The 55,700-nt window shown below is 69.0% G+C and carries 57 protein-coding genes and 1 pseudogene (2 of these 58 running past the window's edge); 19 read left to right on the forward strand and 39 right to left on the reverse strand.

Features of this window, described 5'->3' with window-relative positions:
* Positions 1 to 334 carry the 5' portion of a cupin domain-containing protein gene (locus E0H73_RS16470; protein ID WP_131356315.1) on the reverse strand. Its footprint begins 86 nt before the window's first position, so the window shows 334 of its 420 coding nt (coding positions 1-334); its start codon is at positions 332 to 334; its stop codon lies beyond the left edge, outside the window.
* 209 nt (positions 335 to 543) lie between these two features.
* Between E0H73_RS16470 and E0H73_RS16475 the strand changes: the two genes are divergently transcribed.
* On the forward strand, positions 544 to 1,152 hold the full coding sequence (locus tag E0H73_RS16475) for a hypothetical protein (protein WP_131356318.1): 609 nt from the start codon (positions 544 to 546) through the stop codon (positions 1,150 to 1,152).
* Here the strand turns inward: E0H73_RS16475 and E0H73_RS16480 are convergent.
* The 3 genes from E0H73_RS16480 to E0H73_RS16490 are packed head-to-tail and all read right to left on the reverse strand — an operon-like array spanning position 1,041 to position 3,951.
* Positions 1,041 to 2,072: an AAA family ATPase gene (locus tag E0H73_RS16480; RefSeq protein WP_131356321.1), complete on the reverse strand. Its 1,032-nt coding sequence runs from the start codon at positions 2,070 to 2,072 to the stop codon at positions 1,041 to 1,043. The genes E0H73_RS16475 and E0H73_RS16480 overlap by 112 nt on opposite strands.
* Positions 2,073 to 2,075: 3 nt before the next feature.
* The gene (locus E0H73_RS16485; RefSeq protein ID WP_131356323.1) at positions 2,076 to 2,501 is read right to left on the reverse strand and encodes a ribulose bisphosphate carboxylase small subunit; all 426 of its coding nucleotides are present in this window, start codon (positions 2,499 to 2,501) and stop codon (positions 2,076 to 2,078) included.
* 13 nt (positions 2,502 to 2,514) lie between these two features.
* On the reverse strand, positions 2,515 to 3,951 hold the full coding sequence (locus tag E0H73_RS16490) for a form I ribulose bisphosphate carboxylase large subunit (protein WP_131356326.1): 1,437 nt from the start codon (positions 3,949 to 3,951) through the stop codon (positions 2,515 to 2,517).
* Positions 3,952 to 4,049: 98 nt separating this feature from the next.
* On the opposite strand from E0H73_RS16490, the gene E0H73_RS16495 reads away from it, so the two are divergent.
* A complete protein-coding gene (locus E0H73_RS16495) occupies positions 4,050 to 4,949 on the forward strand; it encodes a LysR family transcriptional regulator (protein ID WP_131356329.1) in 900 nt (299 codons plus the stop codon).
* 35 nt (positions 4,950 to 4,984) lie between these two features.
* A complete protein-coding gene (locus E0H73_RS16500) occupies positions 4,985 to 5,980 on the forward strand; it encodes a class I fructose-bisphosphate aldolase (RefSeq protein WP_131356332.1) in 996 nt (331 codons plus the stop codon).
* Here E0H73_RS16500 and E0H73_RS16505 read toward each other — a convergent pair.
* Positions 5,977 to 7,113, reverse strand: coding sequence for a GAF domain-containing sensor histidine kinase (locus E0H73_RS16505; protein ID WP_238164035.1), 1,137 nt, complete (start codon positions 7,111 to 7,113; stop codon positions 5,977 to 5,979). The genes E0H73_RS16500 and E0H73_RS16505 overlap by 4 nt on opposite strands.
* 17 nt (positions 7,114 to 7,130) lie before the next feature.
* Positions 7,131 to 7,787, reverse strand: a complete 657-nt coding sequence (locus E0H73_RS16510) for a response regulator (RefSeq protein WP_131356339.1) — start codon at positions 7,785 to 7,787, stop codon at positions 7,131 to 7,133.
* 139 nt (positions 7,788 to 7,926) lie between these two features.
* On the opposite strand from E0H73_RS16510, the gene rpe reads away from it, so the two are divergent.
* The 4 genes and pseudogenes from rpe (at position 7,927) to E0H73_RS16525 (ending at position 11,232) form a co-directional block, all read left to right on the forward strand.
* Entirely contained in the window at positions 7,927 to 8,637 is a 711-nt protein-coding gene (gene rpe, locus E0H73_RS16515) for a ribulose-phosphate 3-epimerase (protein WP_131356342.1), read from the forward strand.
* Positions 8,637 to 10,147: pseudogene (locus E0H73_RS16520) on the forward strand (transketolase family protein); the annotation flags it as partial. The gene rpe and the pseudogene E0H73_RS16520, both read left to right, overlap by 1 nt.
* Before the next feature lie 108 nt (positions 10,148 to 10,255).
* The gene (locus tag E0H73_RS47220) at positions 10,256 to 10,555 is read left to right on the forward strand and encodes a transketolase-like TK C-terminal-containing protein (protein ID WP_238164046.1); all 300 of its coding nucleotides are present in this window, start codon (positions 10,256 to 10,258) and stop codon (positions 10,553 to 10,555) included.
* Positions 10,552 to 11,232 carry an HAD family hydrolase gene (locus E0H73_RS16525; protein ID WP_131356345.1) on the forward strand — a complete coding sequence of 227 codons (681 nt, stop codon included), beginning with the start codon at positions 10,552 to 10,554 and terminating at the stop codon, positions 11,230 to 11,232. The genes E0H73_RS47220 and E0H73_RS16525 overlap by 4 nt, the downstream gene beginning before the upstream one ends.
* Positions 11,233 to 11,274: 42 nt before the next feature.
* On the opposite strand, the gene E0H73_RS16530 is transcribed toward E0H73_RS16525, so the two are convergent.
* The 7 genes from E0H73_RS16530 to nthB all read right to left on the reverse strand — a co-directional run bounded on the left by E0H73_RS16530 (position 11,275) and on the right by nthB (position 15,468).
* Positions 11,275 to 11,763 (reverse strand): MSMEG_0572/Sll0783 family nitrogen starvation response protein, encoded by a 489-nt coding sequence (locus E0H73_RS16530; RefSeq protein ID WP_131356348.1) that lies wholly within the window; start codon positions 11,761 to 11,763, stop codon positions 11,275 to 11,277.
* Positions 11,764 to 11,836: 73 nt separating this feature from the next.
* Entirely contained in the window at positions 11,837 to 12,094 is a 258-nt protein-coding gene (locus E0H73_RS16535; RefSeq protein ID WP_131356351.1) for a hypothetical protein, read from the reverse strand.
* 10 nt (positions 12,095 to 12,104) lie between these two features.
* A complete protein-coding gene (locus E0H73_RS16540) occupies positions 12,105 to 13,427 on the reverse strand; it encodes an FAD-dependent oxidoreductase (RefSeq protein WP_202867409.1) in 1,323 nt (440 codons plus the stop codon).
* Positions 13,424 to 13,882, reverse strand: a complete 459-nt coding sequence (locus tag E0H73_RS16545) for an OsmC family protein (RefSeq protein ID WP_165555701.1) — start codon at positions 13,880 to 13,882, stop codon at positions 13,424 to 13,426. Before E0H73_RS16545 ends, E0H73_RS16540 begins: the two co-directional genes overlap by 4 nt.
* Complete coding sequence (locus E0H73_RS16550; protein ID WP_131356356.1) at positions 13,863 to 14,216, reverse strand: nitrile hydratase accessory protein; 354 nt, start codon at positions 14,214 to 14,216, stop codon at positions 13,863 to 13,865. Before E0H73_RS16550 ends, E0H73_RS16545 begins: the two co-directional genes overlap by 20 nt.
* The gene (gene nthA, locus E0H73_RS16555; RefSeq protein ID WP_131356360.1) at positions 14,213 to 14,809 is read right to left on the reverse strand and encodes a nitrile hydratase subunit alpha; all 597 of its coding nucleotides are present in this window, start codon (positions 14,807 to 14,809) and stop codon (positions 14,213 to 14,215) included. Before nthA ends, E0H73_RS16550 begins: the two co-directional genes overlap by 4 nt.
* Positions 14,806 to 15,468, reverse strand: coding sequence for a nitrile hydratase subunit beta (gene nthB / locus E0H73_RS16560; protein WP_131356363.1), 663 nt, complete (start codon positions 15,466 to 15,468; stop codon positions 14,806 to 14,808). Before nthB ends, nthA begins: the two co-directional genes overlap by 4 nt.
* A 150-nt stretch (positions 15,469 to 15,618) precedes the next feature.
* On the opposite strand from nthB, the gene E0H73_RS16565 reads away from it, so the two are divergent.
* On the forward strand, positions 15,619 to 16,275 hold the full coding sequence (locus E0H73_RS16565) for a helix-turn-helix domain-containing protein (protein ID WP_165555702.1): 657 nt from the start codon (positions 15,619 to 15,621) through the stop codon (positions 16,273 to 16,275).
* Here the strand turns inward: E0H73_RS16565 and E0H73_RS16570 are convergent, their stop codons facing one another.
* From E0H73_RS16570 to E0H73_RS16600, 7 genes are read right to left on the reverse strand one after another with little or no spacing between them, the layout of a single operon-like run.
* Entirely contained in the window at positions 16,276 to 17,343 is a 1,068-nt protein-coding gene (locus tag E0H73_RS16570) for a type I glyceraldehyde-3-phosphate dehydrogenase (RefSeq protein WP_131356369.1), read from the reverse strand. It lies immediately after the preceding gene.
* Positions 17,344 to 17,362: 19 nt separating this feature from the next.
* On the reverse strand, positions 17,363 to 17,689 hold the full coding sequence (locus E0H73_RS16575; RefSeq protein WP_131356373.1) for a hypothetical protein: 327 nt from the start codon (positions 17,687 to 17,689) through the stop codon (positions 17,363 to 17,365).
* 53 nt (positions 17,690 to 17,742) lie between these two features.
* Positions 17,743 to 19,257 carry an argininosuccinate lyase gene (locus E0H73_RS16580; RefSeq protein WP_131356376.1) on the reverse strand — a complete coding sequence of 505 codons (1,515 nt, stop codon included), beginning with the start codon at positions 19,255 to 19,257 and terminating at the stop codon, positions 17,743 to 17,745.
* Positions 19,254 to 20,249, reverse strand: a complete 996-nt coding sequence (locus E0H73_RS16585; RefSeq protein ID WP_131356379.1) for a pyridoxal-phosphate dependent enzyme — start codon at positions 20,247 to 20,249, stop codon at positions 19,254 to 19,256. The genes E0H73_RS16580 and E0H73_RS16585 overlap by 4 nt, the downstream gene beginning before the upstream one ends.
* Positions 20,240 to 21,589 carry a class-II fumarase/aspartase family protein gene (locus E0H73_RS16590; RefSeq protein ID WP_131356382.1) on the reverse strand — a complete coding sequence of 450 codons (1,350 nt, stop codon included), beginning with the start codon at positions 21,587 to 21,589 and terminating at the stop codon, positions 20,240 to 20,242. Before E0H73_RS16590 ends, E0H73_RS16585 begins: the two co-directional genes overlap by 10 nt.
* On the reverse strand, positions 21,574 to 22,506 hold the full coding sequence (locus E0H73_RS16595) for an XcbA family protein (RefSeq protein WP_131356385.1): 933 nt from the start codon (positions 22,504 to 22,506) through the stop codon (positions 21,574 to 21,576). The genes E0H73_RS16590 and E0H73_RS16595 overlap by 16 nt, the downstream gene beginning before the upstream one ends.
* A complete protein-coding gene (locus tag E0H73_RS16600) occupies positions 22,496 to 23,290 on the reverse strand; it encodes a phosphosulfolactate synthase (protein WP_131356388.1) in 795 nt (264 codons plus the stop codon). Before E0H73_RS16600 ends, E0H73_RS16595 begins: the two co-directional genes overlap by 11 nt.
* A gap of 116 nt (positions 23,291 to 23,406) precedes the next feature.
* Between E0H73_RS16600 and E0H73_RS16605 the strand changes: the two genes are divergently transcribed.
* Positions 23,407 to 26,586: an ATP-binding protein gene (locus E0H73_RS16605; protein ID WP_131356390.1), complete on the forward strand. Its 3,180-nt coding sequence runs from the start codon at positions 23,407 to 23,409 to the stop codon at positions 26,584 to 26,586.
* Here E0H73_RS16605 and E0H73_RS16610 read toward each other — a convergent pair.
* Positions 26,537 to 27,349 (reverse strand): oxamate carbamoyltransferase subunit AllH family protein, encoded by an 813-nt coding sequence (locus E0H73_RS16610; protein ID WP_131356393.1) that lies wholly within the window; start codon positions 27,347 to 27,349, stop codon positions 26,537 to 26,539. The two genes, E0H73_RS16605 and E0H73_RS16610, sit on opposite strands and share 50 nt — an antisense overlap.
* Positions 27,346 to 28,773: a YlbE family protein gene (locus E0H73_RS16615; RefSeq protein WP_131356396.1), complete on the reverse strand. Its 1,428-nt coding sequence runs from the start codon at positions 28,771 to 28,773 to the stop codon at positions 27,346 to 27,348. The genes E0H73_RS16610 and E0H73_RS16615 overlap by 4 nt, the downstream gene beginning before the upstream one ends.
* A 77-nt stretch (positions 28,774 to 28,850) precedes the next feature.
* Here E0H73_RS16615 and E0H73_RS16620 point away from each other — a divergent pair, with 77 nt between their 5' ends.
* Complete coding sequence (locus E0H73_RS16620) at positions 28,851 to 29,831, forward strand: AIR synthase related protein (RefSeq protein WP_131356399.1); 981 nt, start codon at positions 28,851 to 28,853, stop codon at positions 29,829 to 29,831.
* Here E0H73_RS16620 and E0H73_RS16625 read toward each other — a convergent pair.
* The 3 genes from E0H73_RS16625 to E0H73_RS16635 all read right to left on the reverse strand — a co-directional run bounded on the left by E0H73_RS16625 (position 29,828) and on the right by E0H73_RS16635 (position 32,271).
* Entirely contained in the window at positions 29,828 to 30,364 is a 537-nt protein-coding gene (locus E0H73_RS16625) for an MSMEG_0567/Sll0786 family nitrogen starvation N-acetyltransferase (RefSeq protein ID WP_131356401.1), read from the reverse strand. The genes E0H73_RS16620 and E0H73_RS16625 overlap by 4 nt on opposite strands.
* Entirely contained in the window at positions 30,364 to 31,527 is a 1,164-nt protein-coding gene (locus E0H73_RS16630; protein ID WP_165555703.1) for an MSMEG_0568 family radical SAM protein, read from the reverse strand. The genes E0H73_RS16625 and E0H73_RS16630 overlap by 1 nt, the downstream gene beginning before the upstream one ends.
* Positions 31,528 to 31,614: 87 nt before the next feature.
* Positions 31,615 to 32,271, reverse strand: a complete 657-nt coding sequence (locus tag E0H73_RS16635) for a hypothetical protein (protein ID WP_131356405.1) — start codon at positions 32,269 to 32,271, stop codon at positions 31,615 to 31,617.
* Between the two features lie 119 nt (positions 32,272 to 32,390).
* On the opposite strand from E0H73_RS16635, the gene E0H73_RS16640 reads away from it, so the two are divergent.
* The 5 genes from E0H73_RS16640 to E0H73_RS16660 are packed head-to-tail and all read left to right on the forward strand — an operon-like array spanning position 32,391 to position 37,063.
* A complete protein-coding gene (locus E0H73_RS16640; RefSeq protein WP_131356408.1) occupies positions 32,391 to 33,401 on the forward strand; it encodes a carbamate kinase in 1,011 nt (336 codons plus the stop codon).
* On the forward strand, positions 33,398 to 34,927 hold the full coding sequence (locus E0H73_RS16645; RefSeq protein WP_131356411.1) for a protein FdrA: 1,530 nt from the start codon (positions 33,398 to 33,400) through the stop codon (positions 34,925 to 34,927). The genes E0H73_RS16640 and E0H73_RS16645 overlap by 4 nt, the downstream gene beginning before the upstream one ends.
* 12 nt (positions 34,928 to 34,939) lie before the next feature.
* Positions 34,940 to 36,121, forward strand: a complete 1,182-nt coding sequence (locus E0H73_RS16650) for an MSMEG_0565 family glycosyltransferase (RefSeq protein WP_165555704.1) — start codon at positions 34,940 to 34,942, stop codon at positions 36,119 to 36,121.
* Positions 36,118 to 36,300: a CbtB domain-containing protein gene (locus E0H73_RS16655; protein ID WP_131356417.1), complete on the forward strand. Its 183-nt coding sequence runs from the start codon at positions 36,118 to 36,120 to the stop codon at positions 36,298 to 36,300. Before E0H73_RS16650 ends, E0H73_RS16655 begins: the two co-directional genes overlap by 4 nt.
* Positions 36,301 to 36,310: 10 nt before the next feature.
* On the forward strand, positions 36,311 to 37,063 hold the full coding sequence (locus E0H73_RS16660) for a CbtA family protein (RefSeq protein WP_131356420.1): 753 nt from the start codon (positions 36,311 to 36,313) through the stop codon (positions 37,061 to 37,063).
* Here E0H73_RS16660 and gap read toward each other — a convergent pair.
* From gap to E0H73_RS16675, 3 genes are read right to left on the reverse strand one after another with little or no spacing between them, the layout of a single operon-like run.
* Entirely contained in the window at positions 37,012 to 38,019 is a 1,008-nt protein-coding gene (gene gap / locus E0H73_RS16665; RefSeq protein ID WP_131356423.1) for a type I glyceraldehyde-3-phosphate dehydrogenase, read from the reverse strand. The genes E0H73_RS16660 and gap overlap by 52 nt on opposite strands.
* Positions 38,020 to 38,051: 32 nt before the next feature.
* Positions 38,052 to 38,927, reverse strand: a complete 876-nt coding sequence (locus E0H73_RS16670; RefSeq protein ID WP_131356426.1) for a phosphoribulokinase — start codon at positions 38,925 to 38,927, stop codon at positions 38,052 to 38,054.
* Between the two features lie 12 nt (positions 38,928 to 38,939).
* On the reverse strand, positions 38,940 to 40,016 hold the full coding sequence (locus E0H73_RS16675; RefSeq protein ID WP_131356429.1) for a class 1 fructose-bisphosphatase: 1,077 nt from the start codon (positions 40,014 to 40,016) through the stop codon (positions 38,940 to 38,942).
* A 197-nt stretch (positions 40,017 to 40,213) separates the two neighbouring features.
* Here E0H73_RS16675 and E0H73_RS16680 point away from each other — a divergent pair, with 197 nt between their 5' ends.
* Together E0H73_RS16680 and E0H73_RS16685 are read left to right on the forward strand one after the other, a co-directional pair.
* The gene (locus E0H73_RS16680) at positions 40,214 to 41,080 is read left to right on the forward strand and encodes a class I fructose-bisphosphate aldolase (protein ID WP_131356432.1); all 867 of its coding nucleotides are present in this window, start codon (positions 40,214 to 40,216) and stop codon (positions 41,078 to 41,080) included.
* Positions 41,077 to 42,117, forward strand: a complete 1,041-nt coding sequence (locus tag E0H73_RS16685) for an HAD-IIA family hydrolase (protein WP_202867410.1) — start codon at positions 41,077 to 41,079, stop codon at positions 42,115 to 42,117. Before E0H73_RS16680 ends, E0H73_RS16685 begins: the two co-directional genes overlap by 4 nt.
* Here the strand turns inward: E0H73_RS16685 and E0H73_RS16690 are convergent.
* From E0H73_RS16690 to E0H73_RS16700, 4 genes are all read right to left on the reverse strand, one after another.
* Positions 42,082 to 43,482, reverse strand: a complete 1,401-nt coding sequence (locus tag E0H73_RS16690) for an amidase (RefSeq protein ID WP_165555705.1) — start codon at positions 43,480 to 43,482, stop codon at positions 42,082 to 42,084. The two genes, E0H73_RS16685 and E0H73_RS16690, sit on opposite strands and share 36 nt — an antisense overlap.
* Positions 43,482 to 43,745: a hypothetical protein gene (locus E0H73_RS45865; RefSeq protein WP_165555706.1), complete on the reverse strand. Its 264-nt coding sequence runs from the start codon at positions 43,743 to 43,745 to the stop codon at positions 43,482 to 43,484. Before E0H73_RS45865 ends, E0H73_RS16690 begins: the two co-directional genes overlap by 1 nt.
* A 13-nt stretch (positions 43,746 to 43,758) precedes the next feature.
* Entirely contained in the window at positions 43,759 to 43,992 is a 234-nt protein-coding gene (locus tag E0H73_RS16695) for a hypothetical protein (protein WP_131356438.1), read from the reverse strand.
* A gap of 89 nt (positions 43,993 to 44,081) precedes the next feature.
* On the reverse strand, positions 44,082 to 44,942 hold the full coding sequence (locus E0H73_RS16700) for a sulfurtransferase (RefSeq protein WP_131356441.1): 861 nt from the start codon (positions 44,940 to 44,942) through the stop codon (positions 44,082 to 44,084).
* A 62-nt stretch (positions 44,943 to 45,004) separates the two neighbouring features.
* Here E0H73_RS16700 and E0H73_RS16705 point away from each other — a divergent pair, with 62 nt between their 5' ends.
* Positions 45,005 to 45,469 carry a MarR family winged helix-turn-helix transcriptional regulator gene (locus tag E0H73_RS16705; RefSeq protein WP_238164036.1) on the forward strand — a complete coding sequence of 155 codons (465 nt, stop codon included), beginning with the start codon at positions 45,005 to 45,007 and terminating at the stop codon, positions 45,467 to 45,469.
* Between the two features lie 31 nt (positions 45,470 to 45,500).
* Positions 45,501 to 46,106 (forward strand): hypothetical protein, encoded by a 606-nt coding sequence (locus tag E0H73_RS16710; protein ID WP_131356444.1) that lies wholly within the window; start codon positions 45,501 to 45,503, stop codon positions 46,104 to 46,106.
* Between the two features lie 55 nt (positions 46,107 to 46,161).
* Here E0H73_RS16710 and E0H73_RS16715 read toward each other — a convergent pair whose 3' ends face one another.
* From E0H73_RS16715 to E0H73_RS16745, 7 genes are all read right to left on the reverse strand, one after another.
* Positions 46,162 to 49,530, reverse strand: coding sequence for a GH92 family glycosyl hydrolase (locus E0H73_RS16715; protein WP_202867411.1), 3,369 nt, complete (start codon positions 49,528 to 49,530; stop codon positions 46,162 to 46,164).
* A 177-nt stretch (positions 49,531 to 49,707) separates the two neighbouring features.
* Positions 49,708 to 50,358: an NUDIX domain-containing protein gene (locus tag E0H73_RS16720; RefSeq protein ID WP_131356447.1), complete on the reverse strand. Its 651-nt coding sequence runs from the start codon at positions 50,356 to 50,358 to the stop codon at positions 49,708 to 49,710.
* Entirely contained in the window at positions 50,355 to 52,079 is a 1,725-nt protein-coding gene (locus E0H73_RS16725; RefSeq protein WP_131356450.1) for a CTP synthase, read from the reverse strand. The genes E0H73_RS16720 and E0H73_RS16725 overlap by 4 nt, the downstream gene beginning before the upstream one ends.
* A 21-nt stretch (positions 52,080 to 52,100) precedes the next feature.
* Positions 52,101 to 53,126: a glycosyltransferase family 4 protein gene (locus E0H73_RS16730; RefSeq protein ID WP_131356453.1), complete on the reverse strand. Its 1,026-nt coding sequence runs from the start codon at positions 53,124 to 53,126 to the stop codon at positions 52,101 to 52,103.
* Positions 53,123 to 54,721, reverse strand: a complete 1,599-nt coding sequence (murJ, locus tag E0H73_RS16735) for a murein biosynthesis integral membrane protein MurJ (RefSeq protein ID WP_238164037.1) — start codon at positions 54,719 to 54,721, stop codon at positions 53,123 to 53,125. The genes E0H73_RS16730 and murJ overlap by 4 nt, the downstream gene beginning before the upstream one ends.
* Entirely contained in the window at positions 54,700 to 55,512 is an 813-nt protein-coding gene (locus tag E0H73_RS16740) for a hypothetical protein (protein WP_131356456.1), read from the reverse strand. The genes murJ and E0H73_RS16740 overlap by 22 nt, the downstream gene beginning before the upstream one ends.
* A gap of 1 nt (position 55,513) precedes the next feature.
* Positions 55,514 to 55,700: the end of a copper transporter gene (locus E0H73_RS16745; RefSeq protein WP_131356459.1), read on the reverse strand. It continues 761 nt past the right edge of the window; 187 of the gene's 948 nt are visible here — the last part of the coding sequence; its start codon lies off the right edge, out of view — the gene reads right to left on this strand; its stop codon occupies positions 55,514 to 55,516.

The following is a 55,700-nucleotide window of genomic DNA, read 5'->3' on the forward strand; positions in this document are numbered from 1 at the left end:
CTTGCCACGCGTTGGGTGGGATGACCACCTGAGGTTGCTGGCCGGCGTGCACGTCCGGTCCCAGGGTGACTGCCTCAGCGGTCTCGGGGGTGTCGCCGTACTCGAGTGTCAATGGGCCGCCCGAGTGCCAGAGCCAGATCTCCGCCGAGCGCACCTGATGCCAGCGCGACTCCTCGCCCGGCGCGAGCAGGAAGTAGATCGCGGTCGCACTCGCACGCGTTCCGCCGTACCCCTCGGGCTCGAACTCCACGTCCGACCGCCACGTCTGTCGATACCAACCGCCCTCGGGATGAGGCTCCAGGCCCAGCAGTTCCGCCAACACAGGCTTCTCCATGCGTTCATTCTCGGGCCCAGCCGCGTCAGGATGGTGTGCACCGTGGTGTAGGCGAGGTCGCCGGCCATCGCGGCATGTCTACAAGCGTTTTCTCCGCCTCCCTTCCGCCTGACGGGTGAGTGCGGGGGTGAGCCGAAGATCAGCCTTGTGCCCTTGTGAACGGACCCGGAGACTCGGTGCTCCCAGCCCCCAGCTCGCGAGGTGCACCGATGCGAACACTCTTGAGTGAAGTCGAAGACCGCCACGCTGCTCTGCTGAATCTGCTGCAGACCGCCGCACATCGCGGGTCGCCGGCCCAGCCCGGCGAAGCGCGGATGAACACCGACAGGTTCCTCGCCGAAGCCAGCCGTCACACGGCCGCCGCCACCCGGGTCCTGCTTCCGTCGATCGCGAAACATCTCCCGGCCGGACGGTCCGAGGTCCGCGATCATCTGCGGGCGATCCGGCGGCTGGAACTGACGCTGGTGAAGGCCAAGGCGAAGGAGTACGGCCAAGCCCAGACAGTCCGTACGCCGTGGCCGTCGGTGTGGGCCGGAGTCCGCACTCACCTCGCCCGGACCATCGCCGCCGAACGTCGCCTCGCAGCGATGCTGGCGGAGCATCTCGAGTCCGGCGATGACGCCCGCCTGCGCGAACGGTTCACACGGGCGATCGCCACCTCGCCGACCCGGCCGCACCCCCACCTGCCGCACACCGGCCTGATGGGCTACTGCACGCGGTTGGTCTGGGCGAAACTCGACGCACTCTGGGACGAGGTCGAAGGCCGGGTCACATCTCCCTCGCCGGCCGTCTCTGCCAGGAACACGCTGCTGCCGTAGATGTCCTCCGCCGTCAGCGTGATCAGATCCTCCTTGCGCAGCGGGCGTCTGAGCTCGACCAGCCGCCTGGCCTGACGGAGACGGGAGCGCTCGATCGCGTTGCGGACGCTACGGGCATTGGAGAACCGAGGCCGCTGCACCCGCTTGGTCAGGTACTCCGAGAACGCGGACTGCGCGGCGTCGTCGAAACGGAAGTTCTCCGAGGTCAGCATCAGGTCGGCGATCTGGACGAGTTCGGCGTGGTCGTAGTCGTCGAAGCCGATGTGGTGTGGAACCCGCGAACTCAGACCCGGGTTGGCGGAGAAGAAGGTCGCCATCCGGTCCGGGTAGCCGGCGAAGATGACGACCAGGTCACCTCGCTCGTTCTCCATCTCGGTCAGCAGGATCTCGATCACCTCCTGTCCGTAGTCGCGTTCGTTGTCGGGCCGGAACAGGTAGTAGGCCTCGTCGATGAACAGCACCCCACCGGCCGCCCGCGCGATCGCCTCCTTGGTCTTCGGCGCGGTGTGGCCGATGAACTGACCGACGAGATCGTCGCGGGTGACGGTGTGCACCCGCGGCGCGCGGATGTACCCGAGCGCGTGCAGAATCGCGGCCATCCGGAGCGCCACCGTCGTCTTCCCGGTCCCGGGTCCGCCGGTGAAGCTCATGTGCAGCGTGGGCCGCGACGACGTCAGCCCGAACTGACGACGCGCGCGATCCACCAGCAGGAGCGAGGCGATCTCACGGACCCGGCGCTTGACCGGGGCCAGCCCGACCAGCTCCGCGTCCAGGGCGGCCAGGGTCTCCTCGACCCTGGCCGCGGCCTCGTCGACCGAAAGATCGAGCTCGGCGTCGTCCGTCAGCACTTCCGGTTCCACGACCTCGACCGGCGCGTCCGGAGCCGGGCGAGGGACACCGAAGCCCTTCGGCGTGTCCATCCGTCACCCGTCCCCGTAGCGCGCTCCGGCCGGTCGCGTCGTGGCGTACGACGAGAGGGCGTAGCGCTGGGTCCGGTCCGGACCCTCGATCCGAGAGAGCAGGAATCCTGGCTCTTCGGCGGGCTTCTGGACGATGAAGTGCATGGCGGTGGTCTGCCGGCCGAGGCTCGCGTCGTACGCGAGCACCCGGACGTAGTGGTTCGGGTACGTCGCCCGGCACTCGTTGATCTGGGCAAGGACTCCGTCGGGCTCGTCCAGGTCGAACAGCGGCAACCCCCACATCTCCCAGTAGACGTTGCGCGGGTGCGGGTCGTCGGTGTACTCCACCGACACCGGCCAGCCGTTGCGCAGGGCGTAGCGGATCTGATCGGCGATCTCGTCGTCGGTCAGGGCGGGCAGGTAGGAGAAGGTCCCGTGACGCAGTTGCATGATCGTGCTCCCTTCAGTGACTTGCCGTGGCGGTAGGGACGATGTCCGGTGCGTCCGTGCTGGTGTAGTCGAAGGTGACGTCGCCCCAGGTGGACAGCGCGGCCTCCAGCGGTGCACAGGACTTGGCGGCGATCCGCAGTACGTCGGGTCCTTCGCGGAGCAGGTCACGGCCTTCGTTGCGGGCCTTGACGATGGCTTCGAGCGCGACCCGGTTGGCTTCGGCACCGGCCGCGATGCCGAACGGGTGGCCGATGGTGCCGCCGCCGAACTGCAGGATGACGTCGTCGCTGAACAGGTCGAGCAACTGGTGCATCTGGCCGGCGTGGATGCCACCGGACGCGACCGGCATGACTCCGGGCATCGAGGCCCAGTCCTGGTCGAAGAAGATCCCGTTCTGCAGGTTGGCCGGCACGTGGTCGTCCCGCAGCGTGTCGTAGAAGCCGCGGGTCGTGGCCGGGTCGCCCTCGAGTTTGCCCACGACGGTCCCCGCGTGGACGTGGTCGACCCCCATCAGCCGGCACCACTTCGAGATCACCCGGAAGCTCACCCCGTGCGTCTTCTGCCGGGTGTACGTCGAGTGCCCGGCCCGGTGCAGATGCAGCAGTACGCCGTTCTGCCGCGCCCAGTGCGCCATCGACTGGATCGCGGTGTAGCCGATGGTCAGGTCGATCATCACGACGACGCTGCCCAGCTCCTTGGCCAGCTCGGCCCGGTTGTACATCTCCTCCATCGTCCCGGCGGTGACGTTCAGGTAGTGGCCCTTGACCTCGCCGGTCTCGGCCACTGCCTTGTTCACGCCCTCCATCGCATACAGGAAGCGGTCGCGCCAGCGCATGAAGGGCTGGGAGTTGATGTTCTCGTCGTCCTTGGTGAAGTCGAGGCCGCCGCGGCAGGCCTCGTAGACGACCCGGCCGTAGTTGCGCGCGGACAGCCCGAGCTTCGGCTTGATAGTTGCCCCGAGCAACGGGCGGCCGTACTTGTTCAGCAGCTCGCGTTCCATCACGATGCCGTGGGCGGGGCCCTGGAACGTCTTGACGTAGGCGACCGGGATGCGCAGGTCCTCCAGCCGTAGCGCCTTCAGCGGCTTGAAGCCGAACACGTTGCCGATGATCGAGGAGGTCAGGTTGGCGATCGACCCTTCCTCGAACAGGTCGATGTCGTAGGCGATGTAGGCGAAGTACTCGCCCGGCCGTCCGGGCACAGCGTCCACCCGGTAGGCCTTGGCCTGGTAGTGCGTGTTCGCGGTCAGCCGGTCGGTCCAGACCACCGTCCAGGTCGCCGTCGAGGACTCGCCGGCCACGGCGGCCGCGGCCTCGATCGGCTCGACGCCGTCCTGCGGTGTCACCCGGAAGACGGCGAGTACGTCGGTCTCCTTCGGCTCGTAGTCCGGGTTCCAGTACCCCATCCCGGCGTAGCTCTGCACCCCCGGGTCCCAGCGTTCCTTGGTCATCGGTCGCTCCTTCCAGCGGTCGAGTCACCAGCGTGCGCCCTGCGATACGTCAACTACAATTGAGACTTCTCCGCTGACCGTTAAGCGATAGGTGCACAATGAATCTGCCGGCCGCCGCGACCTGGGGACGCCTCCAGACCTTCCTCGCGGTCTACGAGGGCGGCAGCATCCGCGCGGCGGCCGAGGCACTGCATGTCACGCCTCCCGCGGTGTCGGCCGCGATCGCGGCACTGGAGACGGCCTTGGGTACGGCGCTGTTCACCAAGTCCGGCCGTGGCATCGTCGCGACGGACGCCGGCGAGACGTTCGCGTCGTACGCGCGCAAGCTGCTCGGGCTTCTCGCCGAGGCGGCCGGCGCCGTGCACGACGCCGATCGGGGCCGGCTCCGGATCGGCGCGGTGGCGACCGCGAGCGAGTATGTCCTGCCGCGGCTGATGGCGTCGTTCGCCGACGAGCATCCGCAGGTCGAGCTGTCGCTATCCGTCCTCCCCCGCGACGAGCTCTTCGCCCTGGCCCGGGACCACGCCGTCGATGTCGTCCTGGCTGGACGACCGCCGCGCGGGTCGGGCCTGGTAACGCGCGCACGCCGGGCGAACCGTCTGGTGCTGGTGGGCCGACCCGGTCGCGACGACGACCCGCTCACGTCCACCTGGTTGCTCACCGGCCAGGGCTCGGGCACGCGAGACACCACGCTGTCGCTGCTGAGCCGACTCCAAGCCGCGCCACCGCTACTAACCCTCGGGACGTCAGGGGCAGCGGTTGCTGCAGCGCGCCAAGGACTAGGCCTGACCTTGGTCCACGAGGAGGCCGTGCTCGGTCAGCTCGACGCCGGCGAGCTCGCGCCGTACGCCGTACCCGGGACTCCCGTCGATCGGCCGTGGCATCTGTGCACCACGGCCGATCCCACCGCTGCAAGCCGGCTGTTCGTGCGGCATGTCAGCGATCCGGCCAGGGTAGGGACGGCTGCGTTTCACACCCGGTCTCGCCCGAAGGGGTGAGTACGGCGCCGTCGTACGACCGCATGCTGCTCTGCATGACCACGACGCTGCGCACCGACCTCCCCACCCTCGCCGACACCGCTCGTCGGATGGCCCACGCCGGTCGCGGCATCCTCGCCGCCGACGAATCGATCAAGACCATGTCGTCCCGGCTCGAACAGGAAGGCATCCCGTCGAGTGAGAAGGCACGACGGGACTACCGCGAGCTGCTGATCACCGCCGATGGGCTCTCCGACTCGGTCAGTGGGGTGATCTGGTGCGACGAGACGTTCGCGCAGGACCTCAGCGACGGCCGCCCGTTCCCGCAGGCCGCGCGCGAGCTGGGCATCCTGCCCGGCATCAAGGTCGACACCGGCACGAGCAAGTTGCCGGGCGGCGGTGGCGCTCTGATCACCGAGGGACTCGACGGCCTGGGTGACCGGCTCGCGTCGTACGCCGAGCGCGGGGCGGCGTTCGCGAAGTGGCGCGCGGTCTTCGACGTCGCCACGATCACGCTGTACTCGGCGCGGGCCAACGGCCACGCGCTCGCCCGGTACGCCGCCCTCAGCCAGCAGCACGGCATCGTCCCCATCGTTGAGCCCGAGGTTCTGTGCACCGGCGACCACAACTTGGGCGCGTCCGCGCAGGCGTCGAGCCTCGCCCTGAGCGTTGCCTTCGATGAACTGGCGCAAGCTGACGTCGACCTGTCCGGCATCGTGCTGAAGCCGAACTTCGTGACGCCTGGCCTCGATGCTCCGGCCGCTACTGCGCGCACGGTGGCCGCCGCCACCTTCGGCGTACTGTCCGACACGGTTCCGCCCGCAGTGGCTGGGATCGCGTTCCTGTCCGGGGGGCAGCCGACGAGTCACGTCTGTGAGGCGCTTCGCGAACTGCACCGGCTCGGCGACCGCCCGTGGCCGGTCACCTTCTCGTTCGGGCGCGCGCTGGTCAGTGACGCCCTGAGCGCTTGGGGCGGCGACGCACGGAATGTGGCGACAGCGCAACAGATCCTGGTGGACAACTGCCGTCAGGCCGGCCAGGCAATCCGCTAGAACGGCAGCTCGACCAGCACCGTTGTCCCTCGATCGGGAACCGACTCGATCCGGAGCGACGCCTCGATCAGGGCACAACGCTCCGCAATCGAGCTGAGGCCGAAGTGCTGCGCACCGTCCACGTCGCGTGCGCGGGCGGTACGCCGTTCCGCGGGGTCGAAACCCTTGCCGTCGTCGGCGCAGCCGAACACGATCGAGTCGCCGACCCGCCGCAGCGACAGGACGACGCGATCGGCCTCGGCGTGCTTGACCGCGTTCGCCAGCGCCTCCTGGGCGATCCGGTAGAGGGCCGCGGCAACGTGGTCGGGGATCACGTCCAGAGCCGCCGAGGGATCGACCAACAGGTCGATCGAAGGTGACTCCTCACCACTCGCTGCCGTCTGCACCAGGGACTCCATCGCCGCGACCAGGCCGAGGTCGTCGAGCACGAGACTGTGCAGGCCGGAGATCGCGGCGCGCGTCTGGTGGTAGGCAAGATCGGCCAGCTCCCGGGCGCTGACGAGCTCCGCCCGGGCTCGCTCGAGCTCCTGCTTCGCCGGGATCCCGGCCTTGAGCTCAGAGACCGTCAAGTCAGCCGCCGAGAGGTGGAAGGCCATCGACGCCAGCGCTGTCGTCACGCCGTCGTGAAGGTCGAAGGCGATCCGCCGGCGCTCGGCCTCCTGCGCCGAGATCGCCTGCTTGATCAGGCGGTCCCGCTCTGTCCGGTGGCGGTTCACCGCCAGCCACAGCTGCTCGGCGTGCAAGCGCAGCCCGAGCACGGCGGCGTACGGCTCGGCGAGGACGAGGTCGTCGGGACCGAACGGCAAGCGTGGACTGCGATGCGCCGCCAGTACGCCGACGATACGGTCCTCCAATCCACGCAGCGGCAGGATCAGCCTGGCGACGGTCTGCCGGGGCTCCAGTTGCAACAGCTGCCGGTGCAGCGCGTTGCGCGGCGAGTCGGACGCAAGGACGACCGGTGTGCCGTTGCGGGCCACCTGACCGGTCACTCCGAAGCCGACCGGCATGCTCAGCGTGCCTGCCGACGGGTGCGGCGGCCAGAGGTCTGCGACCGTGAGCTCTCGACCGTCGCTGGCCAGCAGCAGTACGCCGTCGGCCCGCAGCAGGCTCGCTAGCTCGGCAGCCGTGGGCACGGCACCACTCGAAGTACTCAACGGAACAGACCCTCGCGGAGCGCGACCGCGATGGCACCGCTGCGGTCGGAGACTCCGAGCTTGCGGTACAGGCCACGGATGTGGGTCTTCACGGTGTCCTCACTGACGACGAGTTTGCTCGCGACACCCTTGTTGGAGTGACCGGAGACGAGCAGCTCCAGCACCTCCGACTCGCGTTGGGTGAGGCCGAGGTGCGCGCCGGGCCAGAACTCACCGGCACTCAGCCGCGCAGCGGACAGTGCCACCCGGCCGGCCAGCGCATGGTCGATGACGGTCTCGCCGTCGCGCACCCGGCGTAGGTGTGCAACCAGCTCCTGGCCGTCGATCCGCTTCAGGATGTAGCCCGAGGCACCGACCCGTAGCGCCTGGTACAGGTAGTGCTCGTCGTCGTACACCGTCAGCAGCACGACCTTCGTCTCCGGGTACTGCGCGGTGATCTGACGGCACAGGTCGAGGCCGCTCTCCTTCCCGATCCGTACGTCGCACAGCACCACGTCGGGACGTTCGTCGGCGACCAGCGTGAGAGCCGCCGTGGCCGTGGTCGCCTGTCCTGTGATGACCACCTCGGTGGCGAAATGACCGAGCATCGCGACCAGGCCGTGCAGCACCATCTCGTGGTCGTCCACCAGGACCAGTCGCAGCGGGGCCGTCATAGACCAAGACTAAGCGGAGCAGGCCCGGAATCCCTCCGTTCTCAAGGGGATTCACCCGCACCTCCACCCGGCCGGGTGAGTGCCGAAAGGGCCCTGGCGCGGTGCCCTAGGAGTTCTCCGACCAGGAAGGGCCGCACCCGTGACCGAACCCACCCCTCGCGTTCCCCCGCCGCTGATCGTTCCGTCGGTGCTGCCCGCGGACTTCGCCCGTCTCGGCGACGAGATCCGCGAACTGTGCGACGCGGGCGTCGACCGGATCCAGTGGGACGTGATGGACGGGGTGTTCGTCCCGAACCTCACCTTCGGGCCGGACGTGATCGCGGCGGCCCAGCAGCACAGCCGGGTCGCCTTCGAGGCACATCTCATGGTCGTCGAGCCGGACGAGCTACTGCCGCGGTACGTCGAGGCGGGATGTGACCTGGTCATCGTGCACGCGGAGGCCTGCACGCACCTGCATCGCACTCTCGGCCGGATCCGGGATCTCGGCGCCCGCAGCGGTGTCGCCCTGAACCCGCACACGCCCGCCGACCTGGTGGAGCACGTCCTGACCGAGACCGACCTGGTGCTGGCGATGACGGTCAACCCCGGCTTCGGCGGTCAGGCGTACATCCCTTCGGTGGAGAACAAAGTGGCGCGGCTGCGGCGGATGATCGACGACTCCGGTCTGCCGATCGAACTCGAGGTCGACGGCGGGATCACCGCCGAGACCATCACCGGTGCGGCTGCCGCCGGCGCCGACGTCTTCATCTCGGGTTCCTGGATGTACGCCCACCAGGACGGGAAAGCAGCGGCGGTCCGGCAACTGCGCACCGCCGCGGCGAGTGCCGCACGCAACGAGGAGGCGGCCTGATGACCGAACTGCTGCAGCGGACTACACCGCCGTCCGTCGAAACCGACCGGCTCGCTGTCGACACTTTGCGGTTCCTCGCCGTCGACATGGTGCAGGCAGCGAACTCAGGGCATCCGGGGATGCCGATGGGCGCCGCGCCGATGGCCTGGGCGCTCTGGAGCCGGCACCTGCGCCATGACCCCGCCGCACCGGACTGGGCCGATCGCGATCGCTTCGTCCTCTCGGCCGGGCACGGATCCGCGCTCCTGTACGGCCTGTTGCACATCTTCGGGTACGACCTTCCCGAGGCAGAACTGCGCAACTTCCGGCAGCTCGGATCGCGCACCCCTGGACATCCCGAGTTCGGTCATACGGCCGGAGTCGAGTGCACCACCGGTCCGCTCGGACAGGGACTGGGCATGGCGGTCGGGATGGCGCTGGCCGAGCGGATGGAACACGCCCGCTACCCGGAGATCACCGACCATCACACGTACGCAATCGTCGGCGACGGCTGCCTGATGGAGGGGATCAGCCACGAGGCTGCGTCGCTCGCCGGGCATCTCGGGCTCGGCCGGCTGGTCGTACTGTGGGACGACAACTCGATCACCATCGACGGGGCGGTCGATCGGTCCTGCAGCGACGACCAGACCGCCCGCTTCGCGGCGTACGGCTGGCACACCCAGACCGTTGCTGACGGCACCGATGTGGACGCTGTCGACGCCGCGATCACCCGCGCCAAGGCCGACCCGCGGCCGAGTTTCGTCGCCGTCCGGACCATGATCGGTCACGGCGCGCCTGGCGTCGCCGGTACGTCGAAGGCGCACGGATCGCCGCTCGGTGTGGAGCTGGCCGCGGAAGCCAAACGGTTGGCCGGCTGGGAGCACGCGGCGTTCGCTGTTCCGGAGCAGGTGCGGGCTGTCTGCAAGGAGTTGGCCGCCGCCGGCGCGCGCGAACATGATGCGTGGAAGGCGGCGGTTGCGGCGTACACGCCGGAGCAGGCAGCGGAGTTCCATCGCAGGCAGGATCGGCGGCTGCCGGATGGCCTCGGGGATGCGCGGCTTGCAGTGAGCGGCGACTCGCCGCGGGCCACGCGGCAGTCGTCGCAGGCCTGCCTGAAGGCGGTGACTGCGCTGATGCCGGAACTGGTCGGCGGCTCGGCGGACCTCGCGGGTTCCACCGGGACTGCTACCGGCGGCGCCTTGGTGACGCGCGACGACTACTCCGGGTCCACGATCGCCTTTGGGATCAGGGAGTTCGGCATGGCCGCGGTCATGAACGGACTCAGCCTGCACGGCGGTTTCCGGGTCTACGGCAGCACCTTCCTGACGTTCGCCGACTACCTGCGGCCCGCGCTCCGACTCGCCGCGCTGATGCGGCAGCCGGTCATCTACGTGCTGACCCACGACTCGATCGCAGTCGGCGAGGACGGTCCGACCCACCACCCGTCGAGCAGATCGAATCGCTGCGCCTGATCCCCGGACTGCAAGTACTGCGTCCTGCCGACGACGCCGAGACCGCACGCGCCTGGCGGCTCGCGCTGGAGCGGACCGACGGACCGACCGCCCTGATCCTGTCCCGTCAGCCCCTCCCCCAGACCACACCACTGGATCACCACGGCCCGCCCGTTGCAGTCGAACTGGTGGCGACCGGATCCGAGGTCGGCCTGGGCGTGGAGGTCGCGAAGACGCTGACCACCGAGGGGTACGACGTTCGCCTGGTCTCGGCGATGGACCGGTCGACGTATCTTGCTGATCCGAACGCGACCACGGTCAGCCTCGAGGCCGGCAGCACCATGGGCTGGAAAGGCCTGGTCGACCTGGCCATCGGGATCGACGAGTTCGGCACATGTGGTCCCGGCGACGAGGTAATGGCGCGTCACGGCTTCACCGTGCCGGCGGTGGTGGCACGGATCCGCGAACATCTGCGGTACCTGAGGTGAGCCGGCTGGCCGCCGTCGTGTTCGACGTCGACGGAACGCTCGTGGACAGCGAACGCGACGGCCACCGGGTCGCCTTCAACGCCGCCTTCGAGGAGGCGGGACTGCCTGACCACTGGGACATCGCGACGTACGGACGGCTCCTCCGGATCACCGGGGGAGCCAGACGTTTGGCGTCCTGGTTCGAGCAGACAGGCCGATCGCCCGACGATGCGCGTCAGCTGGCGGAGCGGCTGCACGCTCGCAAGACGGCGATCATGCGGGACCTGATCGAGGACGGGAAGGTTCAGGCGCGGCCCGGGGTTCACCGTCTCCTCGACGAGCTCGAGGCCGGCGGCGTGCCGATGCATGTGGCAACGACCGGGACTCGGGCCTGGGTCGAACCACTGCTCGACCGGGTCTTCGGTCCTCGCTTCCAGATCGTTGTCACCGGCACCGAAGTACCCGACCTCAAGCCGAGCCCGGCGGCGTACGACGAGGTGCTGCGGCTGGCCGGTTGTCCGATCGATCGGACGGTGGCCGTCGAGGACTCGCGCAACGGCGTACGGGCGGCTGTCGCGGCCGGCCTGCGCGTTGTTGCCGCCCGCAACGAGTACACCCGGGACGACGATCTGTCCGGGGCGGCTCTGGTGGTGGACGGATTCGAGGATCCGGAACTGGTGACCTGGTTCCAGCAGTGAACATGACGGTGCCCCGCAGCCACGCTGCGGGGCACCGTTGGGTCAGACCGTCCAGGTCGCCAGCACCAGAGCCTTGTCACGCCAGGCCTGGATGTTCGCGTCCAGTACGTCGAGCGGGTTGAACGGAGTGACGCCCTTGATCAGGTCGTCCTCGCGCATGCCGTAGAGGGCGCCCATCGCGAACCGGCACGCGTAGACCTTCGCGCCCTCGTCGATCAGCGTCCGCAGCTGCTTGTTGTAGCCCAGGTTGCCCGGGAAGCCCTCGTTGCCGACGGCCGGGTAGCCACGGGCCGCCGACGCCATCAGGACGCCGGGTCCGTAGAGGACGAAGGTGAGGTCGAACCCCTTCCGCTGCAGCCGGGTGGCCGTGAGCATGTTGACCAGACCCACAGAACCCTCGAAGGGCACGGTGTGCATGAAGACGTACGCCTTGTCGCCTTCGTTGGCCTGGTAGTCGGGGAATACCTTCTCCTCGACGTCGAAGAGGATGTCGCCCTCCTGGGGCGGTTCGATGGTGACCGTCTTCGGCATGATGCTGACTCCTTCGAGGTGTTGACGGTGCGGAGATGATGGGAGGACCTGCGCCCGGGTCGGGTGCAGGGGTTCACTGGTCGCCGGGCGGGAGGTACTCCGGCTTCGGCCATCCCATCCGGTGGCTGCCGGGCATCGCCTGCATGGTGGCCCGGCGCAGGCCCCAGGGGAGGAACCGGTAGACGGGGGCGAAGACCTGTCGCCACCACCGGTCCTTGAGTCCGTGTGGCCGGGCCGGCGGGTTGGCGCCGTACCGGGCGGCCACGCGGCGTTGTGCGTCGCTGAGCAGGGCGTGCTCGGAGTTCGAGCGGAGCCAGCGGAAGAAGGGCATGCCGGCCGCCTCAGAGCTTCGCGACGAGCGCTTGCGCGGCCATCGCGATGGGTTCGTTCAGCGCGCCGATCGCGGGCGAGTAGACGTTCTCCATCGTCGCCAGCGTGTCGACGGTGACGCCGGTCCGGGCCACGATGCCGAGGAAGTCCGCGCGCTCCTTGATCCCTTCGCCGCCGATCATCTGGGCGCCGATCAGCCGCCGGGTCTTCGGATCGGCCAGCAGCTTGACCTTGATCGGCTTCACGCCCGGGTAGTAGCGCGCCCGGGTGATGCCGTCGGCCACACCGGTCACGAACGGCAGGCCGAGCGCGGTGGCAAGGGTCTCTCCGAACGAGACCCCGCCGATCATCCACTGCCCGGCGAGCATTCCCCAGGGCACATAGACCGGGTTGTGCACCCGGTTGCCGCCGGCCGCGTTGATGCCGGCCGTCTTGCCTTGTGCGTAGGCGTGACTGCCCGACAGTCCCTGCAGCGGCACGTTCGAGACGCCGTGCGGGATCTCGGCGCAGTCACCCGCGGCGAACACGTTCGGGTCGGACGTACGCATGTGCGGGTCGACCGCGATACCGCCGGTGCTGCCGAGCTTGATCCCCGCGGCGCCGGCCAGTGCGGTGTTCGCGACCTTGTGGCTGCCGATGACGGCCAGTTGCGCGGGTACGTCGCCGAACGTCGTACTGACGTGAGTGAGCGTGTCCGTGCCGTGGAAGGCGGTCACCCGCTCACCGAACTTGAGCGTCACGCCCGACTCGGCCCAGTCCTTGCGGACCGGCTCGACGATGTCCGGGTCGATCACGTCGGCCATCGGCCACGGACCGGGATCGATCAGCGTCACGTTGATGCCGCGGTGCTGCAGGGCCGAGACCATCTCCATCGCGATCGGGCCGGACTCCACCACCACGGCCGACTCGACCGTGTCCAGGTACTTGTCCCACTCCATCGCGGCACGGATGTTCTTGACGTGGTAGATGCCGCCGAGCTCGACCCCGGGGATGTCCGGGGTGTCGTAGTTCCAGCCGGTCGCGAGGATGAGCCGGTCGTAGCCGACCTCACCCTCGCCGCCGACCTTGATCGTGCGGGACCGGATGTCGATGCTCTCCACGGTGGTCTCGTAGTGCACGTCGATGCCCTGGGCAACGTACTGTTCCTTGGTGGCGAGGAACAGCTTCTCGAAGGACTCGATCTCCTTGCCGTGCACGAACGGGATCCCGCACGGGCTGTACGCGACGTCCTCGTACTCGGTGTAGACCACGGTCCGCACCGACGGGTCCTGGCCCTTGGCGGCTCCGGCCACCCCCAGGCCGGCGGCTCCGCCGCCGATCACAACGATCTTCACGAGTACTCACTTCCGTCAGTAGGAACAGCGGCGGTGGACACCGCCTGGGTGCTCAGTCGCACACCGGAGCGAAGGGTGTTGGTCACGTAGCAGACCCGCTCGGCCACCTCGACCAAGCGCTCGAGCTCGGCCTCGGGGGCACCGACCCTGGCGTCGACCCGGATCGCGCCGAACTGCAGCCCGTCGTACGTGCCGGTCGCTCGGACCGACAGCTCCGTCAGCTCGATCGAGCGCTTTCGCGCCGCGTAGCTGAGCGCCAGCGTGAAACAGGAGGCGACCGAGGCCAGCAGCAGGTCGGTCGGCTGCGGTCCCAGATCGGTCCCGCCGACACTCAGGGGTTCGTCGACCTTGATCGTGAAGGAGCCGGCCTCGACGGTGCAGTGGTATCCGCCGTGCCAGACACCTTCGACAGTGCGGTCGGCTGCCACCTGGCCGTCAGTGCGTGTGGTCGCCATGGCCGTCGTCGCGATGATCATGACCCGCGGGCCGATGACAGAGAACGTCGGCGCGGGCGTCGATGTCGTCCGCGGACACCACACCGCGCTCGGACAGCAGCGCCTCGAGCGCACCGAGCCACCGGTCGTAGTAGCTGTACTCCCCCGGCTCCGCCTCGCGCCGATCCACCTCGGCGATCAGGTTCTCCTGGAAGTCCTTCCAGGAGAACAGCCCCTGATCGGCCAGCGCCGCCGCGATACCGAAAGCCCTGCTCTCCCACGGTTGCGCGAAGACGAGCTCGCCGTTCGACCGGGGCAGCCCGACGACGGTGTCTTCGAGGGAGCCCGCGGTCATGAGACCACCTCGGCAACACCGACCATGGCGTCGCGGGTCACGAGGGCGGCGAGCTCCTCCTCCGACAGGCTTTCGGTGTGCGCCGGGCGGCGTGGCAGAACGAAGTACCTGTTCTCGGCGCTGGAGTCCCAGACCTTGATGCCGATGTCGTCGGCAAGCTGCAGCCCCATCTCCGCAAGCAGTGCCCGCGGCTCCCGGACAGCACGGGACCGGTACGCCGGATCCTTGTACCAGTCCGGCGGCAGTCCGAGGACCGGCCACGGGTAGCAGGAGCACAGGGTGCAGACGACGAGGTTGTGCACCTCGTCGGTGTTCTCCACCACCACGATGTGTTCGCCCTGGGGTCCGGCGAATCCGAGCTCCTTGATGGCACCGGTGCCGTCCGCGAGCAGCCGCTCACGGTAGTCCGGATCGACCCAGGCCTTGGCCACGACCTTGGCCCCGTTCAGTGGGCCGACGTCGTTCACATAGCGATTGATGAAGCCGTCGAGTACCTCGGTCTTCACCAGGCCGCGCTCGGTGAGCAGCTCCTCCAGCGCCTCGGCGCGCAGGGCGGCCGGTGGCCGGTCGACGGAACGTGGATCAGAACTCACTGGCTCTCCTCCAGGTAGCTCTCGAAGAGGTCGATGAGCAGGGTCGAAGGTTCAGCGTCCGGTCCCCACAGCTCGGTGGACTCGAAGCGAACGGTGTACACGTGCTGGGCGTCCTCGCCGGTGAAATGGGCCGTGCTGTCGGGCAGCACGGCAGCCGGCCGGCGGGCCTCGACAGTCCCGGTGCGACCGCGGACATATGCGGGCATCCGGGTGTGACCGGACTTGTACAGCTCACGAGCCCGCACCCGCTGGCCCGCTGCGAACGCCGGCTCGTCGTCGATCTGCCGCAACGAACCAGGCCCACCACGCTGGTACGACGGTTTGTTCACCTCGGTGTCGGCCGGCTCGGTGACGTCCTCGCCGGCCAGGCGACGCGCACGGGCTTCGACCGCACCGGGCGCGAGCACACCGCTGTCGACCAGCAGCAGCTCGGCAGCGCGCAACCAGCGCCCGTAGTACCCGTCGGACAGGTAGTCGATCGGGTGCAGGCGCTCGAGCGCGTGCCGGAAAGCGTCCAGGTTGGTCCCCGAGGCGCCCATCGACGCGAGGCCGAGCGCGAACGTGCGGGCGTGCCAGTCCTCGGCGAAGACGGGCTCGTCCGGATCGATCGCCACCGTGCCCCAGCCGTGGGTGCCACCCATGTCGTGAATGCCGTCCACAAGCAGTTCTCCTCGCGTCCGGTGGAATGACTCCGAATCTCTTATCGGATAAGCTAGTACACTATGAGACACACAGACATCCGTCAACCATCGGATAGACTGCGTCTACTAAACGCCGGGGTCGACCGGCAGACGACGAAGGAGCGACCAGTGACACCTCCATCGCAGCGGTCCGCACGGGCCCGCGACGACGAGCCGGCCGAGCGGCCCACCGGCGCCCCGCTGTCGGAGTCGGCCGTCTCCGAGGTCGTCTCCGGCATCGGTCCGAGGCTGCGCGCGCTGCGCGCCCGGCTCGGGCTGTCACTGCAGCAGCTGGCCGAGCGCTCCGACGTGTCGCCGGCGGCGATTCACAAGGTGGAGCAGGGCACGATGGTCCCGACCATCACCACGCTGCTCAAGCTGGCGGCGGCATTCCAGGTGCCGGTCGCGCACTTCATCGACGAGACCGATGCACCGGCCACACCGGTGACTTTCACAGCCAAGGACCAGCGCCGGATCCACACGTCACACGATGGAGCTGTGGTGCTCGGATCGATCTCCGCGGACTCAGGGCCGTTCGACCTGACGGCGAGTGTCATCGAGATCGCAGCGGGCGCACAGTCGGCCGAGGACGAACGGCGCGCGGCGGGCGAGACGTTGCTGCATGTGCAGTCGGGCTCGCTGGAGCTGACGGTGGGAGCTCAGACCTACCGCCTCACCGCGGGCGACTCGCTGCACTTCCGCTCCGAGGAGAGCCACTCCTGGCGCAACCCGTCCGGACGCGCCACCAAAGCGGTCTGGGTCTCGCTCCCCGAACGACGGAACTGATCACCGCACCAGAGCGGAGCGCGGCGTACCCAGGTCGGTCACGGGGCGCCTGACGTTGGTGCGCAGCGTCACCATCTCGACCAGGTCGAGCAGCCGGTTGGCGTAGCCCCACTCGTTGTCGTACCAGCCGAACACGCGGACGGCGTCGCCGTGCGACTCGATGTCCTGCAAGGACACGACGCAGGACCGCGGGTCGCCGATCACGTCGCTGGAGACCATCGGCATGTCACTCACGCCCACGATGCCGGACCATCGCTCGGACAGCGCGGCCTGGATGAAGGCGTCGCGCACCTGCTCGGTGCCGGCCCGGCCGCGGAGCATGCCCACGACGTTGCTGAGCGAGCCGTCAGGCACGGGGACGCGCACCGCGACGCTGTGCACGCGGTCCTTCAGGTGCGGCAGTACGCGGGCGAGCGCTTTGTCCGCACCTGTTCCGGTCGGGATGATGTTCTGACCCGCGGCACGGGAACGGCGCAGGTCGTGGTGCGGCAGGTCGAGCAGTTGCTGGTCGTTCGTGTACGCGTGCACGGTGTCGACCCAGCCACCCTCGACCCCGAAGGCCTCGTCGAGGATCGCGAGGATCGGCGCGACACAGTTCGTCGTACACGATGCGTTCGAGATGATCCGGTCGGAGTCCGGGTCGAGGCTGGCCTCGTTGACGCCGAGGCAGATCGTCGCCTCCGCCGAGTCGGTCTGGGTGGAGATGACCACCCGCTTCGCGCCCGCGCGCAGATGCCCTCCGGCCCGGTCCCTGCTGGTGAAATGACCGCTGCATTCCGCAACCACGTCCACCCCGAGCGACGACCACGGCAGATTCCCCGGATGGTTCGCCCGCAGTACCCGGATCCGCCGGTCCCCGACCATCAGCTCGTCGTCGGCCGCCACCACCGGTACGCCGAGCCGGCCGTGCACCGTGTCGTGCTGGAGCAGGTAGGCCAGCGTCGACGCGGGGGTCAGGTCATGGACGGCGACGACGTCGACGAACGAGTCGCGGGCGATGATGGAGCGCAGCAGCGCACGGCCGATCCGGCCGAGGCCGTTGATCGCGATCCGGGGAGCATCGGTCATCGGGATTCCTCTCGGGGTCTCACACCGAAACCAGCACGGGCACGGCTCTGGCGCCGGCCGTGGAGCGCGCTGGTGGCACCAGGGAGGCAAGTGCCACCAGCGCGTCGAACACGCGGTCACCGTCGGTCCACGCGTGCGCCTCGGCGAAGTCGATCCATTCGCTCGGGGGGATCACCGGCTCGAACTCGCCGTACTCGATCTCACCCCAGGTGGCGGCCATCTCGATGAGCTCCACCAGGGAGGTCATCGGTTGCGCCTCCAGGGACATCAGGCGCCGATGGTGCGCCGGTGCACTCTGCTCGAAGCGGCATCCGCAGCAGTCAGGTCCAGCGATGTACGTGTCCATGAACGGATGCTGCCCGCTGCTGTTGCACAGGTGTTGCACGGCGTTGCAACGGCTCAGTCGTTCCGTCCGGCGGCCACCTGTTCCGCCTCGGCGAGCAGCCGGGCCTCCGCCGCGGCGTACTTCTCGAGCGCGTGATTGGCCCGGTAGCCGAGGTCCACGGCCTTGGCCAGGTACTCCTCGGTCATCGACTCGACGGCCTCCGGCGCCGCGCCGCCGAGGGCGCTGCGGGTCGCGACGATCGCACGCGGATCGAGGACGGTCTTGATCTCCTCGGCATCGAGATCCAGGGTGCGCCCGACGACCGATGTCGCCGCGCGATCGAGGTCCTCCGAACTGATGTCGACACCCCGGACCCCGCGCCGGCTGGCCTCACGCACCACCTCGCCCACGATCAGGTACGCCGCCCGGTAGTCCAGGCCGCACCGCAGCATGACGAACTCGGCCAGATCCGTGGCCTGCGTGTACCCCTCCTCGAGCCGCTGCCACATCCGGTCCTCGTTGACGCTGAGCGTGTCCACCACGCCCTCCATCAGCGCGGTGATCCGGGTCGCGAACTCGACCGCCTTCGGGATCTCGCCGTACGCGAAGATCAGGTTGTCGCTGCGGGCCGACGGGCTCTTCACGACCGCCAGGAATCCGGTCAGCCGCCCGATCAGTACGCCGCCACCACCGCGAACGATCGACAACGCGTACGGGTTGCGCTTCTGCGGCATCAAGACCGACGCACGGGTGTACGGGCCGGCCAGGTCGACGTAGTCGAACTCCTGACTGGACCAGATCTCGAGGTCCTCCGCCAGCTTGGACTGGTTGGACAGCAGGCTGACGCTGGTGGTCAGCAGATCGACGAAGGTGTCGGTCTGCCACATGGCATCGCGAGTGTGCGTGATGACGTCGTCGAACCCGAGCAGGTCCGCGATCACCCGCCGGTCGTCCAGCAACCGGCTGCCGTTGACACATCCCGCGCCACCTGGGCTGGTGTTGACCTGGGCCAGCGCGTCGATCAACCGATCGCAGTCCCGGATCGCCGGCGGCACGAACCCGAGCAGGTAGTGCCCGAACGTCGAGGGCTGCGCCTGCTGGAGGTACGTCTGGTCCGGCATGTACACCTCGCGGTAGCGGGCCGCCGTACGGCACGAGGTGGCGGCGAACTCTGAGGCGGCAACCGCAAGCTGGGCGGTCAGTCCGCGCAGCAGGATCCGCAGTGCGACCCGGGCCGCCTCGCGCCGGGGCCGGCCGGCGTGCAGCCAGCCGGCGTCGTCGCCGATCGTGGCGACGAAGTGGCGCTCGCGCGAGTTGTACGGTTCGCCGTACGCCGCGTCGTACGGGAAGTCCTCCGGCTTGGTGCGATGCGTGTCCAGCAGTACGCCGAGCAGCGCCGCGGCCGCCCGCTCCGGGATGATGTGGCGGTGCCGGAGGTCGAGTACGTGGGCGATGTCGGCCATGTTCAGCCCGTGATGCAGCAGCGGTGCGTCCGCGATCTCCCAGGCGAACCCCGCGTCGATGAGTTGCTGCGCGGGGCGGTCCTTGGAGGGTCCTTCGACCCGTCGGCCCGAGTTCACCGCTGTCATGACGTAACCTCCTCGCCGACGGCCGTGGGGGCGGCCGCCGGGGTGGTGAGTTCGTCGGCGGCGGCGAGTGCCCCACCGGTGCTCCAGTACAGGACGGGTCCGGACAGCTCGTTGCGGTGACTGCTCAGCCACAACAGCGCTTTCGCGTTGTAGACCGGGTCGGCAACGAAACCGCTGTGCTGCAACAAGGCGGCGGCCAACTCGTCGGCTTCCGGCCATCCCCCGCCGTACCCGGGGCCGCGTCCGTCGACCACTCTCCAGCGGGGCAGCGGGCCGGTGGCGCCGATCAGCCGGGCGCACTCCTCCGCGCGTGTCGCAACCTGCGCCTCGATCTCCTCGACGGGCCGCGAGACCGACACACCGACGACCTCGATGCCGTTGGTTGACGCGAGGCCGGCGAGCAGTCCGGCGATGCTGCCGCCCGAGCCGACCGGGATCACGACGCTCGCGGAGCCGATCCGTCGTTCGGCCAACTGCGACACCAACTCCGCGGCGGCGACGGCGAACCCGCACGCGCCCACCGGTGTCGCTCCACCGCGAGGTACGACGTACGGCCGCCGGCCCTGGGCCCGGAGCCGTCCCGCCAGCTCGCGCGCGTGGATGTCCATGCTCCTGCGATCGGCGGAGCCGGTGAACTCCACGGCCGCCCCGGCCCTTCTGGACAAGGCCAGCGCGGCTGCACCATCGCGCGGGTTGCCGTAGCAGACCTGCACGACGGCGATGCCTTGTCCGGCCGCAGCCACAGCCAGCAGAGCGGCGAAGTTCGAAGGAGGACCGCCCGCGACCACGATGGTGTCGGCCTGCAGCGACACCGCGTCCCCAAGGACGAACTCGAGAGTGCGCACCTTGTTGCCACCCCAGGCGAACCCGGTCAAGTCGTCGCGTTTCACGAGTACGTCGCGCAGTCCCGGCATACCCGCGAGGTCCGCCACGTGCTGCAGCGGAGTTGGGAAGGTCCCGAGCGGCACGCGGGGAAGGTCGGTCAGCGCCACGACGCACTCTCCCCGGCCCGACGACGGGTGGCGCGGGCCACCACCTCGTCGGCCATGGCAGCAGCGGCGCCGGTGTCGAACCGGTCGAGTTCGGCCAGCTCGGCGGGCTCGATCTGCCCGTCGAGCACGGCTGTCAGCGAACGGCCGGAGCCGATCGCGGCGCGGTACGCGTCCTGCAGCGTGGCCTGCGCCCGGTGCTTGCCCAGCCGCGCCGACATCACGCTCAGCAGGCGCTCCGAGGACGCCGTCCCGGTCGCTTCCAGGTTCGCAAGCATGCGTGCCGGATCGACCTCGAGTCCGCGGACCAGCGATCGCGTCATACCGGACGCGGCGAGAACGTAGTGGCTGAGCTCCGGCAGCACGACCCACTCGGTCTTCCACGAGCGCCCGTCCCGCTCGTGCTCGCCGACCAACGTCTCGGCGAGCACACCCGCCGAGGATCGAACCAGGCGGGCGAGCGTGACGATCTGCTCGGACACCTCGGGATTGCGCTTGTGTGGCATCGAAATACTGCCCACCGTGGTCGCCGGGGTCGGCTCGCGCACCTCGGCCAGCTCGGCACGGGCGAGCATGTAGACCTCGTTGGCGATCCGCGCCATCGCGCCGACCACAACAGCCATCACCTGTGCGAACTCCGCGAGCCGATCGCGCGTGGTCAACCAGGAGATCGCCGGCTCGCCCAGACCCAGTCGATCGCAGTACGCCGTACGCAGCGGCAACGCCTGCACACCGAAGAACCCGAGCACGCCGACCGCTCCACCAAGCTCGGCCACCAGCCAGCGATCACGGCCCTGCCGAAGACGTTCCAGACTGCGCCCGACCTCGTCGGCCCACGTCGCGGCCTTGAACCCGAACGTGATCGGAGCCCCCGGCTGACCGTGGGTGCGACCAAGCATCGGCGTCTCCCGGTACCGCGCGGCAAGAGACAGGAGCTCTGCCTCGATCGCCCAGAGGTCCCGCCAGACCAGCTCGCCGACCTCGGCGATCTCCAGGACCTGCGCGGTGTCCGAGATGTCCTGAACAGTCGTGCCGTAGTACACGTGCTCGGCCGCGTCCGCGGGCAGCATCCGCTGCAGCACCTGGATCAGACCGAGCGTCGAGTGCGAGGTCGTCCGGGTGCCTTCCGCAACGGCTTCCAGATCCAGCTCCGCACCACGGAGCCCTGCGATGGCAGCCGCTGACGAGGCCGGGATGATGCCGACGTCCGCCTGGGCCACGGCCAGCGCGATGACCACGTCGAGCCATCGGGCGACGCGGGTCGACTCAGCGAAGATCCCGCGGCTCTCCGCGGTACTCCACTGGTGCCCGAAGATCGCGGAGTCGATCAGATGTGCGTCCATGCGACCCCCGACCGATCGACGATCGTCTCGAGCGCCGCGCGCACCTCGGCCAGCGACGCACCCCAAGGCACGACCGTTCCGGTGGGCTCGCTCTCGATGCCCTCCTGGAGCAGGCAGCAGCGGGTGAGCGTACGTCGGCCGTCCGCCGTCAGCCACTGTCGCGGACAGATGTCGACGCGTTCTGGCGTGCTGCCGTAGAACCACTGATGGATCTGATTGGAGCGTTCACACCCGAGCAGCGTCCAGTCGCGCTCCGGCGGTCGTTCGTCCAGGAACGACACCGAGCTGCCCGGGAAGTCCATCCCCGAACCACGGCACGGGATCAGCACATCGCGCGGTGGTACGTCGTACTCCTCGGCGAGGAGGCGCCGGCTGTCGACCAGCTCCGGTACGACGACGATCGGCGGGAGATCCTCGGCCGTCGCGAGCACCCGGCGTACCTGGTCGAGCAACTTGGCCGGGCCGGGCGGGACGACGTCGACGAGCCTGATCCGGATCGGTGCCGGGTTGAGGATGAAGCTCACGTGGGAGTACAGCCCCTCGACCACGACACATCGCACGCCGGGGACGGCCGCCTCCGCGGCTGCAGCGAGCTGTGAGGGAACGGCGGTGTCGACGGTCTCGTCGACCACTACGGCACAGTCGTCAGGACCGGCCAGTACCCGGGCGGCGACGGTCAGCGTGAAGAGGTCCGCGGACGGCTTGCGATCCACCTCGACGAGCGCGACGCGACCCTCGTGCCGGGCCACGATGAAGCGGGTCCGGAAGTACACCTCGCGATCGGTGAAGTGATCGGCCAGCCAGACTGGGTCGAGGGTCGGGACGGCCGCGACGGCGACCTGGCGGTAGCGCGACGGGATGACGTTCGGTGCCGCCGGATCCGTCGGCCGGATGGTGACTGGCTCCTCAGTGCGCACGAGCCGAGCTCTCCAGCGCAGCGCCGAGCCCGATCGTGTCGGAGCGGAGTCCGCGGCGCAGCGTCTCCAGGCCCATCACGTCGTCCACCGCGATGTTGCCGAGGTTCACCTCGGGACCGAGCCGCCGGATCAGGTGCGCCTGCTGCGCTCGCTGCGGCGCCTCGTAGATGATCAGCTCGGCGGCGGCGGACGAGGCGAGCTCGTCGAGCAGGTCCTCGCGCAGGTAGCCACTCGCGTCGTACAGACCCACGGTGCCGCTCTCGCGACCCTCGGCCACCAGCCAGCCGGCGCCGGCCTCCAGATCCGTCTCGAGTTCGGTGACCCACTCGGCTGCGGACACAGCGTCACCGGGGTTCTTGCTGCCGACCTCGGCGAAGACCTCGAACCCGAGCGACCGGGCCTGCCGGATGATCCGGTGTTTCTCGGCCAGCAGCATGTCCGTGCTCCCCCGGGACACCTCGACGCACTCGAAACCCGCCCAGGTCGCGAACTCGAAGAACTCGTCCACCCGGTCCTGCAGCCAGGCGATCTCGAGTAGGGTGCCGCCGGTGCACGGCTTGACGTGGTGGTCGCGCAGCGTCCGGACCTTCTCGGCCAGCGCCGGCTCGATGTACGCCGTACCCCAACCGAGCTTCCAGACGTCGATCCAGCCGGAGTACGCCTTGAGTACGGACTCCACCCGGTCCAGGGAATACCCTTTGTCCAAGACATGGGTCAGCCCGGCCGACCGGGGCTTGGCGGGCCGCTCCGGCAGCGTCAGGAAGCTCGGACCAGCTCCAGCCATTGCGCCTGCCTCTCCAGCCGACTCGCCCGGGAGGACCACCCGCCCTCCACTATCAGTGATGTATTTATACCATAGGAGATGGTCAGCGAAACTGGGGAGAGAGGAGCGTCATCCCGATGTCGAGCCACGCGGCGCCCTCGACGGTCTATGTGCTCGGGGCCTTGACGGTCACCGACGCGGACGGTCGTCAGCTCGGCCCGATCCCGGCCGGCCGGGCCGGGATCCTGCTGCGCCGGCTCGTCGCCGCGAGTGGCGCGGTCGTGGAAATCGATGCTCTGGTGGACTCCCTCTGGGACGATGACGCTCCGCACAGCGCCGACCGCGTGATCGCCTCGCTGGTGAGCAGGGTGCGCCGGGCGGTCGGATCCGACGTCATCACCGGCTCCGCGTCCACCGGCTATCGCTTCAACTGCGGACGGGCGTGGACCAGTGACCTCGGCCTCCTGGAGGAGCTGACCAAGTCCGCGCAGGCCCGCGCCGCCCTGAGCCCAGCCGTGACGGTCACCGCGGCACGCCGCGCCTTCGGCCTGCTCACCCGTGGCCATCCCGAGCTGCCTCCCGCCGTCGCCCAGCGGACCTGGGCCGAGGACCAGCAGCGCCACGTGGACGCGCTGGCCCGCCGCCTGAACCGGGCCAGCTGGGATGCGCAGGCCCGGCTCGGGATGTGGAGTGAGATCGAGAACCAGGCCGAGTCGGTCCTGTCCCGCTTCCGCCACGACGAGCAGGCCGGCCGCGCGCTGATGAACGCGCAGTGGCACCTCGGCGACCGGGCTTCGGCGTTGCAGACGTACGACGAACTCCGGCTCGAGCTGCGCCGCGAACTCGAGGTCGAACCGAGTCCGGAGACGGACGCCCTGTTCAGCGCGATCGTCAGCGGCGCCGACCCCGGACCGATCCTCATGCCTCGCCCAGCGTCCGTCGCGGGAAGCTCCACCCTGATCGGCAGGCAGGACGAGTACGCCGCCATGGTCGACCGCTGGCATGTCGCGGCCGCCGGTCAGGCCGGGTCGATCGTCGTCACCGGCAGCCCTGGTTCGGGATGCTCCTCGCTCGCGCAGGAGCTGGCCGACTACGCCGAGCGCGGCGGCGCGCGAGCAATCAGGGTCGACTGCTTCGAGGGCGAGCGATCCTCACCGCTCCAGCCGCTCCTCACCGTGCTCAGCCGGATCCTTCTCTCCACCGCTCCCGACGCCCTGCCGGCCATGCTCGGCTCCTGGACGGACACCGCGGTGGAGCTGGTGCCGGATCTGCGTGACGTCGTGGGCGTCACGGAGTACCGGCGCGCGAGCCCGGAGATCGAGCATCGGCGGATCCTCAACACGCTGCGCCATGTGCTCGCGACCGCGGCGGAGGATCGACCTCTGCTGCTGTACTTCGACGACCTGCACCTCGCCGGCACGGCCACGGTGGAAGCACTTCAGTGGCTCCTCCACACGATCGACGACGTACCACTCCTCGTGGTGGCGACCGTTCCGTCCGACCGCCTGGACCCAGAGCTGCGCGCGCTGGCCGGCAACGGCGTACTCGTCGAGCTCGGACCGCTCGACGAGTCGGACGTTGCGTTGCTGGCACAGCAGGCGGGGAGCGCGACCGAGGCAGCCTTCGTCTGGGAGCTCACCCAAGGCCACCCGATGTTCGTGGTCGAGGTCCTCGCCGCGCTCACCCGCGGCGAGAACAAGGCGGAGATCCCCGGCACGCTGCGCTCGATGGTTCTGGACCGGGTACGGCGCAGTGGCAGCGACGTCGAGGAATTACTCCAGTCCGCATCGGTGATCGGGACCGCCTTCGACGTCGACACCCTCGAGCAGCTCGTCGGCCGCCCGGCGGTCAACCTCATGCCCACACTGCAGAAGGCGATGGCCGCCGGACTGCTTGCCTCCCGCAACGAGTTGTTCGTCTCGTCTCCGCCGATCCTGGGCCAGGCGCTGTACGACAACCTGCCCGGACCAGTCCGGGTCCTGCGGCACCGTCAACTCGCGGAGATCTTCTCGGCGCGGCCGGAACTGCGGGCACATCACCAGCAACGAGCCGGACTGACCGAGGCCGCGGCGAGATCGTGGTACGAAGCGGCCACACTGGCCCGCCGTTCGTTTGCGAACGCCGACGCCGTACGCCTGTTCACGAACGCCCTCGACACCGCCCGCCAGGCAGACGACCAAGAGCTCGGAGGGCTCGCGCTGATCGGACGCGGCGCGGCCCGTGAGGAGCTCGGAGACTTCGACGCGGCGACGGACGACCACCAGGAGGCCGAGGCGATCGCGGTCGCCCGAGGTGACCGCTCGCTCCGGGCGACCGCGGTCGAGCGGCTCGGCTGGACGGCGTACTACCGGCGCGACGTCGAGGAGGCGGTGGCGCGCGCGGACGAGGCCTCCCGGATGCCCGGCGCCCGGCCGAGCGCGTGGAACCTGCTCGGACGGACCAAGCATTGGGCGGGCGACTTCGATGCGGCCCATCGCGCCTACGAGCGGGCGTTGAACGAGAACGGCGACGAGGACGGCGCGGTGAAGGCCTCGGTGTCGAGCTGTCTCGGCGCCCTGCTCGCCCACGCCGACCGGTACGGCGAGGCCATCGAGGTGCTCGACGATGCGGTCGCGGTCTCGAACAGCATCGGCGCGTTCCATCCGCTGCTGCGGGCGCTGTTCTTCGCCGGCCTGGCCCGGGGCAACGCCGGAGACCTCTCGGGCGCCTTGACCGTGCTGCAGACGAAGGCGCAGATCCTGGAGCGGTACGACGTCTCGTTCTACCGCGCGCGGACGAACACGACCCTGGCCTGGGTGTGGCGCGAGCTGGGCGAACCGATCCGGGCGCACGAGTTGTCGGAGCTGGCCCTCAGTCAGTCCCGTGAGGTGGAGGCGGGCAGCCTGCAGATCGAGCAGGAACTGCATGCCCTGTGCTCGCTCGCGGACAGCGAGCGTCTCGACGGCCAGGCCGACCGCGCAGCCGAACGCCTGGAGACGGCCGGGCGCCTGATCGAGCACTGGCTGCCGTTCCGGTGGCGAGCGGATCTGCGGGTCCGCGAGGTGGCCTGCCGGATGGGACTTCAGGACCCTGAAGCGCTGCTCGAGGCCGCGCGTGCAGCCAGCTCACTCAAGTACCAGGCACTGGCCTTCCACCTGCTCGGACGCGGCGAGGAGGCAGCCACTGTCGCCCGCCAGACCGGTTCTCTCCTGCTCCTCGGTGAGGTCGGGGCTCCCGACGAGGCACGTACGGCGCTGCGTCGACTGGAGGCGACGCTCCCCCGCCAGCTCAGGTCGTGCTTTGCGCAGGCGGGGCGGCTGCCGCGCGCCAACTCCTGAGGGTGCCGGCCGCACTGGCGGCCAGTCCGATCCCCCAGAGCAGCGCAACTCCTGACGATCCGCCGATCGCCGACACCGTGGCGACTGCCTGGACGAACTCCGGCTGATCGTGCGCTGCCGCGCGCGTCATCAGATCGTGCACCGGCGCCAGGCTCTGACCCTGTGCCGCCCACTGGAGGAACGACCGGCTGAGGTTCGTCGTGGCCGCAGCCCGCGCAACCTCCGACAGACCGTGCGGATCGTCGCCACGCCAGGCATGCACGAGCAGGATGCCCGCGAGGACGTCGTCGCCGGTCGGCGTCAGGCCGCCGCCTCGGCCTTCGAGCAGTTCCTTGGCCGCGGGCAGATCGTCGGTGGCCACAGCACGATGTACCGAATCCCAGCAGGAGTGGAGATCGTCGGGTACGGCGAGCCGGCCGCGCATCGCATTGAGTGCGGAAGCAGCCAGCTGGAGGTCCCGCGGGCTGGGAATCCGTGGCCTGAAGAGAGCAGTCCCGGCCAGGTCGATCTGCCACTCGGTCGAGCGCAAGCGCCCGCCATCGCGCCAGACGGCGAGTCCTTCCGGCACCCGAGCGGGCGCCTGCTCGACGATCAGGTGGATCGGTCCGGGCGCGACAGCAGGTCCGGCCACGGCGTACATCCCGCCGTGGACCTGCACGTAGCAGCCGTGCCGGAAGGTGCCGACGACGGTTCCGTACGCGCCGTCGGGATGGGCGGCAGCGACGCCCGCCCCGGCGACGATCGGCGCTAGGTGGCTTGTCACGCGTCAGGCGCGAGACGTCGGTCGAGATCGAGCAGGGCGTCGGTGAAGCACTCGATCGGAGCCCAGGCTACGCCCGCACCGACCTGTCCGGTGCCGGCGGTCGCGTGGATGATGCCGGTGTTCACGGCAGGGGTGATGCCCAGCTCGACCACCTTGCGCACGTCCACACCGACCGGCGTACCGACGTTGTCAAGGATGGGCAGCCGGAACCGTGGGCTCTCCCCCGCGCAGATGCGCTGCATGCTCCGGGTGGCCGCGATCGCGTGGGACATCCGGCCACCGAGGAAACCGGCCACCGCGGGCGAGTTCGCCGCCGCGGGTCCGCCCAGTCCGACCAGCTCGAGTACCGCACTGTCACCGATGTCCGGCGCGCTCGTCTCTGGGCCGAAACCCGGGTAGTACAAGGCGTCCTGGATCGGCGGCGAGGGCGCGAGGAACCAGTCATCGCCACTGCCGGCCAGGCGCACGCCGTACGTCGTCCCGTTGCGCGCCATGGTGGTCACGATGCTCGACTCGCGCACCTCGCCGGCCCACTCCACCAGCGACTTCGCCGCGGCCATCGCCACGTTGAGGAACATCAGGTGGTTGCCACTCAGGAAGGTCGCCACCTCGGCCGTCGCGGGGTGCGTACCGCGAACCAGGTACGGCAGCAGGTCGCGCAGGAACAGGTTCGTCGTCGCCTGCACCCGCATGTGTACGTCGTCGCCCATCGGAACGCCCTGCGCGGCGAGCGCGAACGCATCCACCGGCCCGTGGTTCGACAGCGCTTCCGCGAGCACCGGTCCCACCTTGTCCCGGACGAAGCGGATCCGATCGATGGCCGCGTCGCTGTCCACGCCGAACCACTGCACGGCCCCAGATCCCTGGTTGATGCTCGAGTACGCCGTCACTCCGCCCAGCTCGTTCTGCACGACGTACACCGGTGCGGACGGACCGATCGAGGTCGCCATCGGTACGACGGTCCGATGCTCGTTGGCCGGCGCCAGACGTACGTCGCCCGACTCGACCAGCTGTCCTGCCGCCTCCACATCAGGAGCCCAGCCCTCCGCCACCACGGCCGCGCGCACCGAGCGCTGGAGTGGGTCCGGCATGTCCTGCCAGGCGATGGACGGGCCGCAGTGGAGGATGTCGCGCTCCCCCATGCCGGGGATGACGGCACCCGCGCGGTCGATACCGACCAGCAGCGGCACGCCGTCATTGAGCCGGCGGAGCACCTCCGCGTTCGCTTGGTCGATCCGGGCCGCCTGTGGGCCTAGCAGCCGGGACAAGGCCGCCACGGTCCGCGCCTCGCCGCCGCCCGGGATCCGCCAGTCCACGCCGATGACCGGCCGGCCCTGGTCGCGCAGCGCGCTCTCGAACAGGGGGAGCCCGATGTTGATCACATCAACGGCGGCCGGCAGCTCGACGACGGGAGTCTGACTCATCACGTGGCCTTTCCAGGGGTGGCAGCCGGAGCGGATATCTCTCGACCGATACGGACGTTTATTATAGGATACGAGTCATGACCGAGCCAACCCTCACCGGCACCCAGCCGGCGCCAGCAGTGGACGAGGTGGTGGCGGTCGTCCGTCAGCACGCGGGCGTGTCCGGGAAGGGCGCGATCGCCCAGGTGTCCGGCTTCGTCGACACCGGCGATCCCCTGCATGGCCCCGGTGACGACGGTGCCGTGGTGAAGCTCGACGGAGCACGCGCCGTCGTCTGCGGTGAGGCGATCTCGCCACCCTTCGTACGGTCCGACCCGTACGGCGCGGGCGTCGCCAGTGTGCTTGCCAACGTCAACGATGTCGCCGCGATGGGCGGTGTCCCGAAGGCCATCGTGAACACGGTGATCGGCCGTGACGCCGATCTGACCGAGGTGTTCCGCGGCATGTCCGACGCCGCGCGGATGTACGACGTACCGATCGTCGGCGGCCATCTGACGCGGACCGAGTCGGACACCTCGTTGTCGGCGTTCGCCCTCGGGCAGGTACGGTCACCGCTCTCGATGGCCCACGTACGACCCGGTCAGGCCGTCATGTTCGCGGCCTGCCTGAACGGCACGATGCGCGCGGACTTCCCGTTCTTCACCTCGATCGAGGAGCAGTCCGAGACCCTGGCTCGCGATGTCCGGTTACTCGCCCAGGTAGCTGACGACGGCCTGGCCGTTGCGGCGAAGGACGTGTCGATGGCAGGCGCACTCGGATCGCTGGCCATGCTGCTGGAGTTCACCCGCCACGGCACCCACGTCGACCTCGACCGGATGCCGGTGCCGGCCGACACCGACCCGTTGCGCTGGCTGATCGCCTTCCCGACGTACGCGTTCTGGCTGACCACTCCGGCCGAGCGCGCGGCCGACTGTGCGGCGGTGTTCGAGGCCCACGACCTGGTTTGCGCTCAGGTGGGCGAGGTGACCGAGGCAAGTCTGCTGACGATCGGATCCGGCGGCCGGAAGGCGACCCTGATGGACCTGGCCACCGAGACGATCACCGGCCTGTGGGCCTAGCCGGCCCGCAGGTCCTGTACTTCGATGAGCGGCTCGAGCACGAGCTCGTCCGGTCGGCCTGGCCAGGTAGTGGCCGGCGCCTTCGTCAGGTCGTAGACCATCGGCTGATGAGGCAGCCCGCAGTACGGCGCTGCGGCGCCCGCGCGTGTCCAGCCGAGACGCTCGAAGAAGCGCACATTGGGCAACTGGATCTGCGCCAGCATCTGCGCACCACCCAACCCGCCGGCCGTCGCGACCGCGAACCGCACGAGTTCGGCCCCGACCATCGACGACCGATGCGAGGGCAGGACGGCCAGCCGGTCGCCCTGCCACAACTCGCCTTCCAGCGGATACAGCCGCACAGTGCCCGCCGCGCAGGACCCCTGGGCGGCGAGCACATGGATCGTGTTCGGATCACGGTCGTGCGCATCGAGATCGGTCATCTCCATGATCCGCTGCTCGAGCACGAAGACCCGCTGACGGATCGCGTAGTGCCTGGCGAGATCCCGTCCGACTGCTCGCCAGACGCCGATGTCGGCCGCGCGCGCGGTCATCACGCACTTCGCACCGGGAGGCGGCCGGGCATGCCCAGCTGAATGGTTCGCTCGAGGGATCCCAGCGCCGAACACGCCTGACACCGCGCGCAACCCGCCGAGACCTTGTCCGCGGTCAGTCCCCGCTTGACCAGCTCGGGCGCCACCTCCCGGGCGATGCTCTCGGTGTAGGCACGGCTCGGCGGGACGGACTCCGCCATCAGGCTCCCCGGCACCGGGCGCAGCGGCACGATGAACGGATAGACGCCGATGTCGATCGCCCGCTTGCAGCCGGCCAGGGTGACCTCGGGATCCTCGCCCATACCGAGGATCACGTACGTCGACACCTGGCCTTCGCCGAACCGCTCAACGGCGTACTCCCAGGTCTCGAAGTACCGCTCGATCCCCGTACGTGCCTTCGGCGGAGCGACCCGGGCCAGCACCTCCGGATCGAACGACTCGACGTGGATGCCGAGCGAGTCGATGCCCAGACTGTGCACCTTGTCGATGACGGCCAGGTCGGTCGGCGGCTCGAACTGCACCTCCACCGGCAGCCCGGAGGCCTCCTTCATCGCGTGCCCACACTTGCTGACGTAGTACGCGCCGCGGTCCTTGCCCCAGGTCGATCCGGTGGTGAGCGTGATGTCCACGGCACCATCGAGGTCGCGGGCGGCGACGGCGACCTCGGCGAGCTGCTCGGGTCGCTTCACCTTGACCGTGTTGCCGGACGCGAGCGAGACGCCGATGCCACAGAACTTGCACTGGTCGTCGTTGCCCCAGTAGGCACACGTCTGCAGCACGGTGCTCGCGAGCGAGTCCAGATGCATCAGCGCAAGCTTCCAGTACGGCGTACCGTCCGCTGTCTCCATGTCGTAGAACCGCGGCCGCCCAGCCGGAGTCGCGGAAGCCAGGCGCACCCCGTCGCGGTAGATCCCGTGCCCGGAATCCTCCCTCTCGAGGGAGTACGGCGTGTTCGCGACGTACGCAGCGTCGACCGGGACCGTGACAGGCGTGCCCTCGACCCAGATCATGCCCGCGTCCGACGGCCCGGCACCGCCCGGCCTGCGCTCCAGCGGGCCGCTGACCGTGAGCCCCTTCTCCTGGAGCTCGAGAATCAGGTCACTCAGCCGACTGCCGTCGTCGACGGTGGCGATGGGGGTGCGGGTCTGTGCCGTCTGGGTCACGGGAGGTCCTTCCGAGCGTGTCGACGTGGCCGAAGGTTCGCGGAGCGCAATTGACCTACCGTATCTCCTGACCGATACATTCGTCTATCATCCGATACGTTCGGCCGCGGCCGTCTCCTCCACCACCTCACGCAGCGCGGCCTCTCCGCTGCGGAACGACGCACTGTCGGAGTACGTGAGGTCCGCGATGCCCGGATCGTCGTCGACGAGATCGCCGGTGTGCGGGTCGAGCCGGACGACCGTCAGAGTGCGAACCGCCACCCCCGTGGTCAGATCGGGCTGCACGGCGGCGACGATCGCGAGACCTGACCCGAGATGCATCCGGGTGGAGCCGTAGGGATCCGCGAACCCGGCCAGCAGATCACCGGTCTCGTGCAGGACGACCCAGTCGGCACCATCAGACCTCGCCGCGGCAATCAGTTCGGTCCTGGCTCGCCTGGTCTCCTCCGCCTGCAGGGCGGCGTGACGCAGCGCAAAGGCAGCACCCGCGACCTGATCCAACGGCAGTGCACCGAGCGTGAGTCCCGTGCCATCCAGCGCGCCGGCCACGATTTCAGCGGCCTGCGGCCAGCGATCGACCAGCTCATCGGTCGACCTCACGCCACCCAGTTCGTCGACGATCGCGCGGACCAGCCGCACCGCGAGCTGATAGCGCTCGACGTCGCCGCCGCCGATCGAGTACAGGCTTTGTTCCGAGGCTCGCCAGGCGGATCGGATCGCACGGGCGGTCATCTCGTCAGTCATCGCAGTTCTCCCTGGTCGGTCGCCTCGACATCTACTATACGACACGTCCGTCTGCTATGTTGTGCCATCCGAACGAGGCGGACGCACAGCCGACGTGCACGACAGTGGGAGCCGGATCTATGAGCGACATTGCGGTCATCGCCCTCGGTGGCAACGCACTCACCCGCGAGGACCAGCGGGGCACCTTGGACGAGCAGTACTCGAACGCACTGGCGATGGCCAAGTCCGTCCGCTCGCTGTTGCGCAAGGGCTGGCAGATCATCATCGTGCACGGGAACGGCCCGCAGGTCGGGAACCTCGCGATCCAGCACGAGGAAGGTGCCCGGCTGGTGCCGGCGCAGCCGTTGTTCTCCCTCGGCGCGATGACCCAGGGGGCGCTGGGAAGCCTGATCTGCCTGGCCCTGCACGAGGTGTGCGGCCGCGAGATCTCCGGCGCGGTCTCCGTCATCACGCACATCGTCGTCGATCGCGACGACCCCGCGTTCGCCGCCCCGAGCAAGCCGATCGGGCCGTTCTTCGGCCAGGCCGAGGCCGACCATTTCGCCGCCACGCGCGGCTGGACCATGGTCTCGGACGCGGGTCGCGGTTTCCGCCGGGTCGTCCCCTCCCCCACCCCACAGGCGATCCTCGAGGCGAACGCCGTCGCGGCGCTGACCCAGTCGGGTCACATCGTCGTCGCCGCGGGCGGCGGCGGCATCCCGGTGGTCGAGGAGAACGGTGCCTACCGCGGCGTCGACGCGGTCATCGACAAAGACTTCGCCGCGGAGCGGATCGCCGTCGCGGCGAACGCGAACGCCCTCGTCATGGTCACCGGCGTGCCGTCGGTGAAGCTCGATTTCGGTACGCCGCAGGAACGGTCCGTCGAGCAACTGACTGTCACCGAGGCCCGCCGCCATCTGGCCGACGGGCAGTTCCCGCCCGGAAGCATGGGCCCGAAGATGAGCGCCGCGATCAAGTTCGTCGAAGGCTCCGCCTCGGTCGAGCGGCCGCGCTTCGCGGCCATCACCACCCCTGAACTCGTCTACGCGACCCTCGACGAACCGCACGGAATCGTCGAGGGCAGCCGTGGCACTCGGATCCTGACCGAGGACGTCCCCACCCCTGCCACCACCAAGGAGCTGGTCGGATGAGCACCCGCGTCGCCGTACGCAAGAACTCCTACAAGGACAGCGTGCGCCTGCTCGAGGCCACCCGCGCGATCCTCGGATCGCCCGGGGTGTCCTGGGGCTGGGCCCTGATGGCCACCCCCGCCAACCTCGAGACCCTTGCGGAACAAGGCATCGCCGGTGATGTGGAGGGCGCGGCCGCCAACGACCTCGTCCTGGCTGTCCGGGCCGAGGACGACGACTCGGCAGCGGCTGCGCTCGAGACCGCCTCGGAGACTCTCTTCGCCGCGACCGCACAGGAAGCGAAGGGCGACGTACCGAATGCGACCGATCTGGGCCAGGCGCTGGCCGAGCGGCCGGACGCCAACGTCGCCATCATCTCGGTGCCGGGCTCGTACGCCGCTCTGGAGACGCACAAGGCGTTGACGGCTGGTCTGAACGTCCTGCTCTTCAGCGACAACGTGCCGCTGCAGGAAGAGATCGAGCTCAAGGAACGCGCCCGCGACCTCGGCCGCCTGGTGATGGGTCCGGGTGCCGGTACGGCGATGATCGCCGGCGCCGGACTCGGGTTCGCCAACCGCGTCAGCGCCGGACCGGTCGGCATCGTTGCCGCAGCCGGGACCGGCGCTCAAGAAGTGATGAGCCTGCTGGACCGCTGGGGCATCGGCGTCTCGCACGTCATCGGCGTCGGCGGCCGCGATCTCTCCCCCGAGGTCGGCGGTCTGATGGCCGAGTCGGCACTGCGCGCGCTCGATGCGGACGAGCGGACCCAGGCGATCCTGCTGGTGTCGAAGCCGCCGTCGCGTGAGGTCGCTGAACGGCTGCTCAAGGTGCCGACCAAGCCCACGGTCGCCGCGCTGATGGGCCTGCGGGACAGCCTGTCCACTCCCGATCACGTGACAGTGGTCAACACCCTCGAACGAGGCGCCGCCGAGACGATCGCTCTGGTCGGCGGATCGACTCCGGACCTGGTGCAGGGGTCGGCTGAGCAGGTTGCAACTTTGATCACCGGGCTGGCGCCGACGCGACGCAAGGTCGTCGGTCTCTACAGCGGCGGAACGCTCTGCTACGAGGCTCTGACGATCGCCACCGACCACCTGGGGGCGATCCACTCCAACGTCCCGCTGGACAAGTCACTCACCGTCGACTCGGCGAAGCCTGACTCGCATCTGTTCCTCGACCTCGGCGAGGAGGAGTACACGGTGGGCCGGCCGCATCCGATGATCGACCCGCAGGCCCGGATCGAGTTCCTCGAGCGCCAGGTCGACGACGCCGGTGTCGCCGCGGTTCTCCTCGACGTCGTGATCGGCGACGGCGCGCACGACGATCCGGCCGGCATGCTCGCGCCCGCGATCGAGAAGGTGACAGGCTCTGGCGCCATCGTCGTGGCCTACGTGCTCGGCACCGAGCTCGACCCGCAGGGGTTCGCGTCCCAGCAGGAGACGCTGCGCCGCGCGGGTTGCATCGTCACCGAGACGGCTGCACGGGCGGCACTGGCCGCGTCCGCGATCGCGCTGCGCGACCCCGCCCTGGTTGCGGCGGAGCTGTAGGCGGTGGCTGCGGTGGACCGCCTCCGACTCGCACTTACGACGTACTCGGTCAAGCCACGCGGTGGTGTCGTGCACACCCTCGAGCTTGCGGAAGCACTGCAGGCTGCCGGGGTCGACGTGACCGTGATTGCGCTGTCCGACCAGGGCAAGGGCTTCTTCCGGGAGGTCGGCGTACCGGTGCGGCTGGTCGATGCGCCGCCGCCCGCGCCGACGTTGGAGGAGCGGGTGTTCCAGTCGATCGCGACGTTGACCGACTTCCTCACCGAGATCGGCGACCAGTTCGACATCGTGCACAGCCAGGACTGCATCTCGGCCCGGGCCGCCGCCCGGGTTCGCGACGCGGGTACGCCGTTCCGGCTGATCAGAACCGTCCACCACGTCGACGACTTCACCACGCAGGCGCTGATGGACTGCCAGCGCAACGCGATCCTCGAGCCGGACGACGTACTCGTGGTCAGCAAGCTCTGGCAGGACCTGCTGCTGCGCGACTACGGAGTCGAGGCCCGCATCGTCACCAACGGCGTCCGCACCGACCGGTTCGGCGCCGGTGTCACCGAGCTGCGCCGCAAGGAACTGCGTGAGCGGATCAACGCCGGCGACCGCTTCGTCTACCTGACCGTCGGCGGCATCGAGCCGCGCAAGGGCACCGCCTATCTCGTCGAGGCCTTGGCCCGGCTGAAGGCGACGCACCCGAATCCGCCGATGCTGGCGATCATCGGCGGACATTCCTTCCAGGACTACCGGGCCTACCGCGAGAAGGTCCTCGACTCGCTCGAGCCGAGTGGGCTGCAGCTTGGTACGGACGTCGTTCTGCTCGGCACTGTCTCCGACGAGGAGCTGCCGGAGTGGTTCGGTGCCGCGGACGGCTTCGCGTTCCCCTCGATGAAGGAGGGCTGGGGGTTGGTGGTCCTGGAGGCGATGGCCGCCGGACTCCCTGTCGTCACGTCCGACATCGACGTCTTCCACGAGTTCCTGACCGACGAGCAGGACGCACTGATGACCGGCGCGGGTGATACAGCCTCACTCGCCCAGGGTCTGGCGCGTCTGGTCGACGACGAAGCAACCCGGCAGCGGCTGGCCCGGCGCGGGCCGGCCGTCGCCGCGGCGTACCCGTGGTCCGTCACTGCCGAGCAACACCTCGAGGTCTATCGCCGAGCACTCTCATCACCCACCGAAGGAGAGCCCGACACATGAGCAATGTGACCACCACGGCCGAGCGCATCCCGGTCTGGGCGTATCTGATCGCCGTACTGTCGTTGATCGCCTTGTATCTCATCCTCCAGGACAACGGCGCGGTGCTGTCCACCGTCGCGCCGTACGTCCACGAGTTCACCCACGACGGGCGCCACATTCTCGGCGTGCCCTGCCACTAGGGACGCCGCGATGAATCCCTGGCCGTCAACCTTTCGTGCCTCACTCGCCGGCGGACTCGCGGCGGGTGGGGTTGCCGCGGTCTTCAGCTTCGTGGTCGTCGAACCCACTGTCCGGCTCGCCCTCGAGGTGGAGGAGAGCCGGGCCGCCATGGAGCACGCTCACGAGGCTGAGCTCGTCTCGCGCGGACTGCAGCAGGTCGGCGGTGCGATCGCGGTGATCGTCGCCGCTCTCCTGCTGTCCGTGCTGTACGCCGTTGCCCTGACCCGCTTCCGCCGTTCGTCGAAGCTCAGCGACCTGACCAGCGCGCTGGTCGTGGCCGGAGCGGGCTTCACGATCTTCGCCCTCGCCCCCGGCCTCAAGTACCCCGCCAACCCGCCGGCTGTCGGCGACCCGGACACGGTCACCGAACGCACGCTCCTGTATGCCTGTGCAATCGCCATCGCGGCTCTGACGGTGACGGCGCTAGTAGCTGTCACCCGCACCGCCCAGCGGCGCGGGTGGTCGACCACTCGCATCTCCTGGAGCATCGTCGGTGTCGTGGCTGCCGGTTGCCTGATCCTCTTCGCCGGACTGCCGGCCGGCCCCGACGCGATTCCCACTGACGTCGGAGCCGGCCTGGTCTGGCAGTTCCGGCTCAGGTCACTCGGCACACTGGCCCTCCTCTGGACCACCTTGGGCCTGGTGACCGGCACCCTGCTGGCCCGGGCGCATCAGAGGGTCGCGCCGACGTGGGCGACGAGATCGGCAAGCCGGTTGGAGTAGCCCCACTCGTTGTCGTACCAGCCGACAACCTTGACCTGGTTGCCGATCACCTTCGTCAGCGGAGCGTCGAAGATGCAGGACGCGGGATCGGTGACGATGTCGGACGAGACGATCGGGTCGGTGGAGTAGCGCAGGTAACCCTTGAGGTCTCCCTCGGCCGCCGCCTGAACAATCTCGTTCACTTCCTCGACGGACGTCTCCCGTGCCGCGTCGAAGGTCAGGTCCGTCGCCGATCCGGTCGGCACCGGGACCCGGATCGCGTACCCGTCCAGCTTGCCCTTCAGCTCGGGCAGCACGAGGCCGATCGCCTTCGCAGCTCCGGTCGACGTCGGTACGACGTTGATCGCGGCAGCCCGCGCCCGGCGGAGGTCCTTGTGGATGTTGTCCTGCAGGTTCTGGTCGGCGGTGTAGGCGTGGATCGTGGTCATCAGGCCCTTGGTGATCCCGAGCCCTTCGTGCAGGACCTTCGCCATCGGTGCCAGGCAGTTCGTAGTACAGGAGGCGTTCGAGATCACCGTGTGCGCGTCGGCGTCGTACTGCTCGTGGTTGACGCCCATGACGATCGTGACGTCGTTGTTGGAGGCCGGCGCCGAAATGATCACCTTCCTGGCGCCGCCGCTGTCGACGTGCGCGCGGGCCAGGTTCGCGTCGGTGAAGAAGCCGGTCGACTCGACCACCAGGTCGACTCCGAGGTCCTTCCACGGGAGCTTCCCGGGATCACGTTCGGCCAGGGCGACGATCGACGCGTCACCGACGACGATCGCGTCGTCGCTCGACCGGACGTCGGCGTCCAGCCGGCCGAGGATCGAGTCGTACTTCAGCAGGTGTGCCAGCGTCGCCCGGTCGGTCAGGTCGTTGACGCCGACGATCTCGATGTCGGCCCCGCAAGCGCGGACAGCACGGTAGAAGTTGCGGCCGATCCGGCCGAAGCCGTTGATGCCGACACGAACAGTCATGAAGCGAGCCTCCAGAACTCGGGAATTGGGGATCAGCGGGTCTTGGCCTGGCGGTCGAGCAGGCGCCAGAGCATTGGGGTGAAGATCAGCTGCATGGCCAGATCCATCTTTCCGCCGGGGCAGACGATGGTGTTCGGGCGCGACATGAACGAGTCGTGCAGCATCGACAGCAGGTACGGGAAATCGATCCCGCGCGGGTCCTTGAACCGGATCACGAGCATCGACTCGTCCGGCGTCGGGATCGTCCGCGCGATGAACGGATTGGACGTGTCGACCACCGGCACCCGCTGGAAGTTGACGTCCGTACGGGAGAACTGCGGGCACATGTAGTTCACGTAGTCGTGCATCCGCCGCAGGATCGTCTCCGTCACAGCCTCGGTCGAGTAGCCGCGCTTGTCCTTGTCCCGATGCAGTTTCTGCGTCCACTCCAGGTTGATCACCGGCACGACCCCGATCAGCAGGTCGGCGTGCCGCGCGATGTCGACCTTCTCGGTGACGACCGCGCCGTGCAAACCCTCGTAGAACAACAGGTCCGTATCACCAGGGAGCTCAGCCCAGGGCGTGAACGTCCCAGGCTCCTGCGAGTACGGCGCTGCCTCCTGCTCGTCGTGGAGGTACTTGCGCACGCGGCCACCGCCGCTCTCGCCGTACTGCCGGAACAGGCCTTCCAGCTCTTCGAAGAGGTTGGCGTCGGGACCGAAGTGGCTGAAGGTGTGATCCCCTTCGGCGAACGCCCGGGTCATCTCGTCCTTCATCCCCATCCGGTCGTAGCGGTGGAAACTGTCGCCCTCCACGAAGGCGGCGTTCACCTGCTCGCGCCGGAAGATCTGCTCGAAGGTCCGCATCACCGAGGTGGTGCCGGCTCCGGACGAGCCGGTGATCGCGACGACAGGGTGCTTGGCTGACATGGGACCAACTCCTCAGGCGGTGGCGCGGTACAGACCGCGGAAGCCGTACAACGGATTGCCATGCTGCTCAGGGTCGCCGCCGGACTCGGCGTGGTACTGCTCGATCCGGTCGACCTCCTCGCGCGAGCCGAAGATCAGCCCGATCCGTTGGTGCAGCCGCGTGGGCTCGACCTCGAGGACGCGTTCCCGTCCGGTGATCGCGCGGCCGCCGGCCTGCTCGATCAGGAACGCGATCGGGTTCGCCTCGTAGAGCAGCCGGAGCCGGCCTTCCTGGGCGGGGTCCTTGGAGTCGCGCGGGTAGAGGAACACGCCGCCGCGGGTCAGGATCCTGTGCGTCTCCGCCACCAATGAGGCGACCCAGCGCATGTTGAAGTCCTTCTGCCGCGGACCCGTCGTACCGGCCAGGCACTCGTCGATGTAGCGCTGTACGGCCGGCTCCCAGAAGCGGCGGTTCGAGGTGTTGACCGCGAACTCGGCCGTTGCCTCGGGCACCTTGATGTCCTGCCGGGTCAGGAAGAACTCACCCAGCTCGGGGTCCAGCGTGAAGGCGTGTACGCCGATGCCCACCGTCAGCACCAGAACGGTCGACGGACCGTAGATCGCGTAGCCGCCGGCGACCTGTTGGGTTCCGGGCTGGAGGAAGTCGGCAACCTCGACGTCAGGCCCGGTGACGGGAGCGGCCAGGATCGAGAAGATGCTCCCGACCGACACGTTGACGTCGATGTTCGAGGAACCGTCCAGCGGGTCGAACACGAGCAGGCAGTTGCCCCGCGGATGGTGCGCCGGGATCTGGTACGGCGCCTCGAGCTCCTCCGACACCATGCCCGCGACGAGACCACCCCACTCGTTGGTGCGCACGAAGATCTCGTTGGCCAGCACGTCGAGCTTCTGCTGCTGCTCGCCCTGCACGTTCGTGGCACCCGCGGCGCCGATCACGCCGGTCAGCGCACCGGACGCGACCCGCTTCGAGATCGCCTTGCAGGCCAGCGCGACGTCGAGGATCAACGAGTCGACCTCCTCGCTCGCACCGGGGTGCCGGCGACGGTCCTCGGTCAGGAACTGGGTCAGCGTCTGGCGTTCGGTCAGCATGGACACTCCTCGCGGCAGGGGTGGGCTGCCCCGAGCACACCATTGCCCCGGCGACGCGGCATCCACCCGAGGGGTGACCGCAGGGGTGGGAGCCGTACGCCGGATCACCCACCCACTCAGCCCCGCGGGTGAATCGATCGTGCGGACTGTTGCCTAGCGTCGATGCAACGCCGTACATCCGTTGCAGGGGGGCCGAAATGCCCACGATGGACGAGACCGCCGCCGCGATCCTGGCACCACCCAAGGGAATGCTGGTCGTGGACGAGTACGCCGAGGCCCTCGTCGGCACCTCCCGTGCTCACTCCTTTGCCGAGGCGGTTGTGCAGACCGAAGGCTTGAGCAACTACGTCTCGGCGGTGCTGCTGACGCCGGAAACCTTCGCTGCTGTGGAGCTCATGGAGCCCGCACCACTGATCGGTGTGCGGATGACGTCGGCGGAGGCCGCCGTACCGGCGGGCGCGTCGTTCGTCGAGTGGCGCGAGAATCTTTCACCGCTTGATGTTCCGCGCGGATCGGTCCACGTCGGTGTCGAGACGCTGGCGCAGGGCGCGGCGGAGGCGCAGGCCAAGGGAGTCCTTCCGGTCCTCACCATCGCCATGCCGGAGCTCGGCGCGTCCAGCATCGGTGTCACCCAGGCCGTCACGACGAACGCGCTGCTTGCTCTCCGCGCCGAGCTCGACCGTGTTGGTGTCGATCCCCACCACCTGTTGGTTCGGATCAACATGATCGTACCCGGACTCTCGAACCCGGTGCCGGCGGACTCCGAGCAGGTCGCTCGACGGACCGTGGCCCTGCTGGAGAAGGGCGTTCCGGCGCAGACTCCCGGCGTACTGCTGCTCTCCGGTGGGCAACCTCTCGACCGAGCCTGCGCCCACCTGAAGGCCATCGCCTCGGTCCCGGGCCAGTCCTGGCGAGTGACCTTCGGATTCTCGCGCCCGCTGATCGCCGCGGCTGCGGAGGCTTGGGGACGTGACGCCGACCATCGGCGCATCCTGCTCGACAACTGCAAGCAGGCCAGCGAATCAGTGGCTGCCGCGCTCGTGTCCGGCGGAGCCGCTTCGTGAGCCATCTCCACGACACGGCCGTCATCGACAGATCGCAGCCGATCCTGACGAAGTACCGCGGGGTGATCTGCGATCTCGACGGTGTGGTGTACCGCGGCGCGCACGCCGTGCCGGGAGCGGTTGCGAGTCTGAACGCGATGATCGCCGGCCAGGTGCCAGTGGTGTTCGCGACCAACAACGCCTCCCGCTCCCCCGCCGCTGCACGCGAGCATCTGCGCGAGTTGGGGCTCGGCGACGAAGGCTGGTCCGTCGTCACCAGTTCGCAGGCGGCCGCGGCGTACCTGGCCGAACAGCTCCGACCAGGAGCGCCGGTGTTCGCGGTGGGTGGACCCGGCGTACCTGAGGCCCTCACCGAGGCAGGTCTGACACCCCTTCGGGTCACCGAGCTGGCCGACGGGCGGACGGTCGAAGCGGTGGTCCAGGGAGCAGGGCAGGACGTGACCTGGCGCGACCTGGCCGAGGTCGCCTACCTGGTCCAGGCGGGCGTGATCTGGGTCGCGACGAACCTCGACGCGACAGTTCCGACCTCACGCGGGCTGGCTCCGGGCAACGGCGCCTTCGTCGGTGCAGTGCAGACCACCACACCGGCCGCCCCACACGTGACGGGCAAGCCTGGTACGGCGCTGTTCGACCTCGCCCGTTCCCGGCTCGGATCCGATCGCTCCGAAACCATCATGGTCGGCGATCGCCTGGACACCGACATCGCCGGCGCCGGCGCGGCCGGCGTGGACTCGATGTTCGTGCTGGGCGGCGCCAGCACCCTGCGCGACCTGGCTTTCGCCGAGGACGCCGCGCGACCGACGTACTTCGGCTTCGACCTGTCGGGTCTCCTCCAACCTGGCCTGTACCAGCGGCACGGACCCGACGACGCCGTCGAGCTGTCACCCGATGGCGTGTTGTCGGTACGACGTCCTGTCGCTCGGCACCGGTTGCTCCAGGCAATCGTCTCGGCCGCATGGCACGCGCGCGATCACGATCTACCGCTCGTCACGGACACCACCTTATGGGCGGAACTCGAACGCCGGCTCGGCGTCTGACGCCCGCTCGACCAGCCGCGCCAGGCGCAGCAAACCCGCATCTCTGGCCGGCAGTCCGAGCAGCTCGAGTCCGACCGGAAGTCCCTCGTCCGTCCTACCCACCGGCAACGTCAACGCCGGCAGATCGGCTTGGGAAGCCACCAGGGTGTTGACGGGCAGCGCACGGCTCGGCAACCGGAGCCGGTCGCGATCCCGCCGCGGCGCAGGGACGCGGACCGTCGGGTAGACGAGCGCGTCGAGACCGCGGCTGGTCATCACGTTGACCATCGCTTCGCGCAGCCGACGCCGCCCGGCCAGCAGTTCCACCCGGCCCCGAACACTGGGTGACGAGCGGGTCGCGAGCAGCTCGGCGAGATCCAGCTCCTCGGGGAAGACTCCCTCGTCGTACAGCTCGGTGAAGGACCTGCCTTGAAGGGCGGGACGTGAAGCGAGGAAGGCGTCGAGGTCCGCTCGCGCCGCGACGACGTACGGCGAGCTGTCCCGAAGCAGCCCTTCGAGCGCCGGCACCTCGACGTCGGCAACGGGGACGCCGAGTCGTGCGAGTGCTTTGCCGACCACCGTCGAGACCTGATCGGAGCCGCCCCACGCGACCGGATCGCCCGGCCGGAGGAGGTGACCCAGCCGGTAGCTTTCCAGCGGTCGCGTCGGTTCGCTCACCGGCAGTCGCCCGTCGGAGAGCACGGCCAGGAGGAGCTCGGCGTCGTCGACACAGCTGGTCAGTGGACCTGGGGTGTCCTGCATCGACACCAGCGCGGACAACCCATGGGCCGGCACCAGGCCAGGCGTCGGCCGCATTCCAACCACCCCGTTGAAGGACGCCGGGACACGCACGGATCCGCCCGTATCGGACCCGAGTGCGGCGGGCACGAGACCGGCCGCGACCGCGACCGCTGACCCGCTGCTCGAGCCCCCTGCGTCGTGCTGCGGCGATCGGCCGTTGACGGTCCGGACTCCGATGGACGAGTCGAACAGCCACGACATCGCGAAGTCCGGAGTCGCGGTCTTGCCGAGAATGATCGCGCCGGCCGCCCGGAGTCGTCGGACAGCTTCGGCGTCGGCCTCCGGGAGGTAGTCGCGGAAGGCGTGGCACCCGAAGCTCGTCGGGATCCCTCGCGTCTCGAACACGTCCTTCACCAGGATCGGGATCCCGTGCAGCGGCCCAAGGACGTCGCCCGTTCGACTGAGATGCTCGTCCGCCTCGGCGGCCTCTGCGCTTGCCAACGGATTCAGCGCCAGTATGGCGCCCAGCCGCGGGTTGAGCTCGGTGATCCGGTTCAGACACTCGTTGACCAGAGCAACAGAGGTGAGATCGCCGGAGACCTGGTCGCGTCGGAGAGTGGCCAGGCTCGGCCAGGCAGCTGTCATCAGCAGCTGCAGTACGAGCAGGAGCCCGACGCGCCGGTGTAGTAACCGCAGTCGTGGGATTCCGGACGGGCCGGTCCGACCCATCGCCGGATGACCGTCGCGAGGCTGCATCGCAGGCAGGACAGCCGGGTGACCAGCGTGCCGGAGTCCGGCGTCTCCCAGTACGCGACTGTCTCGGACTCGTGCTCGCCTTGCTTGCCGTCACACTGGGACGACTCGCAGGCCAGCACCACCTCGTCCACTTCTGAGCTTTCGATCAGCACGGGACTCACCTCCTCAGATCGGAACGCCCCAAGGGCGGGTCTCGAGTTCGAGGCGGTCGGCATCGGCCCGCAGCATCCGGGCCGCGCTCCGATGCGCCTCGACCGATGCCGGGAGCGACGCCCAGTACGGCGTACGTGCGGCCTCGTCCGCCGCAGCCTGCTCCTCGCGCTTCGCGAGGGCGTAGAGCTGCCGGCACAAGGCGGTGATGAGGTCTGGCTTCCAGTGGCCTTCGCTGCTGAGGTTCATCGGATCTCCTGGCCTGTGGGGGTCGTGAGGAGATGGTCCGCTGCCCTGTTGCACGGCCGTTGCAGAGGTCTGCAACGGCCGCCAGGGATTCACACCTCGACCGGCACACCGATCAGAGAGCCGTACTCGACCCAGGAGCCGTCGTAGTTCTTGACCGACGGCTGGTCCAGGAGCTCGTGCAGCACGAACCAGCTGTGTGCGCTGCGCTCGCCGATGCGGCAGTAGACGACGATGTCGGGCGCAGCTTCGCCGCCGGGTCCGGCCAGCGCGAGCCCGGCGCCGGCGTACAGCTCGCGAAGCTGTGCGTCGCTGCGGAAGGTGCCGTCGTCGGCCACCGCCTGCGACCACGGCACGTTGACCGCTCCTGGTACGTGACCCGGAACCTGAGGCTGCTCCTGCGGGAAGTGCGCCGGGGCCAGGATCTCGCCGGAGAACTCGGCCGGCGACCGGACGTCGAGGATGCTGTCCCGGCCGATGGCTGCCATGACGTCGTCCCGGTAGGCCCGCAGGCTTCCGTCCGCGGGCTGGGCGCGATAGGCGGCCGGGCTCGGAGTACGCCGACGTAGTGTCTCCGCATCGGTCAGCGGTCGCCCGTCGAGCTCCCAGCGCTTCGTGCCACCGTCGAGCAGGCGTACGTCGCGATGACCGTAGAGCTTGAAGTACCAGTACGCGTACGCCGCGAACCAGTTGTTGTCCCCGCCGTACAGGACCACCGTGTCGTCCGGCGTGACCTGGTGCGTGGTCAACAGCTGCTCGAACGCGTCCTGGCCGATCAGGTCGCGACGCAGCGGGTCCTGCAGATCGGCCCGCCAATCGAGTGCGAGGGCACCCGGGATGTGCCGAGCGGCGTGCGCCCCGGCGTTCTCGTCCACCTCGAAGACCACCACTGCGGGGTCGTCCAACTGCTTCTCGAGCCAGTCCCCATCGACCAGCACGTGCTCTCGGGCCATCGTTCCTCCTGATTAGTTAGTGCGCTAACCATTAGCGTACGCAAGATTGGTACACTCACGGTGTGGCCGAACGACAGCTGAGACAGACCGACCTCGAGAACCCGCTGGCCCTCGAGCACCAGGTCTGCTTCGCGCTGGCGATCGCCGCGCGCAGCGTCATCGCCCTCTACCGGCCTGTCCTCGAGCCGATGGGGCTGACGCACCCGCAGTACCTGGTCATGCTGGCGCTCTGGGAGTTCGAGCCGGTCTCGGTCAAGGACCTGTCCGGGATGCTGCAGCTCGAGCCGGCGACGCTGTCACCGCTGCTCAAGCGTCTCGAGAGCGCCGGCCTGCTGCGCCGCGACCGCGACACCAGGGACGAGCGTTCACTCGCCGTCTCGCTGACGGAGAAAGGGCGGGCCCTTCGCAAGGAGGCCCTGAAGGTGCCACCGGCAATCGTCGACCGCCTGGGCATGGACGTCGACGAGCTGATGCAACTCCACGAACGCCTGACCCGGGTCATCGCGGCCGCGAAGGAACCCAGCTGACCCGGCCCTTACGGTCGGGCAGAATGCGGGGATGACCGAGCTTCCGTCCGAGTACCACCGCCGGCTTCCGTACGGCGAACGCATGTCGGCCGAGCCCTTGCTGGGTGGGCCGTTCTTTCCGTTCGAGGGAGATCTCCAGGTCGTCCCGCTGGCCGATCCGGTGTTGCCGGAGCCGCCGCGGCGGGGTGAGGAGGGCGACGAGCCGTGTGGCACTTGTTCGGATCCGGATGCGTGGGTGATCTGGCGGGACGAGCAGTGGCAGCTGAAGACCTTCGAGCCGCGTGGGCTGCCGTTCGTCGCGATCCTGGAGCCGCGGGAGCACTTGAGGCTGGACAACCTGCCGCCGGAACTCACCGCGACGCTGGGCTCACTGATCCAGCGGGTGGCGAACGCGATCCGGCGGATCGACAGCGTGGGGCGGACGCATTTCAACCGGTGGGGTGACGGGAGCGAGCACTTTCACCTGTGGTTCCTGGCGCGGCCGCTCGGGATGATGCAGCTTCGCGGGGCGATGATCGCGGCCTGGGACGACATACTGCCGAACGTCCCTGACGAGGAACTCGAGGCCAACGCACGACTGGTCGCCGCCGCCCTGGTGGAGGACGGCGGCGAAGCCATGGGCATCGGCCGGGGCTGACTACCTGACGCCGAGCGAGCAGGATGTCGGCCTTGCGCTGAGGCGTGCCGTCCCCTCAGGCGGTGGCCAGTGTGAAGATCCGCAGGTCGCGGTTCTCCGGAAGCGTGATGCTGACCGGGATCTTCGTCAAGGTCACGGGCGCGGTCGCGAAGATGTGCGTGGTGACGTTGTCCCGTCCGCCGCCGGACTCGTTGCGGTACGGCGTGGTCGCGACGATCACGTTGCCGAAGTGGACCGTGTCACCGCCTCCACCGAGCGTCCAGTCGCTGAAGGACAGGTCGAGTTGGCTGGTGGTCCCATCGGAGTAGTTCAGCGTCGCGGCGCCCTCCTGGTTGCCGTTGACCGCGGTGCCGACGAACGACAACTTCGTCGTACCGGCCGGCAGGTCGAGGTTGAGGAGTTGCCCGTCCGCGGGGACGTTGTCGGGGTCACCGGTCGGGACATCAGGCCACGTGAAGCTGAGCCCTTCGACCGTGCCGACTCCGCCCGGCGTCAGTCCGGCGGTCGCGAGCGCCTGTCGCGAGTAGCTCACGCCGCCACCGTCGAAGTCGGCCTCGGTGTGGTCGCCCGTGTCGTCGGAGATGGCGACGCCTTCACGCAGTACGAAGAACGAGTTGGGCTGGCCGACGACCACCGTGAAGCCGACCTGCGGAAGCGGCGTGCCGTCGGCCGCCTTCATCGACACGGTCACCGGGTAGCGGCCGTTCGGTGTGCCGGCGGCGGCCGTGATCGTCACGGGCGCGCTGCCGTCCTGGCCCACCTGGAAGGTCCCGCTGGCTGGCGAGGCACTGAGACCTGTGGGAGTCGTGACCGTGTAGCTGACGTCTTGCGGCGTCCCGCTGAGTCGGTGTGCCTTCAGCGCGATCGGCGCGCTGGTGGTGCCGGGGGCAACGACCACTCGGCTCGTGTCGGTTGAGGTTTGGAACGGGATCTCACCGGTCCGCCAGGACGGCGGTGCATCCGCCGCGTTTGCACCCCAGGCCGCGTTGGAGGTGCTGCTTAGCTGGAAGTCCAGGGTCCCGCCGTGCTGCACGAACGACTCCGGGAGCCACGGCTTGGTCGTCGTACGTCCGTTGACCTTCAGGGACTGGACGTACGGCGCGTCCGCACCGGGAGCGTTGATGCGGATCGTGCGACCGCCGTCGCGGTGGACGACGGCGCGCGAGAACAGCGGCGCCGCGACCTGGAGTTCCGCGCGGCTCGGTACGTCGGGGTAGAGGCCGAGCGCGGTCCACACGTACCAGGACGACATCGCGCCGAGGTCGTCGTTGCCGGGGATGCCACCGGTGCTGGTGTTCCACAGCTGGTTCATTGCCTGGCGCAACGTTTCCTGCGTCTGGTACGGCTTGCCGGTGTAGTTGTAGATCCAGGGCGTGTTGATCGACGGCTCGTTGTCCAGCTCGGCGTGCAACTCACCGGCGCCGGTCAGCGCCCAGGTGCCGTCCGGGTTCTTGAAGAACGCGTCCAACCGCTGATTGGCCTTGTCCACACCACCCATCGCGTCGACCAGCCCAGCCCGGTTGTGCGGGACCATCCACGTGTACTGCGCGCTGCTCCCCTCGGCGAACCCGTCACCCGTCGACGGAGTGAACGCGGGCCACGCGCCGTTCTCGTCCCGGTTCTGGATGTAGCCGCCGTTCTCCGGGTTGAACACGTTCTGCCAGTACTGCGACCTGTCCAGGAAGCGCTGGTACGTCGCCTTGTCGCCGGTGCGCTGGGCCAGTTGGGCCAGGGCGAAGTCGGCGGTGACGTCCTCGAGCGTCTCGACCGCACCGCCCCACGCGTTCGACTTGGTCGGGACGTAGTGCAGCGCGAGATACTTGTCGAGCGACGGACGCTGACCGATCGACATCACCGGCTTGCCGGCCGAGCTCAGGTCCTTCGCGGTCGGCACGGTCGCCGCCTTGACCAACGACTTGAGTGCCGCCCGGGCGTCGAAGTTCGTGCCGCCGAAGGCGTAGATCCCGGCGACCGCGGGCGCGGACGGGTCGCCGGTCATGACCGACGTACTCCCGGAGGCGTGCGTCCAGCGATCCCAGATCCCACCGTTCTGCGACGCCTGGTTGAGCAAGGATTGCGCGATGTCGCCGGCCTTGCTCGGCTCGAGCAACGTGAGCAGTTGCAACTGGGAGCGGTAGACGTCCCAGCCGGAGAAGGTCGCGTACTGCGCCTGCTGGCCGTGCGCGACGCGATGCGGCTTCTGGTCGAAACCCCAGTACTGACCATTGACGTCGCTGAAGACGTTCGGGTGCAGCAGGGCGTGGTAGAGGGCGGTGTAAAAGGTGGTGCGCTGGTCCGCGGTCCCGCCGGTGATCTCGATGCGGCTCAGTTGCTTCCGCCACGCCTCCTCGGCCTTCACGGCGGTCGCCTCGATTGACGTACCGCGCGGGTTCTCGGCGCGCAGGTTTGCCAGCGCGTTCGCCTCGCTCACGTAGGAGATGCCGATGCGCATCGTCACCTTGCTGCTGTCGAACCCGACGTACCCGCCCGAGCCTTTGTTCGGCGGCATCCAGCCGTCTACGCCGTACGACGTACCGCCGTGCGCGCTGGTGCTGCCCGGGATGACGGTGGTGTCGGTCCAGGTGCCCTGGTTCTTGAAGGGTTGGTCGAACTCGGCGACGAAGTGCAGGGTGTAGTAGCTGCGGCGGCCGACGCTGGCGAGGTAGCCGCAGAAGTTGCCGCTCGTCACCGATCCGGAGACGGTGCGTTTGGCCGGGTCGATGCTGATGTCGGCGTCGCTGGAGCCGACCTCGGAGTTCGACGTACGGAACAGGAGTGTCTTCGCCTTGTCCGCGGGGAACGTGAATGCGGCCGAGCCGGTGCGGGTGGTCGCACTCAACTCCGCGGTCGCGCCCGAGTCGAGGCCCACCTGGTAGTAGCCCGGCTTGGCGACCTCGTTGGTGTGGTCGAACGTACTGGCGTAGATCGCGTCCTTCGCGTCGGACTGCGGCGACGTGGTCACGTCCCCGACGTACGGGAAGATCGGGATGTCACCCGAGCCTCCGGCGCACCCGGTGCCGCTCATGTGCGTGAGGCTGAACCCGCGGATCGTGGTGGCGGAGTACAGGTATCCACCCGGTGCGGCTGTGCGATACGCATTGCCCCGACTGGTCTCCGGGCTGAACGAGAACATCCCGAACGGCGTCACCGCTCCGGGGAACACGTCTCCGAGATTCGACGTACCGATCAACGGATCCACATGCTCAGCCGGATCCGCGGACACCGCGGTGATCCGGCTACTCCCGACCACCTCCGGCGCCCGCAACCCAGCAACCGCCGGATCAGGCGGCGGCGCCGTGGTCGGCCAACCAATCTCGTGGCTGCGCGGTGGTGTCGGCACCGCCTGTGCTGCTGGGGCGAGCGCTGCGATCAGAACACCGGCGAGCAACAAACTCGCACGACAGGACAGGGCGGAACGGCGCATGAGCAGCCAACCTTCGACGTCGGAACGGGGCGGAGTGACATCGTTGTCAGCAACAAATACCCCGCCCGCACCCTCCGGTCAACCCCCGGCCGGTTCCGGAACCAGGGGTTGATAGCGGGTTATGTCACCACTGGCGCGAAGTTGTCCCGCCATCCGTCGAACAACCCGCCAGCGGGCCTACCGATCCTTGGCGGGCCAGGGGGCGTCGGCTGGGCGGAGGGAGTCGAAGCCGGGGCCGTTGAGGGCGGTCCAGGCGGCCAGGGAGCCCATCACGAGGATGGGGTTGTGGAGGTGGCCAGCGAGGACGGCGCCGACGACGTCGACCAAGGGGGCCCAGACGGTCTCCATGTCCGCCTCCTCGTGGCGGCGTTCGAAGGCGTCGGGGGCCTCGGACAGGTCGCGGGCCAGGAAGATGCGGACCGCTTCGTCGGTGAGACCGGGTGAGGTGAAGGCGTCGACGAGCACCCGCCAGTCGGCGGCCTTCGTGCCGGTCTCCTCCCACAGCTCCCGTTCCGCGCCGAGCCGGTACTGCTCGCCCTGTACGTCGAGCAGTCCCGCAGGCGGCTCGAGCAGGCGGTAGCCGACCGGGTGCCGGTACTGGCGGACCAGCAGCATCCGGTTGGCGCCGTCCAGGGCCACCACCCCGACGGCGCCGGGGTGGACGACCACATCACGAACGAAAGAGTCGCGACCGTCCGGCTGCACGGTGTCGCGCCGTACCGAGATCACCCGGCCGGTCTGGTGCACCACCTCGGACGAGGAGACCGGCCACCGCTCGGGTACGTCCTCCAGGCCGCCGCCGAACCGCAGCTCGGGGTGCTCCTTCATCGAGCCTTGACCGCTTCTGGCTTGGCCTTGGCCGCGGGCTTCTTGGCGACAGCGGGCTCCTCGACCGGCAGCCGGGACTCGCGCTGGCGGACCAGCGCCGCGGCGACCAGGCCGGAGAACAGCGGGTGCGGCTTGGTCGGCCGGGACCGCAGCTCGGGGTGGGCCTGGGTGGCGACGAAGTAAGGGTGCTGCGACCGGTCCAGCTCGATGAACTCGACCAGCTCGTTGTCCGGCGACAGTCCGCTGAACACCAGGCCGGCGGTCTCCAGCTTGTCCCGGTAGGCGTTGTTCACCTCGTACCGGTGCCGGTGCCGCTCCTGCACCGACGGAGCGCCGTACAGGTCGCGGACGATCGAGCCGTCGGCCAGGTTCGCCGGGTAGAGGCCGAGCCGCATCGTGCCACCGAGGTCGCCGGAGCCGGAGACGATGTGCTTCTGCTCCTCCATCGTCGCGATCACCGGCTGCTCGGCGTCCGGGTCGAACTCACTGGAGTTCGCCTCTACCAAACCGGCCAGATCCCGGGCCACCTCGATCACCATGCACTGCAGGCCTAGGCACAGGCCGAGAATCGGGATGCCCTGCTCGCGGGCATACCGGATCGCGCCGATCTTGCCCTCGATACCGCGAACGCCGAAGCCACCCGGGATGCAGACCGCGTCGACGTCACCGAGCAACCGGGCGGCTGCCTCCGGGGTCGCGCACTCGTCGGAAGCGATCCAGCGCAGGTTCACCCGCGCGTCGTTGTCGAAGCCACCGGCCCGCAGCGCCTCCGCGACCGAGAGGTACGCGTCCGGCAGGTCGATGTACTTGCCGACCAGCGCGACCGTGACGTCGTCCTTCGGGTGGTGCACGACCCGCAGCAACTCGTCCCAGCGGGTCCAGTCGACATCGCGGAACGGCAGGTTCAGCCGGCGTACGACGTACGCGTCGAGCCCCTCGGTGTGCAGCACCTTGGGGATGTCGTAGATGCTCGGTGAGTCGACGGCCGCGACCACGGCCTCCTGGTCGACGTCGCACATCAGCGAGATCTTCCGCTTCACACCATCCGGGATCGGCCGGTCGGCGCGGCAGACGACCGCGTCCGGGGCGATACCGATCGAGCGCAGCGCGGCGACCGAGTGCTGGGTCGGCTTGGTCTTCAGCTCACCGCTGGGCGCCAGGTACGGGATCAGTGAGATGTGCAGGAAGAAGACGTTGTCCCGGCCGACGTCGTGGCGGACCTGACGGGCCGCCTCCAGAAACGGCAGCGACTCGATGTCGCCGACGGTGCCGCCGATCTCGTGCAGGACGACGTCGACATCGGCGCCGGCCATCGCCAGCATCCGTTCCTTGATCTCGTTGGTGATGTGCGGGATGACCTGGACGGTGTCGCCGAGGTACTCACCGCGGCGCTCCTTGGCAATCACGCTGGAGTAGACCTGGCCGGTCGTGACGTTGGCGACCTGGGACAGGTCGCGGTCGAGGAAACGCTCGTAGTGCCCGATGTCCAGGTCGGTCTCGGCGCCGTCGTTGGTGACGAACACCTCGCCGTGCTGGAACGGGTTCATCGTGCCGGGATCCACGTTGAGATACGGATCCAGCTTCTGCATGGTGACCCGGATGCCCCGTGCCGTCAGCAGACTGCCGAGGCTTGACGCTGTCAGCCCCTTGCCGAGGCTGGACGCCACACCACCGGTGACGAAAACGTGCTTGGTCTGCTGGGAGTTCGAAGCCCTGTCCACGGGCCTTCAGCCTACCTGCTGTCAAGGGGTGGCCGAAACGAGACCCGCATAGATGTCGAGCAGATTCTTTGCCACGGCGTCCTCGTCCGGCCATCTGGCGGCCAACTCCAGGCCTCGCGTCCGCATAGCGTTCGCTGTGTCGGGCTCGGCCAGCACCGCCCGGACCCCGTCGGCCAGCCCGTCCGCATCCCCGGGGAACGCCAGTACGGCGCTGTCGTCGACCAGCTCGGGTACGCCGCCGACCGCCGTAGCCACCACCGGTACGCCGACCTGCATCGCCTCCTGGAGGACCAGGGCGCGGGCCTCCCAGTGGGAGGTGAGCAGGAAGACGTCGGCCGCGCCGAGGAGGTCCGCCACGTCGGACCGGTGTCCCAGCAACCGCACCGGCAGTTGCTCAGCGTCGATCCGCGCCTGCAAGTTGTCACGCAGCGGTCCGTCGCCCACAACCACGAACACAGCGTCCGGAGTGGACTCGTGCACCCGGGCAGCCACGGTGAGCAGGGTCGGATAGTCCTTCTGCGGCGCCAGACGACCCACAGTGACCACGAGAGGCTGGTCAGCCAGTCCGAGTGCCTGACGTACGTCGGCGGCCGGCGTACGGACCTCTGGGATCGCTGGAGCCGCGACGGGCGCCAGCCGCGCCTGCCGGGCCCCCAGACTCTTCGCCAGGTCCACCAGGTCGCTAGAGGCTCCTAGAGTCAGGTCCGCGCCCTTGGCCACGAGCCGCTGGCCCAGCCGCATGACCAGTCCGCGCGGTCCGGGCGCGATCACCGCGTTGTGCCACGTGACCACCAGTGGCCGCAGCCGCGATCGGTCCCGCAGAGCAGCCATACCGGCGCGGTAGCCGTGCGCGTGAATCACGTCTGACCCGCGGAGAGCAGGGGCCTGGGTGACGACCGTGGCAGCGCCGAAGTCGAAGTGCTCCGCAGTGCCCGGCGGTGCGCACACCACGATCTCATGGCCGGCCGCCACGAACCGCGGTACCAGTGAGGCGACGTGCTGCCCGATGCCACCCCGCGACTCCGCGAGCAGCAGGCCGATCCTCATTGCGTCTCCTCTACGAGATTCCGGCGGAGCAGTGCGCGGGTGTCCGCGCGGTCCAGCACCACTGCGACAGCGGCGTACACGATGACGACGGCCAGGCCGGAGAGAACCGCGAACACGACTGCCTTCCCGACTCCGGCGTCGCCGGCCGGCAACGACACGGCCCAGCCCGCAGCACCGGCAAGGACACCACCGATCAGCGCTGCCAGCGTGGCACGCGTCAGTCCGGCGAGCACCTCAGCGCCGGCCTCCCCGCGCAGCACGACCAGCAGCACGATCGCTCCGGCCACCATTCCGATCGACATAGCAGCCGCCAAGGCAGGCACGGCATCCCAGGACGACGTCAGCACCACACCGGCCACGGCCACGAGCACCCACGCGGCAGACGTCACCACTGCGACCTCACGACCGGAGTGCCGCGCGTAGAGGACCCGGCCGACATGCATGAGGACTGCGAACCCGATGGCAGCGGGCGCAAAGGCGAACAACGCGTCGGCCAGCGAGGCCGCTCTCGACTCCTGCACCGCGCCGTCGTCGTACGCGAAGATCCGCGCGACCGGGACCGCGGTGCCAACCAGCAGCGCGGCTCCCGCGCCACCGGCCAGCATGACCGCGCGCGTAGACGCAGAGGCATAGACCTCGAAGCGCTCCCTCGCGTCGAAGGCCGCAGCGAGTCGTGGAAATACCGCTGTGGTGATCGGCACGGCCAGTACGGCGTACGGCAGCAGGTAGATCGCGTTCGCCCACGAGTAGACGGCGATGCTGCCCGCAACGCCTCGGTGGTTGGCCAGATAGGTGGTGACGACGAACGTGAGCTGCTGCGCGATCAGCACGGCGAGGCCTGCCAGCGCGAGCCTCCGCAGCACCGGACCGACGCCAGGATCCAACCGCAACGTGAGCCTGATCGGCAAGCGCATCGACAACATCGGGATCAGCACGGTGAGGGCGAGCGCGGCCACGCCGGCCGTGGTCCCCCACGCCAGCAGATTGGTGGCATCGCTGGAGGCCGCGTCGGCGTCGGGAGCCGCGGCCGCGAACAGGAAGTAGGTGGCAACGACCACCAGGCTCGAGATGAGCGGCGCCAGCGCGGCGGCCGCAAAACGCTTGTGGGATTGAAGGACCGCGGTCGCGATCACAGCGATCGCGTAGCCGAACACCTGCGGTACGAAGATCACCAGCATGCGGGTCGCCGTCGCGGTCGAACCGCCGCAGTCCGCGCCCGGGTCCAGCATCGCGTCGGTGTAGCTGGACGCCAGCACCCACGACAGCACGGCGAACGGCGCCAGCAGCAGAAGGGACCAGGACAGCAGTGCGCCGATGATCCGGCCCTGTGCGGCGCGATCGCCGCGCAGGACCGGGCCGGCCAGCACGGGGATCACCGCACCGGCCAGAGCTCCACCGGCGACAACCTCGAAGAGGATGTTGGGAAGCTGGTTGGCGGTCGCGTAGGCCTCGGCCAGGCAGCCCGCACCGACAGTCTTCGAGAACACCAGCCAGCGGCCGAATCCCACTGTCCGCGCCAGCACGGTCACCGCGGCGATCAGCAGTGCGGCGCGGGCGACCCGACCGCCCGTGCTCACCTGGGTCGTCGGCCCCACTGGTCGATCTTGTCCAGCACCGGGTTCTCCGCGATGACCTTGGTGAAGCTGACCTTCTCGCTGGCCAGGTTCAGAGCGACGACCGCAGCCAGCGCCAGCGTCTTCAACGGGCGCGGCAACGAGGCGGCGAGCGCCGTACCGGTGATCGCGCCCAGACCGTTCGCACCGCAGTCGCCGAGCATCGAGCGCTCACCGAGGTCGGACGGCGCCGAGGCCACGGCCGCACCGACGACCGCGCCGGCCGGTCCGTTCACGGCCGCCAGCGGAGCGTTCACCGCGGCGACGGCCTTCAGCGCGCGGCCGGGCCGCAGGTCGAGCAGGTTCGTCAGATTCGCCGTACCCGCGATCAAGGCGCCGTCGGCAACAACACCGGCCAGTGCCTTCACCCCGGTCGACTTCCGCGGCAGCAGTGCGGCGGCTGCGAGGCCGGCCGCACCGACACCGAGGATCTTCACAGCGCCGCTGGTCACTTCACCGCGCTTCAACGCACTGAGGTGGCCGCGGAAGCCCTTGGCCTGTGTGGTCCCGCGGAGGTCGTCGTACGCACCGACCGCGCCGGAGACCGAGCCCGCGAGGATCGCGGCGGCCTTCACCTTGCCCGGCGTCTTCCCAGCGGCCGCGACGCCGGCCAGCGCGCCGAGGACCGCGATCGGCCCCTCCAGCAGGGTGACCGATTCGCCCCGGTGGTTGGTCCGCTCGAACAGCTCCCGGTTCTCCTTGGGCAGCCTCTCCGCGGCGCGCTCGAGCGCAGCGGTGGCGGCTGCCGCGACGGCAGCGCTCAGAATTCCCACGTCAGTTGTCCTTCGTCTGTACGGCCGGCGGCGCTACGCCGTTCTTCGCGTCCATGGCGCCGTACTGCCCCGCCTTGCCGGTGGCCTGCTCGGCCAGCGCGAAGACGACAGTCATCCGCCCGGAGGGGATGTCGGCCACGTCCACGGAGGAAACGATCTTGGTGGCCTCGGAGTCACTCCGCAAGGCC

It is taken from the genome of Kribbella pittospori (assembly GCF_004331465.1).
Classification (GTDB): domain Bacteria; phylum Actinomycetota; class Actinomycetes; order Propionibacteriales; family Kribbellaceae; genus Kribbella; species Kribbella pittospori.

Coding starts and splice junctions, on each gene's coding strand:
- E0H73_RS16500 (WP_131356332.1), top strand. CDS start 4,985: ATGACCACGACGCTGCGCACCGACCTCCCCACCCTCGCCGACACCGCT.
- E0H73_RS16490 (WP_131356326.1), bottom strand. CDS start 3,951: ATGACCAAGGAACGCTGGGACCCGGGGGTGCAGAGCTACGCCGGGATG.
- E0H73_RS16715 (WP_202867411.1), bottom strand. CDS start 49,530: ATGCGCCGTTCCGCCCTGTCCTGTCGTGCGAGTTTGTTGCTCGCCGGT.
- E0H73_RS16605 (WP_131356390.1), top strand. CDS start 23,407: ATGTCGAGCCACGCGGCGCCCTCGACGGTCTATGTGCTCGGGGCCTTG.
- E0H73_RS16710 (WP_131356444.1), top strand. CDS start 45,501: ATGACCGAGCTTCCGTCCGAGTACCACCGCCGGCTTCCGTACGGCGAA.
- E0H73_RS16615 (WP_131356396.1), bottom strand. CDS start 28,773: ATGAGTCAGACTCCCGTCGTCGAGCTGCCGGCCGCCGTTGATGTGATC.
- E0H73_RS16510 (WP_131356339.1), bottom strand. CDS start 7,787: ATGACGGCCCCGCTGCGACTGGTCCTGGTGGACGACCACGAGATGGTG.
- E0H73_RS16545 (WP_165555701.1), bottom strand. CDS start 13,882: ATGGCGACCACACGCACTGACGGCCAGGTGGCAGCCGACCGCACTGTC.
- E0H73_RS16480 (WP_131356321.1), bottom strand. CDS start 2,072: ATGGACACGCCGAAGGGCTTCGGTGTCCCTCGCCCGGCTCCGGACGCG.
- E0H73_RS16730 (WP_131356453.1), bottom strand. CDS start 53,126: ATGAGGATCGGCCTGCTGCTCGCGGAGTCGCGGGGTGGCATCGGGCAG.
- E0H73_RS16660 (WP_131356420.1), top strand. CDS start 36,311: ATGAATCCCTGGCCGTCAACCTTTCGTGCCTCACTCGCCGGCGGACTC.
- gap (WP_131356423.1), bottom strand. CDS start 38,019: ATGACTGTTCGTGTCGGCATCAACGGCTTCGGCCGGATCGGCCGCAAC.
- E0H73_RS16645 (WP_131356411.1), top strand. CDS start 33,398: ATGAGCACCCGCGTCGCCGTACGCAAGAACTCCTACAAGGACAGCGTG.
- E0H73_RS16590 (WP_131356382.1), bottom strand. CDS start 21,589: ATGGACGCACATCTGATCGACTCCGCGATCTTCGGGCACCAGTGGAGT.
- E0H73_RS16635 (WP_131356405.1), bottom strand. CDS start 32,271: ATGACTGACGAGATGACCGCCCGTGCGATCCGATCCGCCTGGCGAGCC.
- E0H73_RS16625 (WP_131356401.1), bottom strand. CDS start 30,364: ATGACCGCGCGCGCGGCCGACATCGGCGTCTGGCGAGCAGTCGGACGG.
- E0H73_RS16575 (WP_131356373.1), bottom strand. CDS start 17,689: ATGGACACGTACATCGCTGGACCTGACTGCTGCGGATGCCGCTTCGAG.
- E0H73_RS16570 (WP_131356369.1), bottom strand. CDS start 17,343: ATGACCGATGCTCCCCGGATCGCGATCAACGGCCTCGGCCGGATCGGC.
- E0H73_RS16475 (WP_131356318.1), top strand. CDS start 544: ATGCGAACACTCTTGAGTGAAGTCGAAGACCGCCACGCTGCTCTGCTG.
- E0H73_RS16640 (WP_131356408.1), top strand. CDS start 32,391: ATGAGCGACATTGCGGTCATCGCCCTCGGTGGCAACGCACTCACCCGC.
- E0H73_RS16550 (WP_131356356.1), bottom strand. CDS start 14,216: ATGACCGCGGGCTCCCTCGAAGACACCGTCGTCGGGCTGCCCCGGTCG.
- E0H73_RS16495 (WP_131356329.1), top strand. CDS start 4,050: ATGAATCTGCCGGCCGCCGCGACCTGGGGACGCCTCCAGACCTTCCTC.
- E0H73_RS16620 (WP_131356399.1), top strand. CDS start 28,851: ATGACCGAGCCAACCCTCACCGGCACCCAGCCGGCGCCAGCAGTGGAC.
- E0H73_RS16535 (WP_131356351.1), bottom strand. CDS start 12,094: ATGCCCTTCTTCCGCTGGCTCCGCTCGAACTCCGAGCACGCCCTGCTC.
- E0H73_RS16690 (WP_165555705.1), bottom strand. CDS start 43,482: ATGACAGCTGCCTGGCCGAGCCTGGCCACTCTCCGACGCGACCAGGTC.
- E0H73_RS16655 (WP_131356417.1), top strand. CDS start 36,118: ATGAGCAATGTGACCACCACGGCCGAGCGCATCCCGGTCTGGGCGTAT.
- E0H73_RS16580 (WP_131356376.1), bottom strand. CDS start 19,257: ATGACAGCGGTGAACTCGGGCCGACGGGTCGAAGGACCCTCCAAGGAC.
- E0H73_RS16680 (WP_131356432.1), top strand. CDS start 40,214: ATGCCCACGATGGACGAGACCGCCGCCGCGATCCTGGCACCACCCAAG.
- E0H73_RS16675 (WP_131356429.1), bottom strand. CDS start 40,016: ATGCTGACCGAACGCCAGACGCTGACCCAGTTCCTGACCGAGGACCGT.
- E0H73_RS16720 (WP_131356447.1), bottom strand. CDS start 50,358: ATGAAGGAGCACCCCGAGCTGCGGTTCGGCGGCGGCCTGGAGGACGTA.
- E0H73_RS16670 (WP_131356426.1), bottom strand. CDS start 38,927: ATGTCAGCCAAGCACCCTGTCGTCGCGATCACCGGCTCGTCCGGAGCC.
- E0H73_RS16530 (WP_131356348.1), bottom strand. CDS start 11,763: ATGCCGAAGACGGTCACCATCGAACCGCCCCAGGAGGGCGACATCCTC.
- E0H73_RS16485 (WP_131356323.1), bottom strand. CDS start 2,501: ATGCAACTGCGTCACGGGACCTTCTCCTACCTGCCCGCCCTGACCGAC.
- E0H73_RS16700 (WP_131356441.1), bottom strand. CDS start 44,942: ATGGCCCGAGAGCACGTGCTGGTCGATGGGGACTGGCTCGAGAAGCAG.
- E0H73_RS16695 (WP_131356438.1), bottom strand. CDS start 43,992: ATGAACCTCAGCAGCGAAGGCCACTGGAAGCCAGACCTCATCACCGCC.
- E0H73_RS16600 (WP_131356388.1), bottom strand. CDS start 23,290: ATGGCTGGAGCTGGTCCGAGCTTCCTGACGCTGCCGGAGCGGCCCGCC.